This window comes from Micromonospora sp. NPDC048040 (genome assembly GCF_055587185.1).
Map to the genome: position 1 here is coordinate 1 of NZ_JBVJGT010000060.1, position 41,609 is coordinate 41,609.

The 41,609-nt window shown below is 74.8% G+C and carries 39 protein-coding genes; 30 read left to right on the top strand and 9 right to left on the bottom strand.

Annotated features, from left to right (window positions below; translation table 11 throughout):
* Positions 1-440 precede the first annotated feature (440 nt).
* The 3 genes from ACZ6O2_RS31380 (at position 441) to ACZ6O2_RS31390 (ending at position 6,387) form a co-directional block, all read left to right on the top strand.
* Positions 441-2,534 carry an APC family permease gene (locus tag ACZ6O2_RS31380; RefSeq protein WP_466025443.1) on the top strand — a complete coding sequence of 698 codons (2,094 nt, stop codon included), beginning with the start codon at positions 441-443 and terminating at the stop codon, positions 2,532-2,534.
* A gap of 196 nt (positions 2,535-2,730) precedes the next feature.
* The gene (locus tag ACZ6O2_RS31385; protein ID WP_466025444.1) at positions 2,731-4,365 is read left to right on the top strand and encodes a hypothetical protein; all 1,635 of its coding nucleotides are present in this window, start codon (positions 2,731-2,733) and stop codon (positions 4,363-4,365) included.
* 840 nt (positions 4,366-5,205) lie between these two features.
* Positions 5,206-6,387, top strand: coding sequence for a Cmx/CmrA family chloramphenicol efflux MFS transporter (locus ACZ6O2_RS31390; protein WP_466025445.1), 1,182 nt, complete (start codon positions 5,206-5,208; stop codon positions 6,385-6,387).
* Between the two features lie 82 nt (positions 6,388-6,469).
* Here the strand turns inward: ACZ6O2_RS31390 and ACZ6O2_RS31395 are convergent, their stop codons facing one another.
* Positions 6,470-6,676, bottom strand: coding sequence for a hypothetical protein (locus ACZ6O2_RS31395; protein ID WP_466025446.1), 207 nt, complete (start codon positions 6,674-6,676; stop codon positions 6,470-6,472).
* A 274-nt stretch (positions 6,677-6,950) separates the two neighbouring features.
* On the opposite strand from ACZ6O2_RS31395, the gene ACZ6O2_RS31400 reads away from it, so the two are divergent.
* Complete coding sequence (locus ACZ6O2_RS31400) at positions 6,951-7,778, top strand: hypothetical protein (protein ID WP_466025447.1); 828 nt, start codon at positions 6,951-6,953, stop codon at positions 7,776-7,778.
* Positions 7,779-7,985: 207 nt separating this feature from the next.
* Here ACZ6O2_RS31400 and ACZ6O2_RS31405 read toward each other — a convergent pair whose 3' ends face one another.
* From ACZ6O2_RS31405 to ACZ6O2_RS31420, 4 genes are all read right to left on the bottom strand, one after another.
* Entirely contained in the window at positions 7,986-9,155 is a 1,170-nt protein-coding gene (locus tag ACZ6O2_RS31405; RefSeq protein ID WP_466025448.1) for a helix-hairpin-helix domain-containing protein, read from the bottom strand.
* A gap of 233 nt (positions 9,156-9,388) precedes the next feature.
* Positions 9,389-10,738 carry an FAD-dependent oxidoreductase gene (locus ACZ6O2_RS31410; protein ID WP_466025449.1) on the bottom strand — a complete coding sequence of 450 codons (1,350 nt, stop codon included), beginning with the start codon at positions 10,736-10,738 and terminating at the stop codon, positions 9,389-9,391.
* Positions 10,739-10,752: 14 nt separating this feature from the next.
* Positions 10,753-11,100, bottom strand: a complete 348-nt coding sequence (locus ACZ6O2_RS31415) for a TcmI family type II polyketide cyclase (protein ID WP_466025450.1) — start codon at positions 11,098-11,100, stop codon at positions 10,753-10,755.
* Positions 11,101-11,224: 124 nt separating this feature from the next.
* A complete protein-coding gene (locus tag ACZ6O2_RS31420) occupies positions 11,225-12,031 on the bottom strand; it encodes an AfsR/SARP family transcriptional regulator (protein ID WP_350707475.1) in 807 nt (268 codons plus the stop codon).
* Positions 12,032-12,441: 410 nt separating this feature from the next.
* Between ACZ6O2_RS31420 and ACZ6O2_RS31425 the strand changes: the two genes are divergently transcribed.
* From ACZ6O2_RS31425 to ACZ6O2_RS31475, 11 genes are all read left to right on the top strand, one after another.
* Entirely contained in the window at positions 12,442-12,780 is a 339-nt protein-coding gene (locus tag ACZ6O2_RS31425) for a TcmI family type II polyketide cyclase (RefSeq protein WP_350707477.1), read from the top strand.
* Positions 12,777-14,510: an acetyl-CoA carboxylase carboxyltransferase subunit alpha gene (locus tag ACZ6O2_RS31430; RefSeq protein ID WP_350707479.1), complete on the top strand. Its 1,734-nt coding sequence runs from the start codon at positions 12,777-12,779 to the stop codon at positions 14,508-14,510. The genes ACZ6O2_RS31425 and ACZ6O2_RS31430 overlap by 4 nt, the downstream gene beginning before the upstream one ends.
* Entirely contained in the window at positions 14,507-15,010 is a 504-nt protein-coding gene (gene accB, locus ACZ6O2_RS31435; protein WP_466025451.1) for an acetyl-CoA carboxylase biotin carboxyl carrier protein, read from the top strand. Before ACZ6O2_RS31430 ends, accB begins: the two co-directional genes overlap by 4 nt.
* A gap of 11 nt (positions 15,011-15,021) precedes the next feature.
* Entirely contained in the window at positions 15,022-16,398 is a 1,377-nt protein-coding gene (locus ACZ6O2_RS31440; RefSeq protein ID WP_350707483.1) for an acetyl-CoA carboxylase biotin carboxylase subunit, read from the top strand.
* Entirely contained in the window at positions 16,398-17,147 is a 750-nt protein-coding gene (locus ACZ6O2_RS31445) for an SRPBCC family protein (protein ID WP_466025452.1), read from the top strand. Before ACZ6O2_RS31440 ends, ACZ6O2_RS31445 begins: the two co-directional genes overlap by 1 nt.
* Positions 17,140-17,544 carry a cupin domain-containing protein gene (locus tag ACZ6O2_RS31450; protein ID WP_466025453.1) on the top strand — a complete coding sequence of 135 codons (405 nt, stop codon included), beginning with the start codon at positions 17,140-17,142 and terminating at the stop codon, positions 17,542-17,544. Before ACZ6O2_RS31445 ends, ACZ6O2_RS31450 begins: the two co-directional genes overlap by 8 nt.
* 55 nt (positions 17,545-17,599) lie before the next feature.
* Entirely contained in the window at positions 17,600-18,868 is a 1,269-nt protein-coding gene (locus ACZ6O2_RS31455; RefSeq protein WP_466025454.1) for a beta-ketoacyl-[acyl-carrier-protein] synthase family protein, read from the top strand.
* Complete coding sequence (locus ACZ6O2_RS31460) at positions 18,865-20,115, top strand: beta-ketoacyl synthase N-terminal-like domain-containing protein (protein ID WP_350707490.1); 1,251 nt, start codon at positions 18,865-18,867, stop codon at positions 20,113-20,115. The genes ACZ6O2_RS31455 and ACZ6O2_RS31460 overlap by 4 nt, the downstream gene beginning before the upstream one ends.
* On the top strand, positions 20,112-20,435 hold the full coding sequence (locus tag ACZ6O2_RS31465) for an antibiotic biosynthesis monooxygenase family protein (RefSeq protein ID WP_466025455.1): 324 nt from the start codon (positions 20,112-20,114) through the stop codon (positions 20,433-20,435). The genes ACZ6O2_RS31460 and ACZ6O2_RS31465 overlap by 4 nt, the downstream gene beginning before the upstream one ends.
* Before the next feature lie 50 nt (positions 20,436-20,485).
* Positions 20,486-20,806: a DMT family transporter gene (locus ACZ6O2_RS31470; RefSeq protein ID WP_466025456.1), complete on the top strand. Its 321-nt coding sequence runs from the start codon at positions 20,486-20,488 to the stop codon at positions 20,804-20,806.
* Between the two features lie 401 nt (positions 20,807-21,207).
* The gene (locus ACZ6O2_RS31475) at positions 21,208-22,599 is read left to right on the top strand and encodes a class I adenylate-forming enzyme family protein (RefSeq protein ID WP_466025457.1); all 1,392 of its coding nucleotides are present in this window, start codon (positions 21,208-21,210) and stop codon (positions 22,597-22,599) included.
* Here ACZ6O2_RS31475 and ACZ6O2_RS31480 read toward each other — a convergent pair.
* The gene (locus tag ACZ6O2_RS31480) at positions 22,530-23,300 is read right to left on the bottom strand and encodes a 4'-phosphopantetheinyl transferase family protein (RefSeq protein ID WP_466025458.1); all 771 of its coding nucleotides are present in this window, start codon (positions 23,298-23,300) and stop codon (positions 22,530-22,532) included. The two genes, ACZ6O2_RS31475 and ACZ6O2_RS31480, sit on opposite strands and share 70 nt — an antisense overlap.
* Positions 23,301-23,315: 15 nt before the next feature.
* On the opposite strand from ACZ6O2_RS31480, the gene ACZ6O2_RS31485 reads away from it, so the two are divergent.
* The 12 genes from ACZ6O2_RS31485 (at position 23,316) to ACZ6O2_RS31540 (ending at position 34,585) form a co-directional block, all read left to right on the top strand.
* Positions 23,316-23,582: an acyl carrier protein gene (locus ACZ6O2_RS31485; protein ID WP_350685991.1), complete on the top strand. Its 267-nt coding sequence runs from the start codon at positions 23,316-23,318 to the stop codon at positions 23,580-23,582.
* Entirely contained in the window at positions 23,582-23,827 is a 246-nt protein-coding gene (locus tag ACZ6O2_RS31490) for an acyl carrier protein (protein ID WP_350707497.1), read from the top strand. Before ACZ6O2_RS31485 ends, ACZ6O2_RS31490 begins: the two co-directional genes overlap by 1 nt.
* The gene (locus ACZ6O2_RS31495; protein ID WP_466025459.1) at positions 23,820-24,902 is read left to right on the top strand and encodes a beta-ketoacyl synthase N-terminal-like domain-containing protein; all 1,083 of its coding nucleotides are present in this window, start codon (positions 23,820-23,822) and stop codon (positions 24,900-24,902) included. The genes ACZ6O2_RS31490 and ACZ6O2_RS31495 overlap by 8 nt, the downstream gene beginning before the upstream one ends.
* On the top strand, positions 24,899-25,528 hold the full coding sequence (locus tag ACZ6O2_RS31500) for a beta-ketoacyl synthase chain length factor (RefSeq protein ID WP_466025460.1): 630 nt from the start codon (positions 24,899-24,901) through the stop codon (positions 25,526-25,528). Before ACZ6O2_RS31495 ends, ACZ6O2_RS31500 begins: the two co-directional genes overlap by 4 nt.
* On the top strand, positions 25,525-27,141 hold the full coding sequence (locus ACZ6O2_RS31505) for a class I adenylate-forming enzyme family protein (protein ID WP_466025461.1): 1,617 nt from the start codon (positions 25,525-25,527) through the stop codon (positions 27,139-27,141). The genes ACZ6O2_RS31500 and ACZ6O2_RS31505 overlap by 4 nt, the downstream gene beginning before the upstream one ends.
* Positions 27,138-28,376, top strand: a complete 1,239-nt coding sequence (locus ACZ6O2_RS31510) for a beta-ketoacyl-[acyl-carrier-protein] synthase family protein (protein WP_466025462.1) — start codon at positions 27,138-27,140, stop codon at positions 28,374-28,376. Before ACZ6O2_RS31505 ends, ACZ6O2_RS31510 begins: the two co-directional genes overlap by 4 nt.
* Before the next feature lie 72 nt (positions 28,377-28,448).
* A complete protein-coding gene (hppD, locus tag ACZ6O2_RS31515; RefSeq protein ID WP_466025463.1) occupies positions 28,449-29,561 on the top strand; it encodes a 4-hydroxyphenylpyruvate dioxygenase in 1,113 nt (370 codons plus the stop codon).
* Positions 29,558-30,487, top strand: a complete 930-nt coding sequence (locus ACZ6O2_RS31520) for a phytanoyl-CoA dioxygenase family protein (protein WP_350707506.1) — start codon at positions 29,558-29,560, stop codon at positions 30,485-30,487. Before hppD ends, ACZ6O2_RS31520 begins: the two co-directional genes overlap by 4 nt.
* A 1-nt stretch (position 30,488) precedes the next feature.
* A complete protein-coding gene (locus ACZ6O2_RS31525; RefSeq protein ID WP_350707508.1) occupies positions 30,489-31,286 on the top strand; it encodes a DUF3050 domain-containing protein in 798 nt (265 codons plus the stop codon).
* Entirely contained in the window at positions 31,283-32,254 is a 972-nt protein-coding gene (locus ACZ6O2_RS31530; protein WP_466025464.1) for a thiamine pyrophosphate-dependent dehydrogenase E1 component subunit alpha, read from the top strand. Before ACZ6O2_RS31525 ends, ACZ6O2_RS31530 begins: the two co-directional genes overlap by 4 nt.
* Entirely contained in the window at positions 32,255-33,223 is a 969-nt protein-coding gene (locus ACZ6O2_RS31535; RefSeq protein WP_350707511.1) for an alpha-ketoacid dehydrogenase subunit beta, read from the top strand.
* A gap of 3 nt (positions 33,224-33,226) precedes the next feature.
* On the top strand, positions 33,227-34,585 hold the full coding sequence (locus ACZ6O2_RS31540; protein WP_466025465.1) for an ATP-grasp domain-containing protein: 1,359 nt from the start codon (positions 33,227-33,229) through the stop codon (positions 34,583-34,585).
* Positions 34,586-34,789: 204 nt separating this feature from the next.
* On the opposite strand, the gene ACZ6O2_RS31545 is transcribed toward ACZ6O2_RS31540, so the two are convergent.
* Positions 34,790-35,638 carry a hypothetical protein gene (locus tag ACZ6O2_RS31545; protein WP_466025466.1) on the bottom strand — a complete coding sequence of 283 codons (849 nt, stop codon included), beginning with the start codon at positions 35,636-35,638 and terminating at the stop codon, positions 34,790-34,792.
* A 106-nt stretch (positions 35,639-35,744) separates the two neighbouring features.
* Here ACZ6O2_RS31545 and ACZ6O2_RS31550 point away from each other — a divergent pair, with 106 nt between their 5' ends.
* Entirely contained in the window at positions 35,745-36,725 is a 981-nt protein-coding gene (locus tag ACZ6O2_RS31550; protein ID WP_466025467.1) for a phosphotransferase family protein, read from the top strand.
* Between the two features lie 19 nt (positions 36,726-36,744).
* Here ACZ6O2_RS31550 and ACZ6O2_RS31555 read toward each other — a convergent pair whose 3' ends face one another.
* Complete coding sequence (locus ACZ6O2_RS31555; RefSeq protein WP_466025468.1) at positions 36,745-37,707, bottom strand: AraC family transcriptional regulator; 963 nt, start codon at positions 37,705-37,707, stop codon at positions 36,745-36,747.
* A 321-nt stretch (positions 37,708-38,028) separates the two neighbouring features.
* Here ACZ6O2_RS31555 and ACZ6O2_RS31560 point away from each other — a divergent pair, with 321 nt between their 5' ends.
* Positions 38,029-39,549 carry a flavin-containing monooxygenase gene (locus ACZ6O2_RS31560; protein WP_466025469.1) on the top strand — a complete coding sequence of 507 codons (1,521 nt, stop codon included), beginning with the start codon at positions 38,029-38,031 and terminating at the stop codon, positions 39,547-39,549.
* A gap of 31 nt (positions 39,550-39,580) precedes the next feature.
* Here the strand turns inward: ACZ6O2_RS31560 and ACZ6O2_RS31565 are convergent, their stop codons facing one another.
* Positions 39,581-40,285, bottom strand: a complete 705-nt coding sequence (locus ACZ6O2_RS31565; protein WP_466025470.1) for an SGNH/GDSL hydrolase family protein — start codon at positions 40,283-40,285, stop codon at positions 39,581-39,583.
* Positions 40,286-40,481: 196 nt separating this feature from the next.
* Here ACZ6O2_RS31565 and ACZ6O2_RS31570 point away from each other — a divergent pair, with 196 nt between their 5' ends.
* A complete protein-coding gene (locus ACZ6O2_RS31570; RefSeq protein WP_466025471.1) occupies positions 40,482-41,504 on the top strand; it encodes a S1 family peptidase in 1,023 nt (340 codons plus the stop codon).
* Positions 41,505-41,609: the final 105 nt, after the last annotated feature.

Below are 41,609 nucleotides of genomic sequence, written 5' to 3' on the forward strand. Positions count from 1 at the left end.
AGCATGCGCCCTGCGGACAGCGCCGTGCCGAGTACGCTCAGCACTCCGTGCAGCCCCGTGCGGATCGGGTGGAGGAAGCCTCGGCTAGCAATGCGGATGAGGGCGGCGCAGACGGCGGCCGGTCCCGGGGGTCCCCGGTAGAAGTGTTCGCTCGGCGCCCGGGCCCGGGGGGTGCCCGGCCGCCGTGGCCGCCCGGCGGGCGGGCCGTGGTCGGGGGTGGGGGGGAGGGCCGGCCGGCCCGGGGGGTGCCGGCCGGTCCGCGCGGGGTACGCCCGCGCCGGCCGGTGGCGGACGGCCCGGCCGGCGCCCCCGGTCGGTCCGTCCGTCCGGGAGGGCCTCCCGCCTCGGCGGAAGGGCGTTCCGGGTTCGCCGTTCCGGCGGGCGGCCGGCGGGAGACCGCCTACGGTCGGGTCAGGACGGCCGAGGGGCGGGGACGGGGGATGGCTGACGAGCACGGGGCGGGGTCGCGGCGCACGCGCGGCCGCCGCCCGCCGCCCGCCGGAAGGGACCGGGAACTGCGCGCCGCGCGCGATCCCACCCGCCCCGGCCGCCGCGCCGGTCGCCCGGTCGCCGTCCCGGAGGTCGTGGCCAGCCCCAGCCGGCCGGCGGCGCCGCCCAGCCCGCTGCGACGGTGGCTGTTGATGCACCGGGTGCAGCCGGTGGGCCCCGAGTCGGCGGAGGGCCAGGCCCGCTCGCACGCCTGGTGGCAGGTCATGTGCCTGACCGGGGTGGACTACTTCTCCACCCTGTCGTACCTGCCGGGGATCGCGGCGGTCGCGGCGGGGGCGCTCTCCCCGCTGGCCACCCTGCTGATCGTTGCGCTGACGCTGCTCGGCATGCTGCCGATGTACCGGCGGGTGGCCCGGGAGAGCCCGCACGGGCAGGGCTCGGTGGCGATGCTGGAACGGCTGCTGCCGTTCTGGCGGGGCAAGGTCTTCGTGCTGGTCCTGCTCGGCTTCGTGGCCACCTCCTGGATCATCACGATCACCCTCTCCTCGGCCGACGCCACGGTGCACCTGCTGGAGAACCCGCTGCTGCCCGAGGATGTCGGCGGAACGGGGGTCGCCGTCGGCGTCACCGTCGTGCTGCTGCTGATCCTCGGCGGCGTCTTCCTGCTCGGCTTCCGGGAGGCGGTGGCGGTGGCCATCCCGCTGGTCGCCGTCTTCCTGGCGCTGAACGCGGTGGTCGTCGCGGTCTCGGTGGCCGAGATCGCGGCGGACCCGGGGACGCTGGCGGGCTGGACCTCGGCGCTGAGCGCGGGCCGGGGCCCGGGCGAGGTGGCGGTGACCGCCGTGCTGGCCTTCCCGCTGCTGGTGCTCGGGCTCTCCGGTTTCGAGACCGGGGTCAGCATGATGCCGCTGGTGGCCGGGGACGGGCCGGACGGCGAGGCCCGGTTGGCGGCGCGGATCCGCAACACCCGCCGGATGCTCGCCACCGCCGCCCTCGTCATGTCGGTCTACCTGGTCTCGACCTCGCTCGTGACCACGGTGCTGATCCCTCCCGGTGAGTTCGGGCCGGGCGGGGCCGCCAACGGCCGGGCGCTGGCGTACCTCGCCCACGAGCACGTCGGCGAGGTCTTCGGCACCGTCTACGACGTCAGCAGCGCGCTCATCCTCTGGTTCGCCGGCGCCTCCGCGATGGCCGGCCTGATCAACATCGTGCCCCGCTACCTGCCCACCTACGGCATGGCGCCGGAGTGGGCCCGCGCGGTGCGGCCGGTCGTGATCGTCTACACGCTGGTCAGCATCGCGATCACCGTGGTGTTCCGGGCCGACGTCAACGACCAGGCCGGGGCGTACGCCACCGGGATCCTCGCCATGATGGTCTCCGCCGCCGTGGCGGTCACCATCTCCGCGGCCCGCCGCCGGGAGCGCGTCGCCGCCGTCGGCTTCGCCGTGCTCACCCTGGTCCTGCTGTACGCCCTGGCCGAGAACGCCATCGCCAAGCCGGACGGCATCACCATCTCGGTCCTGTTCATCCTCGGCATCGTCGCGGTCTCGCTGGTCTCGCGGGTGAGCCGGACCACCGAGCTGCGTACGGAGCGGATCGAGTTCGACGAGCCGGCCCGACGGTTCGTCGCCGACTCGCTGGCGCACGACGGCCGGCTGCACCTCATCGCCCACAAGCGGGCCCGGGGCGCGGTGAAGGAGTACACGATCAAGGAGCGGGCGCAGCGGGGGATGAACCCGGTCCCCGGCGAGGGCGACATCCTGTTCCTGGAGATCGAGGTGGTCGACCCGTCCGAGTTCAGCCAGGTGCTGCGGGTCCACGGCGTGGAGGTCGGGGGCTTCCGGGTGCTGCGGGCCAGCAGCCCGGCGGTGCCGAACGCCATCGCGGCGATCCTCCTGGCGCTGCGCGACGCCACCGGCGTCCGCCCGCACGCCCACTTCGAATGGTCCGAGGGGAACCCGATCGCGCACCTGCTGCGTTACCTCATCCTCGGTCGGGGCGACACCCCGCCGGTGGTCCGGGAGATCCTCCGCAAGTCCGAGCCGGACCCGGCCCGCCGGCCGGGCATCCACGTCGGCGGCTGACCCCGGCATCCCGTGCCGGCCTCGGGCCGCACGGCAGGTATCAGCCTTCTCAAGATGAATCGTACCTTTATTCATCTTCGACTGACTTGCCCGAGTTTCGCTCGTATTGTGGCCTTCGGTGGCTGTCGGGATGTCAGCCACCCCGCGCCCGCTTTCGGGCCGGCCGTGTCATGCACCGAGAGGCAGGGGAAGGCTGATGTCGACGTATCAAGGGAACCGGCGAGCGGCGCCAACCAGGCGGCGGTCCCGGTGGTTCTTAGCGGGTGGCCTCGTGGCGGGCACCCTGGTGGCCGGGGTGGCGGGCGGCGTCGCGGTGGCCGCGGGAGCGCTGCCCGCCGCGCCGGACACATCGTCCCTGGTGCTGCGCGGCGACGACTCCGGCGCGGAGCACCGCGACGACCGCCGCGAGCAGGGCCGTGCCGCCCTCGGCGGGCAGCCCTCCGGCGACCCCGCCGGGGAGCCGTCCGGCAATGCCGCCGGGGAGCCCTCCGGCGACTCCGCCGGGGAGCGATCCGGGGACTGGTCGGGCGACTCCGCCGGGGAGCGCCGGGGCGGGGAGGAGGGCAGGCCCCGGGGGCCCGGGGGCGGGCACCGAGGGGAGGTCGCGGTGCCGTGCGACTCGTCGAAGCTCATCGCCGCGCTGGTCCGGGCCAACGCCGAGGGCGGCGCCCACCTGCGGCTCGCGCCGAAGTGCACGTACGAGCTGACGCACGCCTTCCAGCAGCCCGACGACTACGACGGCGGGATCCGGGACGCCCGGGAGGCGGCCGACAGCGCGGAGAACCCGGGCGACGCCGAGGCCCCGCCGCGCAACGCGCAGCACGACAGGGCGGGGCTGCCGGTCATCTACCACCCGATCACGATCCGGGGCGAGGGCGCCACCATCAAGCGGGACGTGCACGCCGAGGCGTTCCGGTTCTTCACCGTCCGCGACGGCGGGGAACTGACCCTCTCCGACGTCGTGCTGCGCAACGGCCTCTCCGCCGCCGAGGGCGGCAGCATCCACGTCGTGCACGGCGCGTCGGCCGTGGTCGAGCGCACCGCCGTCGTCGGCAGCACCTCCCTCTCCGCGGAGGGCGGCGGTGGCGGGATCTTCAACGACGGCAACATGGTGGTCGCCGACAGCACCTTCGTCGACAACCACGCCGCCGGCAAGGCGGGCAAGGGCGGGGGCCTGCTCAACGGCGGCGTGCTGAGCCTGCGCACGTCGGACTTCCGGAACAACACCGCCGTCGCGTACGGCGGCGGCCTCGGCAACTACCGCGGGGCCGCCGAGGTGCAGAAGAGCACCTTCGCGCACAACAACGCGGCGCAGGGCGGCGGCATCGCCAGCTTCTCGGCCCGCACCAGGGTGGCCGACAGCAGGGTGCTCGGCAACACCGCCCAGACCGGTGGGGGCATCGCCAACTCGGACGCCCTGATCTTCCTGCGCGGCATGGAGGTGCGCGACAACACCGCCACCGGCAACGGCGGCGGCATCTCCACCTCCCAGGGCCTGCTTCCGCTCGACGACAGCGTCGTGGCCGGCAACACCGCCCGGGGCGCCGGCGGCGGGATCTACGCCGCGAAGTCCAACCTGCTGGTCCGCAACAGCGCGGTCGACGGGAACCACGCCGTCGGCGCCGCGTCGACGGGCGGCGGAATCTTCGCGACCCAGGGTCAGGTCTCCCTCTACCGCAGCCGGGTGAGCGACAACACCGCCACGGGGAGGCCGGGCGGTCTCTTCGCCGACAAGGCCCGGGTCAGGGTCGACGACGAGACCGACATCGTCGACAACGAGTCCACCAACTGCGAGGGCAGCCGGGTGCCGGTGGCCAACTGCTTCCGCTGACCGGCCGCCCCGAGGGGCGCAGCCGGCCCGCTCCCGACGATCGTGAGGATCCTCGGCGGCGCGGGCCGGGTGCGCCCCTCGTCGCGTGCCCGCCGTCCGGACGGCGCCCTCCGTTCGCCGTCCGGCCGAGCCCGCCTGCGCGAGCTCGGCCGCTGGGCCCTCCCACGACGGCCTGGCGGATCGTCTCCCGCGGTCCGTACCCTCCGGCGGCCAGCTTGTGGCCGGCCCTCGTCCTGGTGCTCCCGTGGCCTGATGCCGTGGAGCGACGCCCGTTCCCGCCGCCTGCTCCGGCAGACGTGCCCCGCCTCCGGCACGGGTTCGGTCCGTCGACCTGACAGCCCATCCTCCTAGGACGCCTTAGGGGATGTGTGGCAGGCGGACGGCGTGGTTGACCCCCGGAGGCCCACCCGTCGCCCACCCCGGTGACGTTCCTCGGCTGCTCCACGGCCGTCCTCGCTGCCGCGCCCGCGCCGCCGGCGGTTGTCGCGTTGACGAATGCTCCGCGCCGTCACTAGGGTCTGCGTCGTGTCCAGCCCCGAGGCGTCCAGACGCCAGCCACCGGTGTCCGGTGGCTGGCCCTCGTTGACGTCGCACTAGGCGCTGTCGGAACCGGACAGCGTCCCTCGGGCGTCCCCGCCACCGATCGCCGTCGTACCGGCTGCTCCCGGGCGTCACCCGCGCGTCACCACCGTCGTGCCGCGTCCACGTACCCGGGGAGGCCCTCGCGCGGTGGTCTCCGTGCGCCCGGCTGGACGGTTGTCCCGTGCGCCGCCCGGCCGTGGTCCGCCGTGACCCACCCGCGTCCTCTTCATCCATCCACGACGCGGAATGTGGAGTGTCATGCCGTTCGCCATCTACCTGCTCGGACTGGCGGTTTTCGCCCAGGGAACGTCTGAGTTCATGCTGTCCGGTCTGGTGCCGGACCTCGCCCGGGACCTGCACGTGCCCGTCCCGGCCGCCGGCGCGCTGACGTCGGCCTTCGCGGTAGGAATGATCATCGGAGCGCCGCTGATGGCCGTCCTCAGTCTGCGGTGGCCCAGACGTCGGGCGCTGCTGGTCTTCCTGACCGCCGTCGTCGTCGTGCACGTCGTCGGGGCGGTCACCGACAGCTTCGGCGTGCTGCTGGCCACCCGGGTCGTCGGAGCGCTGGCGTACGCCGGGTTCCTCGCGGTGGGCCTGGCCACGGCGGCCGACATGGCCGGACCCGGGGCCAAGGGCCGGGCCGCCTCCGTGCTGCTCGGGGGTCTCACCCTCTCCTGCGTCGCGGGGGTGCCGGCCGGGGCGTTCCTCGGCCAGCTGTGGGGATGGCGCTCGGCGTTCTGGGCGGTGGCCGTCGTCTCGCTGCCCGCCGTCGTGGCCATCTGGCGCGCGGTCCCGGCCACGCCACCGGACGCGGCCGTACCGGGCGCGCGGCACGAGCTTCGGGCGCTGCGCCGTCCCCGCCTGCTCGTGACCCTGCTCCTGGGCGCACTGGTGAACGGGGCGACCTTCTGCACCTTCACCTACCTGGCGCCGCTGATCACCGACGTCAGCGGTTACGACCGGAGGTGGGTGCCGGTCCTGCTGGCCCTCTTCGGCCTGGGGTCGTTCGTCGGTGTGACGGTCGGCGGTCGCGTGTCGGACTCGCAGCCCATGCGGGTCCTGGTGCCAGGTGGGGTGGCCCTGCTCGTCGGCTGGCTCCTGTTCGCGGCCACCGCCGCCAGCGCGCCCGCCGCGTTCCTGCTCGTCTTCGTCCAGGGGACGCTCTCGTTCGCGGTCGGCTCCACGCTGATCACCCGGGCGTTGTACGCGGCCGTCGACGCGCCGTCCCTGGGCGGTTCCTTCGCGACCGCCGCCCTGAACGTGGGCGCGGCAGTCGGCCCCCTGCTGGGCGGGGCGGCCATCGGCGCGGGGCTCGGCTACCGGTCCCCGCTGTGGGTCAGCGCGCTGCTGGTGGCACTGGCGTTCGTCGCCGCCGTACCCACCTGGACGGTGTGGCGGGATGTCGGGACGGAGTCGCCCACGCGGATGGTCGCTTCCTAGCCCGCGTCGCGCTCCCCGTCGCCGCACGAGGCCGTCCACGGGTCCGGCCCGCGCACCCGCCAGGCGCGGGCCGGGGCCCGTCCTACTCGGAGGGCTGGGGCAGCTCGCAGTCGACCTTCGGGTTGGCGCCGATGTAGTTCAGCGGCCCGGCCACGATGGTCACCAGGATGGTGCCCGCCTCGGCGCAGTCGGTGTCGTCGCCGTTGTAGTAGCCGCGCTGGCCGGCGGCGACCGCGCCGATGATCAGCCAGATGACGACGATGACTCCGAGTATCGACGTGCCGCGCATCGCTGCCTCCAGAAAGGGGTGTGGTGGTTCGAGGTGTCGAAGTTGTACCCAGTCGCGTGGAACGGCTAACGACGCCGCTGCTCGGCCGGGTCGGCGGTGTCCCGGGGCGCGTCGGTCGACAGTCCCGCCCGGCAGGCCCGCCGGCCTGACGGCACGCCCTGGCCGACCGCCCGGACCGGGGCACGCCGGTGCGCTATCGGATCGCCGACCGACGGCCGCGCGCGGCGGCCCGGCGGGCGTACAACTGCGTCAGAGCACCGCGCAGGAGGACACCATGGACGCCCCGACCCCGCACCTGTTCGTCGACCGCCCCGAGGACGTCGCCGTCGCGGCCCGCGCACTGGCCGGGGGCGCGGTGGTGGCGGTGGCGTTCGGGAACTTCTACGCGCTGGTGACCCGGCCGGACGCCGCCACCGTGCGCCGGGTCAACGTCGCCAAGGGCCGGCCGGCCGACCAGGTCGGCAGCATCACCACCGCCTTCGGGCGGATCCCCGCGATGTTCGACTGGGCGCGGCTGCCGCACCGGCTGCCCGCGCGCCGGGTGCGGCAGCTGATGGGCGTCCTCTACGGCGCGGGCCCGTTCGGCTTCCGCGGTCCGGCCGTCGACCGGCTGCCCGCCCACCTCACCCGGCACGACCGGGGCGTACGCACCACGCAGGTGATCGCGCCGGGGCTGGCCTGCCCGTCGAACGTGTTCTTCGCGCGGGCGGTCGCCGAGATCGGGGTGGACCACCTCCACATCACCTCGGCGAACCGCTCGCGGCACCTGACCGGGGTCGCGGAGGAGCCGGCGCACTGGAAGGCCGAGGGCATCGCCGAGGACTTCGCCCACCTCGACGACCTGGTGGTGCTCGCGCACCGGGACGAGGCGGCGGCCCGGGCCGCGCACCCCGGGCACCTGCCGGCCTCGGTGACGCTGTTGTCGTTCCACGCCCCGGCCGGGGAGCCGGAGGAGCCGCCGGTGCTCACCGTCGACCGGCACGGCTCGCTGCACGTCGACGATGTGCGCCGGGCCGCCGCGCCGCTCGGCCTCCAGGTGCGGCTCGGCCCCACCGCCGGTCGGCGTCTGCGGGTCCGGGGGTACGCGGAGGCCCTGGTCTGACCGGGCGCCGGATCGGGCGAACGGTGTCCGGCTCCCACGGCCGCCGCCCGGTGGCTGGTCGGCCCTCCGTCCGGAATGCCCGACGTCGCGGCGTCCGGGTGAGCGGACGTCGCGACGTCGGTGGCATCAGGCGGATCGTGTCGTGGCGCCGCCCCGGCTCGCGGGGGAGCGCCGTCCGGCGCCGCCGTCCTTGTGGCGGCCCCGGGGTCAGGCGTCGTCGCCGCCGGTCGGCAGGGCGGCGGCCGCCTCCTGCGCGGCGCCCGCGAGCACCTTCGCCTGCTGGGGCCAGGTCGCCAGGCTCGGCGCGGCCCGCAGGCCGGCTCCCCGGATCGTCTCCCGCAGCGCGGCCTCGTCCAACTCCGCGAGCTGCCCGTACGTGCGGATGCCGGCGGCCTGCAGCGCCGCCGCCATCTTCGGGCCGACACCCTGGATGCGGCGGAAGTCGTCGGCGGCGTCCGCGTCGGCCGCAGACCGCACCGGCGGGGTCGCCGCCGCGTCGCGCGCGGCGGGCACGACCACCGGTTCGGCCGGCTCGTCCGCCGGTTCGGCCGGCTCGTCCGCCGGTTCGGCCGGCTCGTCCGCCGGTTCGGCCGGCTCGTCCGCCGGCGTGGTCGCCGCCGGCGTCGCGTCCGGCTCGGCCGGGGCGGTGGGGGTCGGCTCCGCCGGGCCGGCGGCTGCGGGGACCGGCTCGGCCTCGGGCTGCGCCTGGGCGGGGACGGCGACGGCCCGGACGGGTTCCGGCTCGGCGGCCGGGACGGGCTCCGCCCCGTCGGCGCGCGCGGGTTCCGGCTCGGCGGTCGGGGCTTCGATCGGGGCGGCGGTGGCCGGCACCGGCTCCGGTTCGTTCACGGCGACGGTCTCCGGATCGGCGGCGGTGGTCGGCTCCTCGGCCGGCTCGCGGTCGACGGGGCCGGTCACCCCGGCGGCGGCCGGCAGCACCACCTCGGTGTCCGGCCGGTGATCCGGGGCGGTGTCGCGCGGCGTGGCGGTCGCCACGGGGTCGGTGTCGGGCGCCGGCACCGGGTCGCCGGTGAGCGCCATGTCGGCCGGGTCGACCTTGCCGGCCGGCCCGGCGTCGGTGGCGACGACGGTGACCGGGGCGGCGTCGGCGTCGGCCGGGCCGTCGGGGGCGGGCACGGGGTCGGCGACGGCGTCCGGGGCCCGGTCGAGGGTCACCTCGGGGCGTACCTCGTCGGTGGTGGCGGCGGGCGGCGGGTCGACCACCACGGCGGTCATGCCGGCGACCCGGTCACCCTCCACCGTGGGCGAGCCGTGCCCGGCTGCCGCGCCCTGCCGGCCGCGCCAGAACCAACCGGCCGCCAGACCCACCAGCAGGGCCACGATCAGTATCAGCCAGTGCCCGAAAGACCACGCCACGGCGGACCTCCTATTCGTTCGCGTCGAAACTCCGAGAAAAACTCGCCGCAGCTTCGCACACGCGCCGCACGGGCGGCAGGCAGGATCGGCCGGTCACGGCGCATGTGGGACGGGTTGCACCGGGGGTGTCCGCCGGGCGACGGACCGTCGTCGCCGGGCGCCGTCCGCGCACGTGCGGGGCGGGCACGCGGGGACCCCGGCGCCGGGCGGGCGCCGGGGTCCGGGTCGGACGGTCAGTCCTCCTCGCCGCGGTAGGTGTAGAAGTCGTTGACGAACTTGCGCGCCAGTCGGGGCACCCGGCTGGTGACGCCGAAGTAGCCCCGTGCGCCGAGCAGCGCGAGCCGGCCGACGACGGGTTTGTACATCCGGTCGTCGCCGTTGGTGCCGCTGCGGTTGAGCGAGTCGGCGACCCGGGCGAAGCCGTACGGCACCATCGCGGCCTCGTAGTCGGCCACCGCCTGGAGCAGCGTCTTGTCGCCGGCCGCGGCCAGCCGGAGCTGCCGGCAGAGCAGGGCGGCGTCGCGCAGCGCGGTGTTGGCGCCCACGCCGCGCCCCGGGGTCATGGTGTGGATGGCGTCGCCGAGCAGGGTGACGGTGCTGCTCTTCCACGGCGGCACCGGCTCGCTGGTGGAGACCCGGATCGGCAGGGCGCTGCCCGGGTCGCTGCGGGCGAGCAGTTCGCGCAGGTGGGGGTGCCAGTTGCGGGTGAGTTGGAGGGCGAGCAGGACGAGGTCCTCGCCGCGGCGCTGCATGACGTCGGGCGGGAACCGGCGGGCGGTGCTCCAGATGACCAGGTTGATGTTGTCGCGGGTGGTGTCGTGGCGCAGCCCGGGCCAGTCGCGCAACAGCGCGGCGTCGGCGGGGTCGACACCGGGTTTCAGCGAGCCGTCGCCGTTCCACTTGAACTCCATCACGTGCAGCACGCCCATCATCCCGCCGGTGCCGAAGATCAGCGAGATGCCCTGCTCGATCCGTTCGGGCAGCAGTTGGCGGGTGTGCGGGGTCAGGGGGATGCGGGTGGCGATGTTGACCGTGCCGGCGTCGCGGGTGACCGCGTGCGGCAGGTACTGGCGGCGTACGGCGGAGTGCGTTCCGTCCGCGGCGACGAGCAGGTCGCCGGTGGCGGTGCTGCCGTCGGCGAAGTGGGCGGTGACGGTGGCGTCGTCGCGTTGCTCGTACCGGGTGAAGGTCTTGTCGAAGTGGACCACGTCCTCCATGCCGGTGAGCAGGACCTGGCGCAGGGTCATCCGGGCCACGGACCGTTCGGTGTCCACCGGGTCGGTGTCGGGGCGCAGGGTGAACGAGGCGGTCTGGCGCATCCGCTGGGTGATGACGTTGAAGTAGCGGGGGGATCGGGCGCAGGTGGCCAGGTAGGTGTCGAACAGCCGTGGCGGCAGGCACTCCCGCAGGGCGCGGCTGCCGGTGGGGCCGATGCCGACGCGGTAGCCGAGCAGTCCCTCGCCGCGGGTGCGGTACTTCTCGTAGACGGCGACGCTGATCCCGGCGCGGCGCAGGCCGTGGGCCAGGCAGAGCCCGCCGGTGCCGGCGCCGATGATCAGGACGTGGGGTGGCCTGGGTGACATGGGGCCGCCTCCGTTCAGCCGGCCGCGTGCGGGGACGGCGCGTCGGCGGAGTCCCAGCGGTAGAAGCAGCCGGCGATCGCGTCGCGTGGCGAGCGCCAGGTCGGCAGGTACGGCGAGGTGTGCGCGGACAGGCGCTCGTTGACCTGGCGGTACAGCGGGTGGTTGCGGGCGCCGGCCAGGGCGTCCGGGTCGACGTCCGCAGTCTCCATCAGGTGGACGCACAGGTCGTGCAGGCAGTACAGGGACCGGTGCCGGACCCCGGTCAGGGCGGGCAGTTCGGTCACGTCGGATTCGGCGAAGATCTGCGCGACGCGACCCTCCGCGCCCGGGATGATCCTGCTGACGATCAGTAGACGGCTCATGGGACCCCTCTCGCCGGTGGCGCTCCGCGAGCGGTGTCGGAGACCACGGACTGTTGTGCGGCCCACCCTGCCCGGGCGGCTGTCACCTGCCCGTCACGCGTGCGGCTGCGCCGGTGACGCCGGTTCAGCGGGCGCGGGGCGCGACCCGGGCGGACGGCGTGCGCCGCGGCGGCGTCGGGGTGTCCCGGGTGGCCTCCCGGATGGGCGCGAGGGTGTCGTCGAGCAGCGCGGTCATGGCTGCGGAGGGTTCGAGCCGGAGTTCCCGCAGCAGCAGGTCGCGGTAGACGTAGAAGGCGTGCACGGCCTCGAAGGCGTTGCCCTCGGCGAGGTGGATGCGCACCACCAGCCGGTGCGGGGTCTCGCGCAGCGGCTCGGCGGCCATCGCCTCGAGTGCGGCCTCCAGGGCCTGCCCGTGCTGGCCCGCCGCCAGGTGTTGGCCGGCCAGTTCCTCCAGCATGTGCAGCCGCAGCTGGCGCAGCCGCTCCCGGTCGGCGAGGACCCAGTCGTCGTACCAGCCGGGGAGCAGGTCGTGTCGGCCGGCGGCGAGGGCGGCGGCGCACGGGGCGTCGCCGTCGCGCACCCGCGCGGCCGTGCCGATGAGGGCGTCGACGTCGACCCGGACGGTGGGGCCGAGGCGTACGGTGTCGCCGGCGGTGGTGAGCGGGCAGCAGGGGTCCTGGCGTAGCCGCCACAGCGCGGTCCGCAGGGACGACAGCGCGCGGTCCTCGGGGGCGTCGGGCCAGAGCAGCCCGGCGAGGTGGCTGCGGGTGGCGCCGGGGCGCAGGCCGATCAGTGCGATGACCCGTTGCAGGCCGCGCGGCACCACGACGGGGGTGTCGCCGTGCAGCAGCCGGAAGCCGCCGAGCAGGTGCAGCGATATCTGCGTGCCGGTGCGGCGCCCGGTGGTCGGCGTCGACGGATCAGCGGCCACGGCGGCACCCCCTGCGGAACGCTCGTCCCGACTCCTCTGCTGTCCCGGCGCGGCTGCCCTTGACCCCACTGTCGGGTCGCACCGCCGCGGCGCGGCGTCGCGCGCCGCGGTCGCCGGGCTGACCGTGACGAAGATTATCAATCGCGGTCACTCTCGGTCAATGTTTCGGACGAGATCGGACTGCCGATGACGTGTCCACGAAAACGGTTCTGAACTGCGGATAGTCCACCGCGGTGGGAGGTGTTGTACAGCGGATACACAGCCTGCGTCAACGCAGCGTCACGAAGTGGCGTTGTCGGGCGGCGGGCCGCGGTGACGCCGCCGTGACGCCCGTGGCCGCATCGTGTCGCCAGTCGTCCGGCTCGGCCGGCGCCGTCGTCACCGACGACGCCGTGGAGGGAGGTCCACCCATGGACCGTTCGCTGATCGTCGCGAAGGTGGTGCCGAGCGCCGAGGCGCGCGTCGCCGAGATCTTCGCCGAGTCCGACGCGACGGAGCTGCCGCACCTGGTCGGGGTACGGCACCGGTCGTTGTACCGGCTGGGTGACCTCTACGTGCACCTGCTGGAGACGGACGCGCCGGCCGGGGCGGCGGTCGAGGCGGCCCGGGGGCACCCCGAGTTCGTGCGGGTGAGCGCCCGGCTGCGCCCGTACGTCTCGCCGTACCTGCCGACGTGGCGGGAGCCGCGCGACGCCATGGCCCGGTGTTTCTACCGCTTCGACGCCGCGCCCGCCGGGCGGCCGTCGTGACCGCCACCGCGCCCCGGGAGGGGCAGCTCTGGTCCCGCTGCGGCGGCTGCGCCACCCTGCTGTACCGCAAGCGGCTGCGCCGCAACCTCGACGTCTGCCCCGAGTGCGGCACGCACGCCCGCCTCGACGCGCCGGAGCGGCTGCTCCAGCTCGTCGACCCGGGGTCGTTCACCGCCCTGCCGGACCGGCCGGCGGAGGTCGACCCGATCGGTTTCGTCGACCTGCTGCCGTACCCGCACCGGCTCACCGCCGCCCGGGCCGGCACCGGGCTGGCCGAGGCGGTCGTCTGCGGCACCGCCACCATCGGCCGGCATCCGTGCGCGCTCGCGGTGATGGACTTCCGCTTCCTCGGCGGCAGCCTCGGCTGCGCCGTCGGGGAGCTGATCACCCGGGCCGCCGAGCGGGCGCTGGAGGACGGCACGCCGCTGATCCTGGTCACCGCCTCCGGCGGCGCGCGGATGCAGGAGGGCGTCCTGTCGCTGATGCAGATGGCCACGGTCAGCCAGGCGATCGCCGCGCTGCGGGAGGCGGGGCTGCTCACCGTCAGCGTGCTCACGGACCCGACGTACGGGGGAGTGGCGGCCTCGTTCGCCACCAACACCGACGTGGTGATCGCCGAGAGCGGGGCGCGGATGGGCTTCGCCGGTCCCCGGGTGATCCGGCAGGTCACCGGCCGGCCGCTGCCGGAGGGCTTCCAGACGGCCGACTTCCTGCTGCGGCACGGGCAGGTCGACATGGTGGTGCCCCGGCACGCCCTGCGGGGCCGGCTGGCGGCGCTGCTCGCCGCGGCCCGGGCGGGACGTCGGCCGGCGGCGCGTCCCGCCGTACCCCGGCAGGAGCCGTCGCCGGGCGTGGCGCGGCCGGCCGGCGAGGCGGGTGACGCGACGGCGCCGGGCCCGGCCGACCCGCCGGGCGGCGACGCCTGGGAGACGGTGCGGCTGGCGCGGCACCCGGGCCGGCCGACCACACTGGACTACCTGGAGACCGCGTTCGACGGCTTCGTCGAGCTGCACGGCGACCGGCTCGGCGCGGACTGCCCGGCGGTGGTCGGCGGACTGGCCCGGCTGGACGGCCGGCCCGTCATGGTGATCGGGCACCAGAAGGGCCACACCACCGCCGAGCTGGTCGCCCGCAACTTCGGCATGGCCAGCCCGGCCGGGCACCGCAAGGCGCTGCGGCTGATGCGGCTGGCCGCCCGCCTCGGCCTGCCGGTGGTGACCCTGGTCGACACGCCCGGGGCGGATCCCGGCGTGGGCGCCGAGGAGCAGGGGCAGGCGGCGGCCATCGCGGAGAACATCCTCGCGCTCGCCGTGCTGCCCACCCCGGTCGTCGCGGTGATCACGGGGGAGGGCGGCAGCGGCGGCGCGCTGGCCCTCGCGGTGGCCGACCGAGTGCTGATGCTCCAGCACGCCGTCTACTCGGTGATCAGCCCGGAGGGCTGCGCCGCCATCCTCTGGCCGGATCGGGGGGCCGCCCCGCAGGCGGCGCGCGCGTTGCGGTTGACCGCGCCCGACCTGTGCCGCCTGGGGGTGGTCGACGATCTCGTGCCCGAGCCGGCCCCGGCCGCGCACCACGACCCGGAGGCGGCCGCGCGCGCCCTGGGCGCGGCGGTGTCGGCCGCCCTGCTGCCGCTGCTGGACGTGCCGCCCGCCACGCTGGTCCGGCGCCGCCGGCAGCGGTTCCGGCGCTTCGGCGCGGCCCGCCTCGGCGCCCGGGCGGGTGTCCGGTGAGCGCGGGCGGCGCCCCGGTCGACACCGCGCCGGCCGGCGCGGAGTCGGCGTCCGGGGTGGACGCGGTGCTGGCCGGGCTGCGGCGGCACGCCCGGGACCTCGTCGCCGAGCTGGCCGGCCCGGTCCGCCGGGTGCGGCTGCGCAGCGGCGACACGGTGCTGGAGGTGGAGTGGCACGGCGGGCCGCCCGCGGAGGCGCCGGAGGCGGTGCCCGTCGCGGCCCGGCCCGCGCCGCCGCCCGTGACCGACGGCGAGCCGGGCCGGTACGCGGTGCGCTCGCCCATCGTCGGCACGTTCTACCGGGCGCCGGAGCCGGGCGCCGCGCCCTTCGTCGCCGTCGGTGACCTGGTCCGCCCCGGCCAGGTCATCGGCATCGTCGAGGCGATGAAGCTGATGAACGAGGTGACCGCCGACCGGGGCGGCCGGGTCGCCGAGGTCCTCGCCGCCGACGGCCAGCCGGTCGAGTACGACCAGCCGCTCGTCGCGCTGGACCCGGTCTGAGGCGGTGCGTGATGTTCGAGAAGGTGCTGATCGCCAACCGGGGTGAGATCGCCCTGCGGGTGCTGCGCGCCTGCCGCGAACTGGGGGTGCGTACCGCCGTCGTCTACTCCACGGCGGACGCCGACTCCGCCGTGGTGCGCCTCGCCGACGAGGCCGTCCTGATCGGTCCGCCGGCCAGCCGGCGCAGCTACCTCAACGCCGCCGCGATCGTGGAGGCGGCCCGGCAGGTCGGCGCGCAGGCGGTGCATCCCGGCTACGGGTTCCTCTCCGAGGACGCCGACTTCGCCGAGATCTGCGCCGACAACGGGCTGACGTTCATCGGTCCGCCGCCGGAGGTGATGGCCGCGCTGGCGGACAAGTCCTCGGCGCGGGCGCTGATGCGCCGGGCCGGGCTGCCGCTGCCGCCGGGCAGCGTCGCGCCGGTGCCCACCGCGGCCGCGGCGGCGGAGGTGGCCGCCGAGGCGGGCTACCCGGTGATCGTCAAGGCGGCGGCCGGCGGCGGCGGCCGGGGCATGACCGTGGTCGCCACCCCCGCCGAGCTGCCCCGGGCGTACGCGCGGACCAGGGCCGCCGCGCAGGCCGCGTTCGGCGACGACCGGGTGTACGTGGAGCGGTTCCTGACCGGCGCCCGGCACGTCGAGGTGCAGCTGCTGTGCGACTCCCACGGCAACGGGGTGCACCTGGGCACCCGGGACTGCTCGGTGCAGCGCCGGCACCAGAAGCTGGTGGAGGAGGCGCCCGCCCCGGCGCTGTCCGCCGGCACCCTGGAGGCCATCGCGGAGTGCGCCCTGCGCGGTGCCCTGTCCGCCGGTTTCACCGGGGCCGGCACGGTGGAGTTCCTCGTCGACCCCGACGAGCGGTTCCACTTCCTGGAGATCAACTGCCGGATCCAGGTCGAGCACCCCGTGACCGAGATGGTGACCGGGATCGACCTGGTGCACGAGCAGCTGCACATCGCCGCCGGGGTGCCGCTGCGCTGGCGGCAGGAGGACGTCCGCCCGCACGGGGTCGCCATCGAGTGCCGGGTCAACGTGGAGGACCCGGACCGCGGGTTCGCGCCGACCCCCGGCCGGCTGGACCGCTTCGTCCCGCCCGGCGGCCCGTTCACCCGGGTCGACACGCACGGCCACGCCGGCTATCTGTTCGGCCCGTACTACGACTCGCTGCTGGCCAAGGTGGCGGTGTGGGCGCCGGACCGGGAGCTCGCGCTCAACCGGCTGGAACGCGCCCTCGACGAGTTCGACATCGCCGGGCCCGGGGTCCGCACCACCATCCCGTTCGTCCGGCGGGTGCTCGACGACGCCGGGTTCCGCAAGGGCCGCTACTCCACCGGCCTGGTCGACCAGTTGCTCGCCGGCCCGTCCGACGCACACCACAGGAGGCTTTGATGACCGTCACCCATGGCCGTCCGCTGACCGCCGAGATCACCGACATCCTGGTGGCCAACTGCGGGCTGGACGCCGAGGCCGCCGCCCGCGCCCCGGCCGCGTCCCTGGAGGAACTCGGCATGGACTCGCTGGCGCTGCTCGAACTCTCCGCCGTGGTCGCCGACCGGTGGCAGGTGCGGATCCCCGAGGAGGCCGGGCAGCTCAGCATCGCCGGTGTCGCCGAGCTGGTGGCCCGCCGCGCCGACCCGCCGGGACACACCGAGAACAGTGTGCTCATCGCCGCGCCGCTGCCGCTGGTCTGGGACGTCACCAACGACGTCGCCGGCTGGCCCGAGCTGTTCACCGAGTACGCCCGGGCGGAGATCCTGGACCGCGACGGCGAAACGGTGCGGTTCCGGCTCACCATGCACCCCGACGAGAACGGGGTGGCGTGGAGCTGGGTCAGCGAACGCACCGCCGACCCGGCCACCCGGCAGGTGCGCGCCCGGCGGGTGGAGACCGGGCCGTTCGAGTACATGCGCATCCACTGGAGCTACGCGGAGGAGCCCGGCGGCACCCGGATGACCTGGGTGCAGGACTTCGCGATGAAACCGACCGCGCCGGTGGACAACGCCGGCATGACCGACCGGATCAACACCAACAGCGCCGTGCAGCTCGCCGTCATCAAGGAGAAGATCGAACGCCTGGCCGCCGCCGGCGGCCGGGGCCCGGCCGGTGCCGGCGGGGCGACGGGAGCCGGCGATGAGTGAGGACACCCTGCGGCTGGTGGCCGCCGCCGACGTCGCGCCCGACGGCCGCCGCGGCGGCGAACTGCGGGTGCTGCTCGGCCCGAAGACCGTCGGCAGCACCTCCGGCTTCATGGGGGTGGCGACGCTGCGCCCCGGGGAGCGGATCGCCGAGCACTACCACCCCTACAGCGAGGAGTTCCTGTACGTCGTCCGGGGCACGATCACCGCCGACCTGGACGACGAGGCGGTGCCGCTGGCCGCCGGGGAGGCGCTGTTCGTGCCGCGCAACGTCCGGCACCGGCTGCGCAACACCGGCGACGAGGCGGCCGAGGTCGTCTTCCACCTGGGGCCCCTCGCGCCCCGGCCGGAACTGGGCCACGTCGACACCGAACTCGTCGAGCAGCGGGGCGGGTCGTGAGCGCGAGGAGTGAGCCGGGGTTGCGAGCCCCGCAGTCGCGAACCGAGGTGGCGTCGTGACCGGGCGCCGCACGGTCGTCACCGGCGTCGGGGTGGTCGCGCCGGGCGGCGCCACCCGGGACAGCTTCTGGAAGACCGTGACCGAGGGGCGTACGGCCACCCGACGGATCACCTTCTTCGACCCGTCGCCGTTCCGCTCCCAGATCGCCGCCGAGTGCGAGTTCGACCCCGACGCGGCCGGCATCACCCTCGCCGAACGGCAGCGCGCCGACCGGTACGTGCAGTTCGCGCTGGCCTGCTCCATCGAGGCGCTCGCCGACAGCGGCCTGGAACCCACCGACGCCGAGCGGGAGGTCACCGGCGTGGTGCTGGGCACCGCCGTCGGCGGCACCATGGCGCTGGAGCAGGAGTACGTGCGGGTCAGCGAATCCGGCCGGCGGTGGCTGGTCGACCACGCCCTCGGCGGGCCGTACCTGTATCCGGCGCTGGTGCCGAGCAGCCTCGCCGCCGACGTGGCCGTCCGGCACGGGCTGCACGGCCCCGCCCAGGTCGTGTCCACCGGCTGCACCTCCGGCATCGACGCCATCGGCTACGCCCACCAGCTCATCGTCGACGGGGAGGCCGACATCGTGCTGGCCGGGGCGTCGGACTCGCCGATCTCCCCGGTCACCGTCGCCTCCTTCGACGCGATCAAGGCGACCAGCCCGGACAACGACGACCCGGCGCACGCCTCCCGCCCGTTCGACGCCGACCGCCACGGCTTCGTCCTCGCCGAGGGCGCGGCGGTGCTGGTGCTGGAGGAGTGGGAGCACGCCCGCCGCCGGGGCGCGCACGTCTACTGCGAGTTGGCCGGGTACGCCAGCCGCGCCAACGGCTTCCACATGACCGGGCTGCGTCCCGACGGGGTGGAGATGGGCCTGGCGATCACCGACGCGCTGCGTCAGGGCCGGCTGTCCCCGCAGGACGTCTCCTACATCAGCGCGCACGGCTCCGGCACCCGCCAGAACGACCGGCACGAGACGGCGGCGTTCAAGCGGGCGCTCGGCGAGGCCGCGTACGGGGTGCCGATCAGTTCGATCAAGTCGATGGTCGGGCACTCGCTCGGCGCGATCGGCTCGATCGAGATGGCCGCCTGCGCCCTGGCCATCGAGTACGGCGTGGTGCCGCCCACCGCCAACTGGGCCACCCGGGACCCGGAGTGCGACCTGGACTACGTGCCCAACGTGGCCAGGGAGACCCCGGTGGACGTGGCGCTGTCGGTGGGCAGCGGCTTCGGCGGCTTCCAGTCCGCGATGGTGTTCCGGCGGCTGGCGGCGGCGGCGTGAGCGCGCGGGCCGTGGTCACCGGCATCGGGGTGGTGGCCCCCAGCGGCATCGGCGCCGACGCCCACTGGCGCACGGTCGCGGCGGGGACCCGGTGCACCGGCCCGATCACCCTGTTCGACCCGGCGGACTACCCGACCCGGGTCGCCGGGGAGGTGCCCGGCTTCGAGGCGGCGGCGTACGCCGACACCCGGCAGCTCGTGCAGACCGACCGCTGGACGCACCTGGGCTTCGCCGCGACCAGGCTGGCGTTGGCCGACGCCGGGCTGCCCGAGCGGGCCCCCGAGCCCTACGGCTGGGCGGTGACGCTGGCCAGCTCGTCCGGGGGGAACCTGTTCGGGCAGCGGGAACTGCAACGGCTGTGGGGCGGCGCCACCCGCACGGTGGGGGCGTACCAGTCGATCGCCTGGTTCTACGCCGCCAGCGTCGGGCAGCTCTCCATCCACCACCAGTTCAAGGGGCCGTGCGGGGTGCTGGTCGCCGAGTCCGCCGGTGGGCTGGACAGCCTCGCCCACGCGGTGCGCACCGTGCGCCGCGGCACGCCGGTGGTGATCGCCGGGGCGACCGAGTGCCCGCTGAGCCCGTACGCGCTGACATGTCAGCTCCGCTCCGGGCTGCTCAGCGACGTCGCCGACCCGGAGGTGGCGTACCGGCCGTTCGACCGGTCGGCCGGCGGCTACGTGCCGGCGGAGGGTGGGGCGGTGTTCGTGGTGGAGGAGTTGGGGCACGCGCTGGCCCGGGGCGCCCGGGTCTACGGCGAGGTGACCGGCTGGGGCGCCACCCACGACGCCGCGCACACCGGCCCGGACGCCGGCGGCGACTCCGCCCGGTACGCCCGGGCGATGCGGCTGGCCCTGGACCGCTCGGGGGTCGCCGCGGACGAGGTGGACGTGGTGGTCCCCGACGCCCTCGGGGTGCCCCGCTTCGACCGCGCCGAGGCCGAGGCGCTGCGCGCGGTCTTCGGCGACCGGCTCCCGCCGGTGAGCACGCACAAGGCGCTGACCGGCCGCGCCCACCAGGGCGGCTCCGCGTTGGACGTGGCCACCGCGCTGCTCGCGTTCCGCCACGACACGCTGCCCGCCTCCGCCGGTCCCCGCGAGCCGGCGCCGGGCTGCGAACTGGACTTCCTGCGGGCGCCCCGGCAGCCGCGCAGCCGGCTGGCGCTGGTCTGCGCCCGGGGTTTCGACGGTTTCAACAGCGCGTTGGTGCTGCGCGGAGCGCCACCGGCACCGAGGGGAGCAGCGGAATGAGCGGGGCACGGGCTCGGGTCGTCTTTCTCGTGCGGGTGGCCGAGGAGCGGACGGCGGACTTCCTGCGGGCGTACGAGGCGGTGCGGCACCTGGTCGCCGACGGTGTGCCGGGGCACCTGGTCGACCAGGTGTGCCGGTCGGCGGCGGACCCGGAGCAGTGGCTGATCACCAGTGAGTGGGAGTCCCTGGCCGACTTCGAGGCGTGGGAACGCAGTCCCGGGCACCGGGATCTGGTGCGGCCGATGCGGGAGTGTTTCACCGACGCCCGCTCGCTGCGTTTCGTCGTCCACGCGCAGACCCCCGAGGGGGCGCGCGTCTGACCGCCCGGCGGCACGCCGTGCCCGGCACGGCGTGCCGCAGGATCACCGGCATGGCGTACGTCTTCCTGCTTCTCGCGATCTCCGCCGAGGTCCTCGGCACCAGTCTGCTCAAGGCGACCGACGGGTTCACCCGGCTCTGGCCGACGCTCGGCCTGGCCGTGGCGTACCTGGCCGCCTTCGGGATGCTCTCCCTCGCGGTGCGGGACATCCCGGTCGGCGTCGCGTACGCCATGTGGTCCGGGCTCGGCACGGCCGCGATCGTGGCGATCGGCGCGGTGGTCCTCGGCGAGCCGTTGAGCGTGACCAAGGTGGTCGGTGTCGGCCTGGTCATCGCCGGGGTGGTCGTGCTCAACGTCGGCGGCGCGCACTAGGGCGGCGCGCGACGGAACCGCAGGAAGCGCGCCGCGCAACGCCCGTCGGTCGGGCAGGTCCCGGACGCCTGCGCGTAGGCGGGCCCCCGGGTGGTCGCCGGGGTCCCGTCGCCAGGTGAGGCGCCACCCGACCGGTGGGCCTGCGTGCCGTGCGGACGGGCGGTGGGCCGGCGCCGATCTGCGGACGCACCTCACCCGTGGTGAGCGGCGCGCTGCCGTACGCGCTCGATACTGCCTGTCCGATCGAGGGTCTGCAATCCGGCCAGCCGCTTTTTTTGATCTAGCCATTTGCATCTAGTAATGGTTCTCGCGGCTGTCGTAGTGTTCCGGCAGCACCCCGAAAGATGCACCCTTTGGGCGTACTCGCCCTATTTCAGGCTGGGCGGTGGACGGCGGTGAGCATGGATCGTCCGACGGAAAATCCTGCGGCAGGGACCCCGGAATGGGTCGACGACGTGTTGCTCGCAGGGCCTGCGAACGACATTTGTCTACGACTTCCGGAACCGGTGGAGCGGGGCACGTTGCGGCAATTGGTCGCCGATGCGCAGACCCGTCTCGCCGCCGCCGGACTGCGCCCGGGCGGGGCCGCCGCGCTCCGCCTGCCGCCGTCACTGGCGTACGTGGTGAACCTGCTGGCCACCTGGCGCACCGGGGCGCAGGCCGTCCTGCTCGACCACCGCCTCACCGACCACGAGGTGGACCGGGCGCTGGAGCGGCTCACCCCGCAGGTGGTCGTGGCCCCGGTGCGCAGCGGCGGCGGGGCGCTGCGCATCTTCGTCGACGTCACCGAGGGCGTCACCCCGTACGCCGACCGCCCCGCGGTCAGCGGGCACGCGGTGATCCAGCTCAGCTCAGGCTCCACCGGACCGTCCAAGGTGATCGGTCGCACCGCCGACGACCTCGTCGCCGAGGTGCACCGCTACACCCGCATCGACGGGGTGGCGCTGCCCGGCGAACGGATCATCCTGCTGCCGTCGATGGTGCACGTGCTCGGCCTGGTCGGCGGCCTGCTCTACGGCCTGCACGCCGGCGTCGAGCTGGTGCCGCCGGAGCGGCTCAGCGGCGACGCCGTGCTGGCCGCGATCGCCGCCGACGACACGCCGGCCACCGTGCTCGGCGTGCCGTTCCACATCGGACTGCTCGCCTCCACCCGGCCCGCCGGGCCGCTGCCGCAGTTCAAGCGGATGACCACCGGCGGCGAGCTGGTCCCGGCCGCCGTCGCCCGCGCCTTCACCGACCGCCACGGCGTGCCGCTGGGCAACATGTACGGGATGACCGAGGTCGGCGTCATCGGCACCGACCTGTACGGGCGGCACCGCCCGTCGATCGCCCCCGCCCCCGGCATCGAGGTCCGCGAGGTCGCCGGCGAACTCCAGGTCAGCTGCCCCGCGTCGCCGTACGTCGGGCTGAGCGACCCGACCCGCTGGGCCGACGGCTGGCTGCACACCCGCGACGCCGGCACCGTCGACCCCGGCACCGGGCTGGTCACCGTGCGCGGGCGGCTCGACTCGCAGGTCTCCGTCGGCGGCCTGAAGGTCGACCTCACCGAGGTGGAGACGACCGTCGCCGGGCTGCCCGGCGTCGCCGCCGCCGTGGTCGTCTGGGACAACGGCATCACCGCGTACGTGCAGCCGGACGGGCCGCTGTCGGAGGAGGTGCTGGACAAGCTGCTCGCCGAGCGGCTGGCCGGCTACAAGCGACCGCGCACCCTGCACCTGCTGGATCAGCTGCCCCGCACCACGACCGGCAAGCTGGTCCGCTCGGTCGACGCGCTCCGGGCGGCGGCGACGTGACCGGTCCGCCGCGCCGCCCCGACCGTCCCGTCCCCGTCCACCTGGACCTCCACCACCTCGACCGGCGGCGCGTCGGTGCCGACCACCGCGACCGCCACGACGAGGCCCCCGCCGACCGGCGGGTGCCCGACGCGCAGGCCCGCCACGCCGGGCACCGGCCGCAGCTCGCCGCCGCCCACCGGCCGCGCCGTGCCCGCGCGCCGGGGCGCGCCGGCAGCGGTGGGCACGGGCATCCGCCGGCGCAGGCCGCCGTCGCGCAGCCCCATCCCGAGCGCCTTGCCCACCGCCTCCTTCGCGGTCCACAACCGCAGGAAGTCCGCCGCCCGGCCGCCGGCGGGCCGCCCGGCCAGCCACGCCGCCTCGGCCGGGGCGTACCACCGCCGGGCCAGCGCCAGGGCGGGCAGCGGCCGGGACCGCTCCACGTCGACCCCGACCGGGCCGGCCACGCGGGCGGCGACCACGACCACCCGGTCGGCGCGGCTCACGCTGACCGGCAGCACCATCCGTGGGCCCCCGTCGGACGCGCCGACGAACGGCCGCCCGTCCGGGCCGTGGCCCACCACGATCTGCGCCTCCGCGCGGCCGAGCAGCGTGGCACCCGCCCGCCGCAGCAGCCGCCCGGCCGGGATCGGCGGACCGCCGTCCCCCCGGCCGACCCACACGTACACGGTGTCCCGACCGGGCACCGGTAACTGGCTCACGGAGAGAGGTTAACCATGCGAGCCGAGATCCGCGCCTTCGTCGTCGAGCAGCTCGAGGACATGAACTACGACGTCGAGGGCATCGACGACGAGACCACCCTCGGGCCGTCCGGGGTGGACCTGGAGTCGTTGGCCCTCGCCGACCTGGCCGTGCGGGTGGAGGACCGCTACGGCCTGAAGTTCGCCGACGACGAGTCGGAGAAGCTGGCCCTGATGACGGTCGGCGAGTTCACGACGATGGTCGCCGACCGGGTCGCCGGGGCGACGAGCGACAACTCCTGATGGCCGGTCAGCCCGACCTGGGGCGAGCTGACCTGGTGACCATGCTCGCCGAACTCACCGGGAAGCCGGCCGCCGAGGTCGGCGACCGGATCGGCTCGATGGAACTGGCCTGGCTGGTGCACCTCGTCGAGCAGCGCTACGACCGGCGGCTCGACCTCACCGACGACCAGCTCGCCGGCATCCGTACCGTCGACGACGCCCTGGCGGTCTTCCGAACCTCCCTGACCGCCCCCGCCGATGGCTGAACGGGCCGCCGTCCAGCTCACCGGCGTCCACGCGACCAGCGCGCTCGGCAGGGGACCCGACGCGCAGCTCACCGGCGTCCTGGCCGGAACGCCCGCGTTCCGGCCGGTGGAGCGCTTCGACACGGCGTCGCGTCGGGTCGACGCCGCCGCCACCCTGCCCGACGTCGGCGACCTGGCCGACGAGCTGGCCGAGGCGGTCGACGCCGCCTGCCGGGCCGCCGGGCTCGACGCCGGCCGCCGGGCCGGCACGGCGCTGCTGCTGGCCGTGCACGGCGGCGCGGGCGTGCCGGCGCTGACCACCGGCCTGGCCGCGCGGACCGGGCTCACGGGCCCGACCCGGGCGTACACCACCGCCTGCGTCTCGGCCAGCAGTGCGGTGGCCGACGCCGCGGCCCTGATCCGGCGGGGCGACGTCGAGCGGGCGGTGGTCGCGGCCGGCTACCTGGTCGAGCCGGACCAGTACGCGCTCTTCGACGCCGGCCGCGCCCTCGCCACCGACGGCGCGGTGCGCCCGTTCAGCGCCGGCCGCACCGGGCTGCTGCTCGGCGACGGGATCGCCGCGGTGGTGCTGGAGTCGACGGCCGTCGCCCGGGCGTCGGTGGCCGACCTGCTCGGATGGGGCCGGGCCGGGGACGCGTTCCACCCCTGCCAACCGGAGCCGGGCGGGCGCGGCCTGGCCCGCGCGGTCGCCGCGGCGCTGCGCCGCGCCGGGCTGGCGGCGGAGGCGATCGGGTACGTCAACGCCAACGCCACCGGCACCGGCTACAGCGACGCCTCCGAGGCGGCGGCGCTGCGCGTGGCGCTCGGCGCGGCGGCGGCGCGGACCCCGGTCAGCTCCACCAAGGCGCTGCACGGGCACGCCCTGGAGGCCTCCGGCCTGCTGGAACTGGTGGTCACCGTGCTCGCGCTGCGGCACGGGAAGCTGCCCGTCAACGCCGGCTGGCTCGGCCCCGACCCGGCCTGCCCGGTCGACGTCATCCGCGACGCGCCCCGGCCGGCCGCCACCGGGTACGCGCTGAGCCTCAACGCCGCCTTCGGCGGCGCGAACACCGCCCTGCTGGTGGGCGCCGCATGAACGCCGGAAGCGGGCCCGCCGGCACCGACGGCACGCGCCCGGACGACACGCGCTCCGACGGCGTGCGCTCGGACGGCGGCCAGGCAGTCGCCACCGGTCGCCTCACCGTGCTGTCCGAGGCGGCCTGGCCCGAGCCGGGCGACGGCGCGCCGCCGCCGCTGCCCGGGTTCGTGCACTCCAGCTTCCCGCCCCTGGTCGCGGCGGTCGCCGAGCGCTGCCTGACCCGGGCGTACGACGGGCGACCCGCGCCCGACGGGGAGCGGACCGCGGTCGTGCTGGCCAGCGCGGCGGGGGACCGGGCCAGCGCGGCGCAGGTGCGCGCCACGGTCGCCGCCGGCGGCCGGCCCGGGCCGCTGTTCTTCTTCCAGTCGGTGCCCAACAGCGTGGCCGGGCACGTGGCCGCCCGCTGGGGGCTGGGCGGGCCCGTGGTCTGCCTCGCGCCGACCGGGGACCCGCGCGACGAGGGGATCGCCGAGGTCGACCTGCTGCTGCACGACGGTGACGCCGACCGGGCGTTGCTGGTCCTGATCGAACAGGCACCGGACGACGGCGGTGCGCGGGGCCCGGGCGGGGAGCCCGGCACCCGGGCCGTCGCGGTGCTGCTGGGGGGAGGAGACAGCCCATGAGGACCAGGGGACTACGTGGGACGCTGGCCGCGGACGACGGGATCGGCGCCGGCAACGTGCTGTCCCGGGTGCTGGCGCACGGCGCCGACCCGCAGGGGCCGGGGCTCACCTTCGACACCGCCGTGGACGGCCACCCGGCCGAGCTGCCGCTCACGCTGGGCCGGCTCGACGAGCGGGTCGCCGCCCGCGCCGCGTGGCTGCACGAGCGGGGGATCACACCGCGCGACCCGGTGGCCGTCTGGGCCACCACCGCCGCCGACATGGTGCTCAGCTACCTCGCGCTGACCCGGCTCGGCGCGATCCCGGCGCTGATGAACGGCAGGCTGCGCCCGGAGATCGCCGCCGAGTACATCCGCCGGCTGCGCGGCGTCGGGGTGCTCGCCGACGACGCGCACACCGCGCTGCTGGCCGGGCGCGACCTCGGCGTGCCGGTGATCGGCACCCCCGCCGAGGCGGGCACGGGCGACCCGGCCGCCGCGCCGGCGCACTACCGGCACCACGCCGACGACCCGGTCGTCATCACCCACACCTCCGGCACCACCGGGGTGCCGAAGGCGGTCCTGCACTCGCACGCGAGCCTCTTCGCCGCCACCCGGCACCTGCTCGCCATGCCGCAGGCGCAGGGCACCAGCCGCATCCTCAACGCGCTGCCCGCACCGCACACCGCCACCGTGCTCATGGTCAACCAGGCCCTCGGCAACCGGGCGGAGATGTTCCTGCTGTCCGACCAGGGCGGCGAGCGGGTGCTGGACGCGATCCAGCGCTGGCGCCCCGACGGGGTGTTCGGCTTCTCCGTCACGTGGGCGGAACTGGCCCGCTTCGACCTGTCCGCGTACGACCTGGAGTCGGTGTCGCTGTGGTTCAACACCGGCGACTGCTCGCACGAGCCGCACGTGCGCCGGCTGGTCGCGGTCGGCTCCCGGGACGTGGTGACCCGCGACGGGATCACCCGGGTGCCCGGCTCGGTCTTCATCGACGGGCTCGGCTCCAGCGAGATGGGCCACTCGATGTTCCACATCACCCACCGCACCGACACCGACCGGTACGGCCGCTGCATCGGCCGCCCCTACCGGTTCGCCCGGGTCGCCGTGCTCGACGCCGCGGGCGAGCCGGTGCCGACCGGCGAGGTGGGCTGGCTCGGCATCGACTCGCCGTCGCTGTTCCGCGGCTACTGGAACGACTCGGTCACCACCCACCGCTCCCGCCGGCGCGGCTGGTACCTCACCGGCGACCTGGTGTACGCCGACGACGAGGGCCGCTACTACCACCTGGACCGGGCCGTCGACTCGGTCGACGTGGGCGACGGCCGGCGGTTCTACACCGCGCTGTCGGAGGAGCGGATCCTCGCCGCCTGCCCCGACGTCACCGACTGCACGGTGGTGATCGTCGCCGAGGCCGGCCGGGTGGTCACCGACGTGCTGCTGGAACTCGCCGCCGGCGCCGACGACGCCGAGGACCGCACCGCGCGGGTCCGGGCGGCCCTCGGGCCGGACGTCGGCGCGACCCTGCGCCGGGTGGTGCCGGTGCGGCCCGCCGACATCCCGGTCACCGTCACCGGCAAGGTGCGCAAGGTGGCCCTGCGGGAGCGCTATCCCACCGAGGCGTCGTCATGACCGCCGTCATCACCGGGATGGGGCTGTTCACCCCCGTCGGCCGGGGCGTCGCGGCGACGTTCGACGCGCTCCGCACCGGGAGGTCCGGGCTGACCCGGCCGCCGGCCGGGCACCCCGCCGCCGGGTCGCTGGAGGTCGCCGGCCTGCTCCCGGAGATCGATCCGCGCACCGTCGCCTCCGGGCCGGAGACCCGGGTGCTGGACCGGATCGTCGTGCTCGCCCTGCTCGCCGCCGCCGACGCGCTCGCCGACGCCGGCATCGAGGTGGGCCGGGACGTGGACCCGGGCCGGATCGGGGTGATCGTCGGCGGGGTCGGCGGGATGTCCACCCTGGAGGCGCAGGTGCTGGCCCGGGCCGAGCGGGGCCGCGCCGCCGTCAGCCCGTACCTGCTCACCGGAATCCTGCCGAACATGCCGGCGGCGCGGATCGCCATCGCGCACGGCATCCGCGGCTACACCTCCTCGGTCGGCACCGCCTGCGCCTCCGGCGCCCAGTCGGTCGCCGACGCCGTCCGGCTGATCCGCGCCGGGGAGGCCGACGTGGTGCTGTGCGGGGCCAGCGAGGCGCCGCTGTTCCCGACGTTCGCCGACACCTTCGGCAACGCCCGGGCGCTGGCCCGGGGCTGGGCCGACCCGACGGCGGCGAGCCGGCCGTTCGACGCCCGGCGCAACGGGTTCGTCCTCGCCGAGGGCGCGGCCCTGCTGGTGCTGGAACGCGCCGAGCACGCCGCCGCCCGGGGCGTCACCGGCTACGCCGAGGTCGCCGGGTACGGGGCGACCACCGACGCGTACCACCCGACCGCCCCGCGGCCCGACGGCGCCGGCGCGGCGGAGTGCATGCGGCGCGCGCTGGCCAGCGGCGGCGTGCCCGCCGCGCGGGTCGGCTACGTCAACGCGCACGGCACCGGCACGAAGCTCGGCGACATCGCCGAGACCACCGCCCTGGCCGAGGTGTTCGGCGACGGCGGCGTCCCGGTCAGCTCCACCAAGGCGCTCACCGGCCACCTGCTCGGCGCCTCCGGGGTGCTGGAGACGGCGGCCACCGCGCTGGCACTCGGCCGGGGCCTGCTCCCGCCGACGCACAACCTCGACGACCCGGACCCGGCCTGCCCGGCGGACCACATCCGCAAGGAGCCGCGGGCGACGGACACCGGGTACGCGCTGACCAACTCCTTCGGCTTCGGCGGCCAGAACGTGAGCCTGCTGCTCGCGCGGGCCGCCCGGCCGAGGGCCTGAGACAGGCTCCACCCCCGGGCGGGGCGCGCCCGGGCGGCAGACCACGGGGGACCCGTGGAAAGGGCTGAGGACATGGACATCCGTGGGATAGACCACATCGAACTCTACGTGGGGGACGCCCGGCAGGCGGCCTTCTACTTCGGCCGGGCGGTCGGCTTCCACCTCTGCGGCCAGGGCGGTCCCGAGACCGGGCTGGCCGACCAGCGGTCGCTGCTGCTGTGCCACGCCGACATCCGGATGGTGCTGACCTCCGGGCTCACCGCCGAGCACCCGGCGTCCCGGTACGTGCAGCGGCACGGCGACGGTATCGCCGTGGTCGCGCTGGAGGTCGACGACGCCGCCGGCGCGTACGCCGAGCTGGTGGGCCGCGGGGCGGCGGGGGTGACGCCGCCGACCACCTGGACCGGGCCGGCCGCCGAGGTGGTGACCGCCGAGGTGGGCGGCTTCGGCGACGTGCTGCACCGCCTGGTGTCGCGGCGCGGCGACCGGACCGAGTTCCTGCCCGGGGCGGTCGAGTCGACGCCCCCGGCCGGCGGCAGCGACGACAAGCTGCTCGCCGAGATCGACCACCTGGCGGTCTGCGTGCCGCCGGGTCAGCTCGACGAGACCGTCCGGCACTACCGGGAGGTGTTCGGGTTCGCGGAGATCTTCGAGGAGCACATCGAGGTCGCCGGGCAGGCGATGAACTCCAAGGTGGTGCAGAGCCCGTCGGGGCGGGTCACCCTGGTGCTGCTGGAGCCGGACCGCAGCCGCCGGCCGGGGCAGATCGACGCCTTCCTCGACCAGCACGCCGGCGCCGGGGTGCAGCACCTCGGGCTGCGCACCGACGACATCGTCACCGCCGTCGGCACCCTCGCCGGCCGGGGGGTGCGCTTCGCCGGCACCCCCGGCAGCTACTACGACACCCTCGAGGCACGGGTCGGCCGGGTGGACGCGCCGCTGGACCGGCTGCGTGACCTCGGTGTGCTGGTCGACCGCGACCACGGCGGGCAGCTGCTGCAGATCTTCACCGAGTCCATGCACGTGCGCCGCACGCTCTTCCTGGAGCTGATCGAGCGGCGCGGGGCCCGGACGTTCGGCAGCGGCAACATCAAGGCGCTCTACGAGGCCAAGGAACGGGAACTGGCCGCGGCGGGGGCGACCCCCGCCGTCGCGGCCGTGACACCGCAGGAGGTGCGGGCGTGACCACGACCGAGTTCGAGCCGACACTCACCGCCGAGGAGGAGGCGCTGCTCCCGTCCGACGAGGACGTCGCCTTCTACGCCGAGCACGGCTGGTACCTGTCGAAAAAGCTGTTCACCGACGACGAGGTGGACGCCCTCACGGCGGCCGCCGACCGCTACTACGACGGCGAGCGGGACCGCCGCCTGCCGGTGCGCCCGCCGAAGCTCGCCTACTGGGAGCCGTCGAAGGGCGCGGTGCAGCGGCACAACGACTACGTCCACCACGAGCACGACGGGCTGGGGGCGATCCTGCGCAAGCCGCTCGTCGGCGCGGTCGCCGCCCGGCTCGCGCGGGCCACCGAGATCCGCGTCTTCCAGTCCACGCTGATCTACAAGCCGCCGATCTCCGGCGAGCCGTCCAACATCGTGCCCTGGCACTTCGACAAGCACTACTGGGCGTCGTCGTCGTCGGAGAACATGCTCACCGCGTTCATCCCGTTCCACGACTGCGGGGAGGAGATGGGCACCATCACCATGGTCGACGGCTCGCACCGCTGGCAGGAGGTCGGCGCGGACGACACGGTGGTGCGCCACTTCGCCGACCGCGACCGCGACCAGTTGGAGGAGATGCTCGCCGCGAACGCGGCCCACAACGGCGCCGGGATCCGCAAGGTGCCGATGGTGATCCCCAAGGGACACGTGAGCTTCCACCACTGCCGCACCTACCACGGCAGCGGCGCCAACGTCAGCGGCCGCCCGCGCCGGGCGATCTCGCTGCACCTGCAGGACGGCGACAACGCCTGGCGGGAGTATCCGCTCTCCGACGGCACGCTCGCCGCGTACAACCACGACGTGCTGGTCCGCCGCACCCCCGACGGGCGGCCGGACTACGCGGACCCCGAATACTGCCCGGTCATCTGGCGCGACCGCGCCAAGCAAGGAGGCTGACATGTCACGGTACGACTGGGGAAAGACGCACCCGGGCATCGAGCGGCTGGAGAAGGCGGTGACCGACCGCCGCGACGTGGTGGTCCGGCACCCGCTCTACGCCAACCTCGACACCCACGAGGCGCTGGTCACCTTCATGGAGCACCACGTCTTCGCCGTGTGGGACTTCATGTCCCTGCTGAAGTCGTTGCAGCGGCAGCTCACCTGCGTCACCGTGCCGTGGATCCCGACCGGGCCGACCGGCAGCCGCCGCCTGATCAACGACATCGTGATGGTGGAGGAGAGCGACGAGCTGGGCGACGGCTACATCAGCCACTTCGAGCTGTACGTGCAGGGCATGCGGGAGGCCGGCGCCGACACCACGGCCGTGGAGAGGCTGATCGACCTGCTGCGGGCGGGCCGGCCGGTGGCCGAGGCGCTGGTCGACGCCGGCGTGCCCGCGCCGTCCACGGCGTTCGCCGGCACCACCTGGCGGATCATCGAGGACACCCCCGTGCACTGCCAGGCGGCGGCGTTCGCCTTCGGCCGGGAGGACCTGATCCCCGACATGTTCGCCCAGGTCGTCGCCGTCAACGAGCGCAGCCGCAAGCTGCACAAGTTCGTCGACTACCTGGAGCGGCACATCGAGGTCGACGGCGAGCAGCACACCCCGATGGCGATGCAGATGCTCGCCGACCTGTGCGGCGACGACGACACCAAGTGGCAGGAGTGCGCCGACACCGTCAACACCGCGCTCGCCGCCCGGGCGAAGCTCTGGGACGACATCCTCGCCGCCGTCAAGGAGGGGCGCGAGCGGTGACCGACGCCGACCCGGTCCGGCTCTACCGGACGGTACGGCTGATCCGCCGGTTCGAGGAGCGGGCCGTCGAGCTGGTCCGCTCCGGGCACGTCGTCGGCGGCATCCACCCGTACCTCGGGCAGGAGGGGATCGCCGCCGGGGTGTGCGCCGCCCTGGGTGCCGACGACGTCGTCGCCGGCACCCACCGGGGGCACGGGCACGTGCTCGCCAAGGGCGCCGACCCGGCCCGGATGCTCGCCGAGCTGTGCGGCCGGGTCACCGGCCTCAACGCCGGCCGGGGCGGCTCGATGCACGCCGCCGACTTCGGCGTCGGCGTGCTCGGCGCCAACGCCATCGTCGGCGCGTCCGGGGCGATCATCACCGGCGCCGTGTGGGCGCGCCGACGGCGCGGCGACGACGTCGTCGGGGTGAGCTTCTTCGGCGACGGCGCGGTCAACGAGGGGATGCTGCTGGAGGCGTTCAACCTGGCCGCGCTGTGGCGGGTGCCGGTGCTGTTCGTCTGCGAGAACAACGGCTATGCCACCACCATGCCCGTCGCGGGCGCGGTCGCCGGCAGCATCCCCGGCCGCGCCGCCGCGTTCGGCATCCCGGCCGCCGTCGTGGACGGCCAGGACCCCGAGGCGGTACGCGACGCCGCGGCCGCCGCCGTCGACCGGATGCGCGCCGGCGGCGGCCCCGAGCTGATCGAGGCCCGCACCTACCGGTTCGACGCCCACCACACCTTCGAGCACGCGGTACGCCTCGACTACCGCCCGCCCGACGAGGTGGCCCGGGGCCGGGCCCGGGACCCGGTGGACATCCAGGGCGGGCGGCTGCCCGCCGACGCGCGGGCCGAGGTCGACGCCGAGGTCGAAGCGACGCTGGACGCGGCCGTCGAGTTCGCCCTCGCCAGCGGAGAGCCGGACCCGGCCGACGCCCTGGCGCACCTGTACGCCAGCGGGCTGACCGCCCGCACCGGAGGTGGGTAGATGCCCAGGCTGTCCTACCGCAAGGCGCTCACCCGGGCCCTCGCCGACGAGTTGGCCCGCGACGAGTCGGTGTTCCTGCTCGGCGAGGACATCCGGGTGGCCGCCTCGAACGTCACGGCCGGGCTGTTCAAGCGGTTCGGCCCCGAGCGGGTGCTCGACACCCCGCTGTCGGAGCAGGCGTTCACCAGCTTCGCCACGGGGGCGGCCCTGGCCGGGATGCGGCCGGTCGTCGAGTTCCAGATCCCGTCGCTGCTGTTCCTGGTCTTCGAGCAGATCGTCAACCACGCGCACAAGTTCCCGCTGATGACCGGCGGGCAGTGCGCCGCACCGGTCACCTACCTGGTGCCCGGCTCCGGCTCCCGGACGGGCTGGGCGGGCCAGCACTCCGACCACCCGTACAGCCTCTTCGCCCACGTCGGGGTGACCACCGTGGTGCCGGCCACCCCGGCCGACGCGTACGGGCTGCTGGTGTCGGCGGTGCGGTGCGACGACCCGGTGGTGGTTTTCGCCCCGGCCGGGGCGCTCGACGTCCGCGACGACGTGGACCTCGCCGCGCTGGCGCCGGTGCCGCTCGGCCGGGGCCGGGTGCGCCGCTTCGGCGACGACGTGACCGTGGTCGCGGTCGGGCACCTGGTGCACGACGCCCTCGCGGTCGCCGACGAGCTGGCCGACCAGGTGTCGGTGGAGGTGTTCGACCCCCGCACGCTGTACCCGTTCGACTGGGACTCACTCGCCGAGTCGGTGTCGCGCACCGGGCGGCTGGTCGTGGTGGACGACTCCAACCGCTCCTGCGGCATCGCCGGGGAGATCATCGCGACCATGGTCGAGCGGGTGCGCCTGGTCGCCCCGCCGCGCCGGGTCACCCGCCCCGACGGCGCGGTGCTGCCGTTCGCCCCGGCGCTCGACCGGGCCGTGCAGCCCAGCCGCGAGCAACTCCTGGCCGCCATCCAACACGTGATGAAGGACTGATGTATGACCGACGCTGACTACCGCTGGCCCTCCGCCGCGCGGGCGTGGCTCGACCTGCCCGCACCGATCCGCGCCGAGATGGTGGCCGCCGGGGCGGAGTCCTGGCGGGAGATCTTCGACGGCCGGGCCACGTACAACAAGCAGTGGCGGCTGGCCCGGCCGCCGGTGATGGACGAGACCTCGCTCGGCGTGCTCAACGCCGTCTCCGACCGCCTCGCCCAGCTCGTCTTCGAGGCGTGCCGGCGGCGGGCCGGCACGGCGGGGGAGCTGCGCCGGCTGCTGAACGTGCCCGACGGCGAGACCCGGCTGCTCGACGACGACGAGCCGCTGACCGAGGCACTGCTGGACGCGTTCCGGCCGGACGTGCTGCTCTCCGACGGGGTGCCCCGGTTCGTGGAGTACAACATCGACAGCAGCCTCGGCGGGGCGTTCGACGCGGACACCACGGTGCGCCGCTTCGTCGACGTCTACCGGCGGCGCGGCCTCACCGAGCGGATCCGCCTGGCGGCGGCACCCTCGGCGGTGGACCAGCGGTTCGCGGCGATCCGCGCCGGGCTCGGCCTGCCCGAGGGCGCCCGGGTCGCCATGCTGATCGACTTCGACGCCGAGTACCCCGGCCTGGACGACCCGCAGCGGTTCTTCCGGCTGCTGTCGCCGGTCGTCGAGCGGGCCGCCGCGTCCGGCATGGACCTGGTCATCGCGCCGGTCTCCCAGGTGACCCTCGACGACGGGAAACGGCTGGTCGCCGACGGCGCCCCGGTCGACGGGGTGTTCCGCCTCTTCGTGCCCAACCGGGTCACCCCGAGCGCCGGGGTGGACGCCCTGGAGGCGGGGCTGGCGGCCGGAACGGTGCCGATGTGGGTGTCGGCGGCGGCCTGGCTGATCGCCAACAAGCGGGCCTTCGCCTGGCTCTGGGAGGACGCCGACGCGCTGGCGCCGGCGGACCGGAACCTGGTCCAGCGGTACGTGCCGCGGACCTGGTCGCTGACCGCCGACCTGCTCGACCGGGCGGTGGCCGACCGGCCCGGCCTGGTGGCGAAGCCGGCCGACGGCTCCGCCGGGGTGGACGTGCTGATCGGCCGGGAGACCGACGCCGACACGTGGCGGGACGGGCTGAACCGGGCCGTCGAGCGGGGCGGCTTCATCCTCCAGGAGTACGTGAAGGCCGACGACGTCCCGCTGGACTTCGTGCACATCGAGACCGGCGAGACGGTCAGCGCCGAGGTGCCGTACAGCATCGCCCCGTACCTGTTCGGCCGCCGGGCCGCCGGCGCCTGCATCCGCACCGGCTTCCCCGGCTGCGACGGGGTGCTCAACCTGGCCCGCGGCGTTCTCCTCTCCGGCCTCCTGGTGGTCGACTGACCCACCGCACCGGCGCGGTGGGACGGTCGGGGTGCCCGCCGTCCCACCGCGCTCGGCCGCGCGTCAGGCACCGGGTGTCCGGCGCGGCTGTCCCACCGCGCTCGCCCGCGTCGGTCGGGCTGTCGACCGCCGACGCTGACGCGCCGTGGCCCAGGCCGTCGAGCAGCTACCTGACCGGCAGATTGCCCGCCCCTGCGCGGGCGCTCAGCGCGGCGTCTGTGCCACCAACGCATCGACCATGTCGCGTGCGTGTACGCATGCGTCCACGTCCTCCTCGAGGAGGCCGGTCGCGTTGATGGAGATGTGTCCGAACGACGTCTTCCACGCCACCGTGCAACCCGAGCCGCGAGCCTCGATCGCGTCGGACGCGCCAGCCACGGTGACCTTCCTGCCTCTGACGTGGTACGACGACCGCAGATCGTAGACGAGACGGACGGTGGAGCTGCGCGGCCAGCCATCCGGACGTGTCGTCCAGCTACAGCTGACCACGACGGAGTTCTCGTAGTCTCCGATCCGCTTCATCTGGAACCTGGAGATCGTGGCGGGATCCGGAGCCTGGCACGCATGGGGTAGCTCGCTCACCGCGGTGACGGCCGGCTGAGGCGTTGTCTGCGCTGTCGCCGAGCCGGTGATCAGGGCGACCTCCATGATCAGCACCCCGGTTGCCGCTATGGCGGTGAGGGAGTGGACGAGCAACTCGGTCGGTGTCTCGTCGTTCTTGAACACCCTTCCGAGTGCCAACCCGATCGTGGCGATGGCAGCCAACGGGCCAGCCACAACGACGATGATGAGAACGATCTCGTACAGGTTCTCGGCCTCGTGGTCGAGGCCCTTCGCCACGATTCGGGGTGTGGCGTAGATCGCCATGAGCCCGAGGACGATGGTAACCACGCCGCTGCGCATCGCGTCGTCGACGGGCACGGGTGGCCTCGCGGATCCGTCGTGGTTCCCGGATCGCCGGCGTCCCTGTAACACTTGGATCACTGCCGCCACGCTCTGCACCAGTGCCGCCACGATCACCAACCACTGCAGCCAGGACGCGTCCGGCGACACCCTCAACCTCCCGTCGGACGATGCCGAGCTCCAATTTGTACCGCCACAGGTCCACCCACCGGAAGCGCGCTGCCCAGCCGGGCGGGACCAGGGCAGGATCACCAGGGTGGGCGAGGCGCGGGTGGGGTTGACGGTGGACGAGTTGCGCCCGGTGGCGCGGGTGGCCTGCGGGCGCGGCCGGGAGTTGGTCTCGGTCGCGCGGCTGACCGGCGGCACGAAGAAGGGCGTCTACCGGTTGAGGCTGGACGACGGGTCCACGGTCGTCGCGTACGTGTGGCATGCGGGGGAGAACTACTGGCCGGCGCGGCCGGCGACCGAGCCCGACGACCTGTTCGGGCACGCCACCGGGGCCGGGCTGTTCGAGGCGGCGCACCGGCAGTTCACCGCCGCCGGGGTGCGGGTGCCCCGGCTGCTGCTGCTCGACCGCACCGGAAGTCTGCTGCCCGGCGACGTGGCGGTGGTGCAGGACGTTCGGGGCGGCACCCTGCAGGACCTACGCCGGCGCGATCCGCGACGCGCCGAGGCGGTGCTGGCCCGGCTCGGCGACGCCGTCCGGAGCATGCATGCCCGGCGGTGCGACCGGTACGGCAGGCCGGGCCTCGACGGGCCGGCACCGGACTGGCCGGTGGAGCGGGTCGTGCTCGATCGGGCGCTGCGTGACCTGGCCGAGGCCGCCGCCCGGGTCGGGCGGATCGCTGCCGTGCGGCAGCGCCTCGCCGACGCCCTCGCCGCGCGGTGTGCCGCCGTGCCGCCCCGTGCGCGGTACGGCCTGGTCCACGGTGAACTCGGCCCGGACCATGTGCTCGTCGACGACCGGGACCGTCCGGTGCTGGTCGACATCGAGGGCGCCACGTTCCTCGACGTGGAGTGGGAGCACGCCTTCCTCGAACTGCGCTTCGGCGACGCCTATCCCGCGTTGGCCGTGCCGGGACTCGACGGGCACCGGCTGCGTCTCTACCGGCTCGCGCTGCACCTGTCGCTGGTGGCGGGTCCGCTGCGCCTGCTCGACGGCGACTTCCCGGACCGGGCCGGCATGCTCGCCATCGTCGAGCACAACATCACCGAGACGCTGGCCCAGCTCAGCTGAGCTGTCCGGCGGGGCGTGGTCAGCGACGGAGGGTGGTGGAAGGCGACTCCCCGAATCGGGAGCGGTACTCGCCGGCGAAGCGGCTGAGGTGGGCGAATCCGTGGTCGAGGGCGACGGTCGTGACGGACGTTCCGGGCCCGGCCGCGCGCAGCGCGGCGTGGACCGCGTCGAGCCGGCGGGCGCGCAGGTACGCCATCGGGGTGGTCTGCAGCTCGCGGCGGAAGCAGTCCTGCAGCGTCCGTACGCTCACCCGCAGTGCCTCCGCGACGTCGCCGACCGTCAGTGCCTCGCCGTGGTGCTCCGTCATCAGTGCGCAGGCGCGTCGGACGAGGCGCCCGGGTGCCGGGTGCCTCGCCGGCTCGGCGAGCAGGTCGGTGTAGGTGTGGCGGTGGGTCAGCAACAGCTTGCCGATGAGCGCCTGCTCGAAGCGGTTGACGACCTGTGGGTGGTCGAGGAGGGAGGCGCCCTTCGGCTGGGACAGCTCCTCGGCGAGGAAGTCCACCCCGCGGGCCCAGGCCACCGCCGCGGGCGTGCTCATGGTCATGCCGACGTCGAAGTGGACCTGGCCGTCCACCGGTCGGCCCAGCAGTCGTGCGAGTTCCCGGTCGACCGTCTGCCGGTCGGCGTAGAAGATCCGGTGCGGAGACGCCTCCGACCAGTGCATGTCCGAGGCGTCGTAGGGAGAGAGGACGGAGGCGATGTCGGGCGTGGAGGTCACGGTACGTTCGGCGTGCCGGACCTCCGCCTTGCCGCCACGGGGAATCTGTACGAGGTAGAAGGTCTCCAGCGCGCCGGGCTGGATCCGCACCGCCCGCGCGTAGTCGAGGTCGACGACGCCCACGCCGCCCGACCGGCGGGCCGTCATCCGCAGGCGGACGGTGTGGACGCCCGGCTGGGGCGTGAGCCGGTGCGGACAGAAGACGCGACCGACCTCCGTGCGGGCGTGCTCGATGTCGTCCGTCCGGACCGTCGTGGCAGCCATCTGGCACCTCCTGATGGGGCCGGGCGGCTGTGCATCGCCGGTGACGCGCGCGGAACCATCGGTTCGCCCGGACCGGCGGCCCTGCGCCGAGACGCCCTGCTGTGTCGAGATTAGGACCGGGGGCAGGGTGATCAGCAGAGGCGTGCTCCAAACCCGACACCCGGGTCGCCGGGAAGGGCTTCGCCCCGGTTGCGCGAAGCGGACGCCGCGCGCGTCCAGCGGATAGCAGCCCTGCCGTCGTGCTCGTTAGCGTGCGATTGCCGCCGGCGCCCCGCTGTCGCGGCTTTCGTCAACGGGTCGCGGAGTCTGTGGAGGTTCGCCATGAGGATCGCCGTCGTCGGTGCTGGATTCGCCGGCCTGAGCGCAGCGAAGGTGCTGCGGCAGAGTGGCTTCGAGGTCTCCGTGTTCGAGAAGGCGCCCGACGTCGGAGGCGTCTGGAGCAGCACCCGGAGATACCCCGGTCTCCGTACCCAGAACAACAAGGGCACCTACCACCTCTCCGACCTGCCGATGCCCGCGCACTACCCGCAGTGGCCGTCGGGCGAGCAGGTCCAGCAGTACGTCGAGAGCTACGTGGACCGGTTCGGGCTCCGCCCCGCCCTGCGCCTCGCCACGGAGGTCGTCGCCGCGAAACTCGTGGACGACGAGACCGCGTGGCTGATCGCGTCACGACCGACGGGTGGGCGGGACCCCGCGACCTGGGAGCGGTACGACCACCTCGTCGTCGCCAACGGCATCTTCTCCGAGCCGTTCATCCCGCCCTTCGAGGGGCGTGCGGACTTCGTGGCCGCGGGTGGACGTGTTCTGGCCTGCGGGGAGTTCCACGATCTCGAGGCGGCGCGGGGAAAGCACGTCCTCGTCGTCGGGTACGGCAAGTCGTCCTGCGACGTGGCGGTCCCGCTGAGCGACGTCGCCGCGCGGACCCACGTCGTCGCCCGCCAACTGCTGTGGAAGATGCCCAGGAAGCTCGGCGGAGCGGTCAACTACAAGTACCTTCTGCTCACCCGGATGGGTGAGGCGCTGTTCCGGTACATCCGCGTGAAGGGCTTCGAGCGGTTCCTGCACGGCCCGGGCAACGGTCTGCGGCGCGGCATGCTCGACAGCGTGGGGTCGGTCGCGACCCGGCAGCTCAAGCTGCGCGAGCTGGGTCTCGTGCCGAACGGGACCTTCGAGGACATCGCGCGGAGCACCGTCAGCCTCGCGACGGACGGCTTCTTCGAGCGGGTCGCCGACGGTCGGATCAGCGTCCACCGCGATCGTCAGATCAGCGAACTCCTGGTCGACGAGGGGCGGCCGGCGGCCCGGCTCGCGGACGGCACGGTGCTTCCCGTCGACCTGGTCATCTGCGGCACCGGGTTCCGGCAGCGCGTGCCCTTCTTCGACGCCGCCCTGCACGCCCGGCTCGAAGACGACGAGGGCAACTTCATGCTCCACCGCCAGATCCTGCCGGTCGACGTCCCGCACCTGACCTTCGCCGGCTACAACTCCTCGTTCTTCAGCCCGCTGAGTGCCGAGATGGCAGCGGTCTGGACGGCCGCGCACCTGCGGGGCGGGATCCCGCTGCCGTCCAGGGAGCGGATGCGGGAGCAGGTGCGTACGCGGCTGGCCTGGATGGCGGCGCGGACCAACGGGCAGCACGCCCGCGGCACGAGCATCATCCCGTTCTCGATGCACAACATCGACGAGGTGCTCGACGATCTCGGGCTCAACCTCGGCCCGCTGGCCCGCGCCCGCCAGTGGCTGCTGCCCGTCGACCCGCGCGCCTACCGGAGGGTCACGCCCCGCATGATCCGGCGTACCGCCGCGACGGCGACCCGGGAGTCGGTGAGCCAGCCCGCCTGACAGGGGCGAGGGACAGCAGCCGCGGGGGCCCTTACCGAGCTGCCCCGTCCGCGCTTCTGGCGGTCGTGAGGTGGGCGCCGAGGCGGCGGACGGTCTCGGCGGCGGCGATGGCGTCGCTGCGGGCGCTGCCGTGCCGGCCGTCGCTGCTGTAGATCGACGGGTCGGCGGTGAGCGGGTGGTCGGTGAGCCGCACGTGCAGGGTGCCGAGCCGCTCCGCGAGCGCGCCGGTGTGCGCGGAGAGCCGCCGCATCCGCTCGGCCAGGCCGGCTCGGTGCCGCTCGGGCACCGCCGGGCTGTGCGAGACGTCGAACATGCCGACGGTGATCACGTCGGCCCCCGCCGCCCGCAACGCCTCGATCATCGCCGTCAGCTCCGCGTCGACGGCGTCCGCGTCGTACGCCGGGTGGAAGGCGTCGTTGCCGCCGCACACGACCAGCGCCAGGTCGGGGCGGAACGCCAGCGCCGGGGCGAGCTGGGTGGCGCGCACCTCGTGCGCCCGCAGCCCGCGCAGCCCCACGTTCAGGTACGCCAGCTCCGGCCGGACGGCCCGCAGCTCGGCGGCGACGCGGTCCGCCCACTGCACCTCGGGATAGCCGTCGACGGGCTCGCAGAGCCCTTCGGCCACGCTGTCGCCGAGCACCGCGAAGCGCCGCCACGGGTGGTCGCGCAGCAGGGCGACGCTCTCCCCGTCGCGGAGGCACCACGGATCCGTCGATTCGGTCAGCGTCGATGACATGAGCGCACGCTAGTCGACCGGGTCGCCGCCGGCCAGCGGCCGACACGGCACGAGGCACCCGGTCGACGCCCCGGCGCACCGCGGGCGGACAGCCGGCGAACAACCCCGCGCCACCCCCTTTACGTTGCCGTTGATCGATGTGAATATGTGCACATCGATCGGCAGCGAGCCGGTCCAGCCCTCCCCGGAGGTACGCGTGAGACTCACTCGACGTGGCGTGATGTCCGCCGTCGCCGTCGCCTGCCTCGGCGCCACCATGGCCGTGTCGCCGGCCCACGCCGCGCCCGCCGTCCTGACCGCCGACGGAGCGTCCGGCCTCGCCGCCGGCCTCGGTCCCGACCGCACCGCCGGCTCCTACGTGGACGCCGCCTCGGGGCGTACGGTCGTCGCCGTCACCGACGAGGCCGCCGCCGCCACGGTCCGCGCCGCCGGCGGCGTCGCCCGCCTGGTCACCCACAGCACCCGCGCCCTGGAAGCCGCGCAGACCCGGGTGGACCTGGGCGTCACCGGCACCGCCCTCTGGGTCGACCCGGTCAGCAACCAGGTGGTCGTCGGCGTGGACAGCACGGTCGGCGCCGCCCAGCTGGCCCGCATCCACGCCGCGGTGGCCGCCACTGGCGGCACGGCCCGCGTCACCCCGCTCGCCGGCACGCTCAGCATGCGGACCTCCGGCGGCGACGCCATCTACGGCGGTGGCTACCGCTGCTCGCTCGGCTTCAACGTGCGCAGCGGCAGCACCTACTACTTCCTCACCGCCGGGCACTGCACCGACGTGGTCTCCGCCTGGTACGCCAACTCGGCCCAGAGCACCAAGCTCGGCGACCGCACCGGCACCAGCTTCCCGGGCAACGACTACGGCATCGTCCGCTACACCAACACCTCGATCGCGATCGACGGCTCGGTGGGCTCGCAGGACATCACCGCCGCCGGGAACGCGTCCGTCGGCCAGCAGGTGACCCGGCGGGGCAGCACCACCGGCACCCACAGCGGCACGGTCACCGGCCTCAACGCCACCGTCCGGTACGCCGAGGGCACCGTGCGGGGCATGATCGCCACCAACGTCTGCGCCGAGCCCGGCGACAGCGGCGGCCCGCTCTACTCCGGCAGCATCGCGCTCGGCCTGACCTCGGGCGGCAGCGGCAACTGCCGCACCGGCGGCACCACCTTCTTCCAGCCCGTCACCGAGGCGCTCAGCAAGTACGGCGTCTCCGTGTTCTGACCCGACCGACCGTGGGGGGGGGGGGGGGGGGGGGGGGGGGGGGGGGGGGGGGGGGGGGGGGGGGGGGGGGGGGGGGGGGGGGGGGGGGGGGGGGGGGGGGGGGGG

What these genes read in the sequence shown, in the direction of transcription:
- ACZ6O2_RS31490 (WP_350707497.1), top strand. Translation starts at nt 23,582, where the DNA reads ATGGCCGGTCAGCCCGACCTGGGGCGAGCTGACCTGGTGACCATGCTC.
- ACZ6O2_RS31540 (WP_466025465.1), top strand. Translation starts at nt 33,227, where the DNA reads ATGACCGACGCTGACTACCGCTGGCCCTCCGCCGCGCGGGCGTGGCTC.
- ACZ6O2_RS31565 (WP_466025470.1), bottom strand. Translation starts at nt 40,285, where the DNA reads ATGTCATCGACGCTGACCGAATCGACGGATCCGTGGTGCCTCCGCGAC.
- ACZ6O2_RS31400 (WP_466025447.1), top strand. Translation starts at nt 6,951, where the DNA reads ATGGACGCCCCGACCCCGCACCTGTTCGTCGACCGCCCCGAGGACGTC.
- ACZ6O2_RS31475 (WP_466025457.1), top strand. Translation starts at nt 21,208, where the DNA reads ATGGATCGTCCGACGGAAAATCCTGCGGCAGGGACCCCGGAATGGGTC.
- ACZ6O2_RS31415 (WP_466025450.1), bottom strand. Translation starts at nt 11,100, where the DNA reads ATGAGCCGTCTACTGATCGTCAGCAGGATCATCCCGGGCGCGGAGGGT.
- ACZ6O2_RS31535 (WP_350707511.1), top strand. Translation starts at nt 32,255, where the DNA reads ATGCCCAGGCTGTCCTACCGCAAGGCGCTCACCCGGGCCCTCGCCGAC.
- ACZ6O2_RS31410 (WP_466025449.1), bottom strand. Translation starts at nt 10,738, where the DNA reads ATGTCACCCAGGCCACCCCACGTCCTGATCATCGGCGCCGGCACCGGC.
- ACZ6O2_RS31465 (WP_466025455.1), top strand. Translation starts at nt 20,112, where the DNA reads ATGAGCGGGGCACGGGCTCGGGTCGTCTTTCTCGTGCGGGTGGCCGAG.
- ACZ6O2_RS31445 (WP_466025452.1), top strand. Translation starts at nt 16,398, where the DNA reads ATGACCGTCACCCATGGCCGTCCGCTGACCGCCGAGATCACCGACATC.
- ACZ6O2_RS31390 (WP_466025445.1), top strand. Translation starts at nt 5,206, where the DNA reads ATGCCGTTCGCCATCTACCTGCTCGGACTGGCGGTTTTCGCCCAGGGA.
- ACZ6O2_RS31470 (WP_466025456.1), top strand. Translation starts at nt 20,486, where the DNA reads ATGGCGTACGTCTTCCTGCTTCTCGCGATCTCCGCCGAGGTCCTCGGC.
- ACZ6O2_RS31395 (WP_466025446.1), bottom strand. Translation starts at nt 6,676, where the DNA reads ATGCGCGGCACGTCGATACTCGGAGTCATCGTCGTCATCTGGCTGATC.
- ACZ6O2_RS31425 (WP_350707477.1), top strand. Translation starts at nt 12,442, where the DNA reads ATGGACCGTTCGCTGATCGTCGCGAAGGTGGTGCCGAGCGCCGAGGCG.
- ACZ6O2_RS31385 (WP_466025444.1), top strand. Translation starts at nt 2,731, where the DNA reads ATGTCGACGTATCAAGGGAACCGGCGAGCGGCGCCAACCAGGCGGCGG.
- hppD (WP_466025463.1), top strand. Translation starts at nt 28,449, where the DNA reads ATGGACATCCGTGGGATAGACCACATCGAACTCTACGTGGGGGACGCC.
- ACZ6O2_RS31505 (WP_466025461.1), top strand. Translation starts at nt 25,525, where the DNA reads ATGAGGACCAGGGGACTACGTGGGACGCTGGCCGCGGACGACGGGATC.
- ACZ6O2_RS31495 (WP_466025459.1), top strand. Translation starts at nt 23,820, where the DNA reads ATGGCTGAACGGGCCGCCGTCCAGCTCACCGGCGTCCACGCGACCAGC.
- ACZ6O2_RS31440 (WP_350707483.1), top strand. Translation starts at nt 15,022, where the DNA reads ATGTTCGAGAAGGTGCTGATCGCCAACCGGGGTGAGATCGCCCTGCGG.
- ACZ6O2_RS31485 (WP_350685991.1), top strand. Translation starts at nt 23,316, where the DNA reads ATGCGAGCCGAGATCCGCGCCTTCGTCGTCGAGCAGCTCGAGGACATG.
- ACZ6O2_RS31560 (WP_466025469.1), top strand. Translation starts at nt 38,029, where the DNA reads ATGAGGATCGCCGTCGTCGGTGCTGGATTCGCCGGCCTGAGCGCAGCG.
- ACZ6O2_RS31525 (WP_350707508.1), top strand. Translation starts at nt 30,489, where the DNA reads ATGTCACGGTACGACTGGGGAAAGACGCACCCGGGCATCGAGCGGCTG.
- ACZ6O2_RS31450 (WP_466025453.1), top strand. Translation starts at nt 17,140, where the DNA reads ATGAGTGAGGACACCCTGCGGCTGGTGGCCGCCGCCGACGTCGCGCCC.
- ACZ6O2_RS31510 (WP_466025462.1), top strand. Translation starts at nt 27,138, where the DNA reads ATGACCGCCGTCATCACCGGGATGGGGCTGTTCACCCCCGTCGGCCGG.
- ACZ6O2_RS31555 (WP_466025468.1), bottom strand. Translation starts at nt 37,707, where the DNA reads ATGGCTGCCACGACGGTCCGGACGGACGACATCGAGCACGCCCGCACG.
- ACZ6O2_RS31500 (WP_466025460.1), top strand. Translation starts at nt 24,899, where the DNA reads ATGAACGCCGGAAGCGGGCCCGCCGGCACCGACGGCACGCGCCCGGAC.
- ACZ6O2_RS31380 (WP_466025443.1), top strand. Translation starts at nt 441, where the DNA reads ATGGCTGACGAGCACGGGGCGGGGTCGCGGCGCACGCGCGGCCGCCGC.